The sequence below is a fragment of the Brevibacillus sp. HB1.4B genome (assembly GCF_013284285.1).
Taxonomy (GTDB): Bacteria; Bacillota; Bacilli; order Brevibacillales; family Brevibacillaceae; genus Brevibacillus; species Brevibacillus porteri.
In genome coordinates, this window is record NZ_JABSUT010000002.1 from 230,687 (window position 1) to 287,023 (window position 56,337).

Here is a 56,337-nt window from a genome sequence, read left to right on the forward strand (position 1 = left end):
TCACTGCGCTTTGCCAGCATGTCAGCAGCTAGCTCCTTACACATTTCTGGGAGCTTGTTGACACCTTTACCACTCAGGGCATCAATCGGCAATGTGCGAATGCCTTGTTTGCGAAAATAAGCAATCCACTCATCTGTTGCCCGTTCATCCGCCAAATCTGCTTTATTAAGTAATATCAAACGTGGTTTATCACTGACAATCTCGTCAATCATCGGATTACGGCTGGAAAGCGGCAGACGTGCATCGAGAAGCTCAATGACAACATCGATTAACTTCAGCTTTTCCGTTACTTGACGACGTGCTTTAGCCATATGGCCAGGAAACCATTGGATCGTCATGATGTCTCACCTACCTTGAAGCTTTGCATTATCTTGTCAAGCGAATTCCCGCAACCGGCCAAAAAGTAAATTCAGCTCTACCAACAACCGTACTGACGGCAACAGGACCGATGGCTCTGCTGTCATGACTGTTCAACCTGTTATCGCCCATCACAAAGATATGGTCTGCTGGTATTTGGACCGGGGGAAAATCGTGGGTAAAGAACGGCTCTCCCTGCTGCTTCGCTTGTTCTTTAAATTGTGCAAGATACGGTTCCTCTACCACTTTGCCATTGACCAGTAGCTGATCGCTTTTGACCTCTACTGTATCACCCTCAACAGCAATGACTCTCTTGATGTAATCTCGTTCCTTTTCAGCATGAAACACGATGATTTCACCAGGCTTCGGATCTTGCAAAAAGTAAATCGCCTTGTTTACAACTAATTTTTCACTGTTATGTAATGTACTTTCCATGGATTCGCCTTCTACAATAAACGGGGCGAACAAAAAGGTACGAATGAGAAACGCCAAGACTAAAGCGATCCCAAGTGCCTTTATCCATTCCCATAGTTCATTTTTCTTCTTATGACTGGAGGTAATTTCTTCGCTCATGACTTACGATCCTCCCATGAAAGCTCGTCCAACCTTAGCTGTAACATATGTCAAGATGAACTATTTTATTTCGAGATCGTTAAATGGAAAAAAGAGGCCTGGCAAGCAGGCCAGTCCTCTTTCTAAGCTTTACGCTTATCGACGAATTTCTTTAATACGAGCTGCTTTACCTACGCGATCGCGCAGATAGTACAGTTTCGCACGACGTACTTTACCATGACGCACGATTTCGATCTTGTCGATCTTAGGCGTGTGTACTGGGAATGTACGCTCAACACCTACGCCGTAAGAAATCTTACGAGCTGTAAATGTTTCGCTGACACCTGTACCGCGACGGCGAATGCATACGCCTTCGAACAGCTGGATACGCTCACGCTGACCCTCGATAACCTTAACGTGTACACGAACAGTGTCACCAGGTCGGAACGCAGGAATGTCCTGTTTCAATTGCGCTTTTTCCAGTTCACGGATAATTTGGTTCATTTGAATTTCCTCCTTCCGATAGACGTTCTTACTCGTCTAACCCATAGGTCCAGCCGCTAGGGCTGCGTTACGAGTAGCGGACCGCCTTAGTCAGCGGGCAAAATTGCCACAAGAAGTATATTAACACAGGGGGCACAAAACTACAAGACTCTTCTCCTATTTGCTCCCTACTTTTTTTCCTGCTCCAATTCAGCCAATAGCTTTTTCATTTCATTTGTCAGCGCAATCTTTTCCAACAAATCTGGACGCCGTGCTTTTGTTCGACGCAGCGATTCTTTTAACCGCCAGCTTTCAATATTGGCGTGGTGGCCTGACAACAATACATCTGGCACCTTCCAACCACGAAACTCAGCTGGTCTTGTGTAATGAGGGTATTCGAGCAGTCCTGTTGAAAAGGAATCCTCAACAGCTGACGTCTGGTTTCCCAACGCCCCTGGTTGCAAACGAACGACACTGTCAATGACCACCATCGCCGCAAGCTCTCCCCCAGTCAGGACGTAGTCGCCAATCGAGATCTCATCCGTGACGAGATGCTCGCGAATCCGCTCGTCGTACCCTTCATAATGACCACAAATGAAGACAAGGTGCTCTTCTTGCGCCAACTCTTCTGCAAGCTTCTGATGATAAGGTACACCCTGTGGGCACATCAGAATCACTCGGGGTTGTTTCTCTCCTGCCAAGCCTTCTACGGCTCGGAATAACGGCTCAGGCTTTAAGACCATTCCTCCGCCACCGCCATAAGGGGTGTCGTCTACCGTACCGTGCTTGCTCTCAGAGAAATCACGAAAATTGGTAACGTGAAAATCAACCAGTTCTTTTTCGCTTGCCTTTCCCAAAATGCTGCTGGATAAAACACCTGTAAACATTTCGGGAAAGAGCGTAAAAATATCGATCCGCATCTGAAGTTCCTCCTACAGCAAGCCTTCCATCAGATGGCAGACCACACGTTTGTTCGCAATGTCCACTTCCTTGATGCACTCATCGATATACGGCAGCAAGATTTCTCCGCGTTTCCCCTTCACTACCCACACATCGTTTGCTCCTGGCTGCATAACATCCACGATTTTCCCCAGTTCTTCGCCCTCGTCAGTTACTACGACGCAGCCGACGAGCTGATGAATGTAGAACTCGTCCTCTTCTAATTCCATCAGCGCTTCCTCTGGAATTTTCAACTCTCCGCCCTTGTACTTTTCGATATCGTTAATATGCTCATAGCCTTGGAAGCTCACAATCTCAAAATTTTTATGCGAGCGACGAGAAACGATTTTCAATTTTAGCGGCTCACTGAGTGTCGGATGGAACAAGTACAGCTCATTTCCTTTGCGAAAACGCTGATCTGGAAAGTCAGTCGTAGGTGTTACACGTACCTCACCACGCAGGCCATGCGTATTAACCAGTTTGCCTACTCCGTAAAAACTATTTTGGCTCAACGTGTTCATTCCTCCTTTTTTTTGTTCCCATTTTTCGTTTGTAGCCGAATCTCATGTACCAGACCATCTTTTATCATGATTTCCGTTCCAGACATCATTTCATCCCAGACATCACCCTCTTGAATCGTGACAGGGCTTTGAACCGTCTGGTAATCGATCTCGCTTCCCTCTGGGAGATTTTCTACCTGCTGGAGGGTATATGTCAGGTGATCTATCTTTTCCTTGCGTCGGCGCTCTTCCTGCGCGATTTTTTCCTGCGCCAACGCATATGTATCCGTAGACTTTTTCTTCGCCTCGGTTAATAACTTTTTCGATTGAAACTGCCACTGCTCCCACTCTTTACGCTGCAAACGAAGTCGTTGGCTATACTGATCAATGAGAGCAGCTCGTGATGCTTCCGTAATGATCAGTTTAACCTGTACTGTCCGAAATATAGTAAGCACCTTCGCCACTCCTTTCGGAAAAACCATCATGGTTTATACGCATCTTGGATACTAGAAAAAAGACTGGGAAAGCTCCCAGCCTTTTCTCATACAATTTCAACCGTGACACGCTTGTCCGTTTCCACGGATGCGGCGATCACGACCGTGCGCAGGGCTTTCGCGATTCGTCCTTGTTTACCGATAATCTTCCCCATATCATCAGGGTGTACCGACAATTCAAAGACGAGGGTTCGCTCTTTGTCCACTGCGTTAACACGAACCTCATTCGGATGATCGACGAGAGCTTTAGCGATCGTTTCGACCAGCGCTTTCATCATCAAACCTCCAGATGACCGACTTATTTGCCGTATTTGGTTTCGTGCACTTTAGCCATAACGCCTTCTTTGGAGAGAAGGTTACGAACGGTATCAGTTGGAGCTGCACCATTCAGGATCCATTGAACCGCTTTGTCGGTATCAATTTTCACCACTGCCGGTTGTGCAACCGGGTTATAGTAACCGATTTCTTCAATGAAACGGCCATCGCGAGGGGAACGGGAGTCAGCTACTACTACACGGTAGAAAGGAGCTTTCTTGGAACCCATACGCTTCAGACGGATTTTAACTGCCATGTTGTGTCACCTCCTGTATTAATCAACGCTAGAAGAGCATCTGCGTTGGTGCTACTATATCTGAACCATCGCGGCCAGCTGACAAGTCAGTGTCGCGAGAGATCATGCCTACTTACTTGAACGGTGGCTTGAAGTTAAAGGGGAAGTTCATCCCGCCCTGGTTGTTGCCTCCGCCTTTTCCCATGAAAGGTAATCCGAAGCCTTTTTTCTTCGACTTCTTGACCATCTTGTCAGCAGCGCCTGAGAATTGCTTCATCATCTTTTTCATTTCCTCGAACTGCTTGAGGAAGCGATTGACTTCTTGAATGCTTGTTCCACTTCCGCTTGCGATGCGCTTGCGACGGTTGGCATTCAATAAATCAGGATTAGCCCGCTCTTGTTTGGTCATGGATTTGGCGATCGCTTCAACGCGGGCTATTTGCTTCTCATCCACGTTCATTTTGCCCTTCATCTTGTTCATTCCTGGCAGCATGCCGAGAATGTCTTCAAAAGGACCCAGGTTGCGAAGCTGCTGCATGGAATCCAGGAACATGTCGAAGGTAAACTCACCTTGACGCATTTGGCGTTCCATATCGCGTGCTTTGTCTTCATCCACGGATGCCTGTGCTTTTTCAATCAGGCTGAGTACGTCCCCCATACCCAAAATACGGGAAGCCATACGATCCGGATGGAACGGTTCGAGCGCATCCAGCTTTTCACCCATCGCCGCGAATTTGATCGGCTTGCCAGTGACAGCTTTGACGGACAGTGCCGCACCGCCTCGGGTATCACCGTCGAGCTTCGTGAGAACCACACCAGTCAGTTCGAGCTGGCTGTTAAAGCTCTCTGCTACGTTGACGGCATCTTGACCTGTCATCGCGTCCACGACGAGCAAAATCTCATCGGGCTTGGTTACCTCGCGAATCTGCTTCAACTCGTCCATCAGCGCTTCGTCAATATGCAGGCGACCTGCGGTATCGATGAGGACTACGTCGAGATGATTCGTCTTCGCGTGTTCAATCGCTTGGCGAGCGATATCGACAGGACTGACTTGATCACCGAGAGTGAAGACGGGAACATTGAGCTGCTCCCCTAAAACCTGAAGTTGCTTAATCGCAGCAGGACGGTAAATGTCTCCCGCTACCAGAAGCGGCTTACGGTTTTGCTTTTGCAAGTACTTGGCCAGCTTACCGGTTGTGGTCGTTTTACCTGCCCCTTGCAGACCTGCCATCATGATGACGGTCGGCGGGCGGTGTGCCATCGTGAGCTGAGCAACGTTGCCACCCATCAGAGCGACCAGTTCTTCATTCACGATTTTGATCACCATTTGACCAGGCGTCAGGCTTTTCATGACTTCCTGACCGACTGCGCGCTCTTTGACACGAGCAACGAAGTCTTTTACTACTTTAAAGTTAACGTCTGCTTCCAGCAAGGCCAGACGAACTTCACGCATCGCTTCACTCACGATGGTTTCGTCTATTTTTCCTCTGCCGCGCAGTTTGTCAAACGCGTTTTGCAGCCGATTGGCTAAGCTCTCAAACGCCATGCGAGCCCTCCTAATCCATCTCTGACAGTTGGTGGAGCAAAGTGTTCAGCTCGTCTCTTGTCTCGCTCTCCGAAAGCTCATTTACAAGTTCATTCATGCGATTCAACACGTCCATGCGCTTTTCATGACGCTCAGCGAGGCGAAGCTTCTGATCGTATTCGAACAGTTGCTTCTCCGCCCGCTTAATATGATCATAAACAGCTTGGCGGCTGACCTCATGCATCTCGGCAATTTCTCCGAGCGATAAATCGTCCAGATAATACAGCTCAAGATATTCTTGCTGCTTGCCCTTGAGTAGCGGCGCGTAAAAGTCAAACAAGAGATTGACTTGATTGGTCTTTTCTAACATGAAACCAATCCTTTGCTATGAGGTACTCGTTTCAAACTGTAAAGACTTTTTCTTTACAGCACGTAGATTATAGTACCTAATTCCACACCTAGTGTCAAGGTTTTTTATTGACATCATTTTTTTATCTTCGAAACACTATGTTTTACGCGTTTTCCTGCTCTTCTGTTTCATCTTTTTGAATCAATCCAGCAAAAAGTGCATGAACAAATTGCTCGGGATCAAACTGCTGCAAGTCATCCATTCTTTCACCCAAGCCGACGTATTTCACCGGAATGTTCAGCTCGTTGCGAATCGCGATGACGATACCACCCTTTGCTGTGCCATCCAGCTTGGTCAGGACTAAACCTGTTACACCAGCAGACTGTCCAAAGGTTTTCGCCTGCGAAAGCGCATTTTGCCCAGTCGTAGCGTCCAATACTAGCAAGACCTCATGTGGAGCTCCTGGCAATTCGCGTTGTAATACGCGGTGTACCTTCGCCAACTCTTCCATGAGATTGACTTTGTTTTGCAAGCGGCCTGCGGTATCGCACAACAGCACATCGACTTGGCGGGATTTCGCTGCCTGAATCGCATCGTAGATCACAGCAGCCGGATCAGAGCCTTGCTGCTGCTTGATTACGTCAACGCCTACACGCTCTCCCCAAACCTCCAGCTGTTCAATCGCTGCTGCACGGAACGTGTCACCTGCTGCCAGCAGCACTTTTTTATTTTGCTGCTTGAACATATGAGCCATTTTACCGATCGTGGTCGTTTTCCCTACTCCGTTTACCCCTACGAACAAAATGACATTCAGACGACCGTCCTCTACGTTCAGAGACGTATCCGCAGCAGCATCATTTTTCAAAAGGGCAACCAGTTTTTCTGAGAGAATGGGCTGCAGGTCGATCGCATTCTCGATTTTTTGCTTGCGCACTTCTGTCCGCAGGTCGTCAATGAGCTCCATTACGGTATTGACGCCCACATCGGACGTAATCAAAATTTCCTCTAATTCATCGAAAAAGTCATCGTCGATCTTTTTGTAGCGACGTACCAGATCCTCTACTTTTTCTACTAGCAGATCTCTCGTTTTAGCCAAACCATCCGTAAACTTCTGGGTGACCTCTTCGGATTTTTGGACAATAGCATCACGAAGGCGCTTGAAAAAACTCATGTTCATCTTCCTTTGCGGGTAGTATCAATTGAATGGCAAATCCGTTTAAGAGGCTGATTCGATAAACTTGTCACTGTCCTCCAGCTTCACAGAGACGAGTTTGGACACGCCGCCCTCTTGCATCGTGATACCGTATAGCACGTCTGCGCTCTCCATTGTGCCTTTTCTGTGTGTGACGCAAATAAACTGCGTCTGGTTACTAAAATGGTGCATGTACTCGGCGAAACGGTTAACGTTTGCCTCATCCAGCGCGGCTTCTACCTCATCCAATACACAGAATGGCACTGGCTTCACACGCAGGATGGCAAATAGCAAGGCCATCGCAGTCAAAGCACGTTCGCCCCCGGATAAGAGTGCGAGATTTTGCAGCTTCTTGCCAGGTGGCTGCGCCACGATATCGATACCCGTCTCAAGCAGATTATCTGGGTTAGAGAGTACAAGATCTGCGCGTCCTCCGCCAAACAGTTGGACAAACACGTCGCGGAACTGCTCTGAAATCGCATCAAATGTTTCTTTGAAGCGACGCGACATCTCTGCGTTCATTTCTTGGATCACTTGATAGAGCATGTCTTTTGCTTCATTCAAATCAGCTTCCTGCGAGCTTAAGAACTGCTGACGCTCAGATAAGCGCTCATATTCCTCAATCGCGCCAAGATTCACAGTGCCAAGTGCCCCAATCTGCTTTTTGAGACGATTGACCACTTGTGTCTCTTCCTGAATCTCGCCACGTGCCGGATATTTTTGCTTTGCCAGGTCGTAGCTCATTTCGTATTCTTCGGAGAGTTTATTCAACAGATGATCGAGCTCTACCTCATTGCGGTTGACTTTTACTTCTTCCTGATGAAGCTTTTCCTCGAGCGATTTAACCTCGCGGCGGATTTCCTTCACCTGCTGTTCCACTTGCTCCTGTTTGTAAAAGAGAGTCGCCCTCTCACTTCGCCGCTCTTGAATCAAGCCAGCTACACGGTCTTTATCCTGACGCAATTCGCTAATGCGCTGATCCAGCTCAAGCCCGGACGATTCGTTCGTACGCTCCAGCTCATCAAGAGATGCCAAGTTCGCGTTTTGTTCTTCCCATTCGCGCTGCAATTGGCTTTTTTGCTCCAGCAAACGTTCTGTTTGCTCCAAGCGTGATTGATACTCTTGCTTGACCTGCGCATTCAGTACTTTGAGACTTGTTATTTTTTGATTCATTTCTTCTTTAGATTCGAGCTGCTCTTGGCGTTTCGCCTCTGCTTCTGCGATCTGCGCACCGAGCTCTTTTTCCTCTTGCTCCATGGCAGCCAAGGAGGCTTGCAGCTGCTCTTGCTTTCGTTTGGCTTCTTCCATCTCGCGGCAATAGCCTTCTATATCTTGTTCAACAAGCTTTGCTCGCTCGCCCAAGGATCTGCCTTCCGATTCTTTTTGCTGCAAGAGTCCTTTTACTTCTTGTTCTTTCAATCTCAGACTTTCGCCTTCTGTACGCAGATTTTCTTGCTCCTGCTGCATTTGCGCCAGTTCCTTCGTCAACTGCTCCATAAGGGTAGTATGCCCAGAAATTGCCTGGTCGATTTCTACTAGCTGCGCTTCCAGCTCTTCTGATTGACGGTTGCGTCCAAGCAGGTTCGTGCTGTTCTTTTTCAAGGCCCCCCCTGTCATAGAACCGCCAGCATTCACGATATCGCCTTCCAGCGTCACGACGCGATAGCGGTAGCCAAGCGTACGGGCCACACGGTTTGCTTGCTCCAGCTTTTCCGTAATAATGACGTTGCCTAATAAACTTTCGAGGATAGGTCTATACGATTCCTCAAAGGTCACGAGCTCACTCGCGATTCCGACGACTCCACTCTCCGCCTCCAGCTGGCGCTTATCGCTTGCCTGCAAGGTGCGAGGCCGGATGACATCGAGCGGTAGAAATGTCGCCCTACCTGCATTGTGCTGCTTCAAGTGAGCAATGGCTGCACGACCAGATGCTTCGTCGTCCACGACGACGTTTTGCAGTGCGCCACCCAATGCTACTTCCATCGCCGTCTCGTATTGCTGTGGCACGACAACGAGCTCAGCCACCGCTCCATGAATTCCTTTGAAGCCACGCTCGCGTGCTTTCAAAATTTCTTTTACCCCTTGCTGAAACCCTGCGAACTCCGACTGCATTTCTTTTAACAGGTCAAAGCGAGACTTCGCTGCTTCCCGCTTTTGTTCCCAGTGGCGCAGCTCTCGACGGGCTGTTTCAAGGCGGGCTTGTCCTTCGCGCATACCCTCAACCAGCTCTTTGTATCTGACACCAGTTTCTTGAATGGTAGAAACGATCTTCTCCAACTGATCTTGGAGCTGGCTCAACTGAGCTAGTCGCTGCTCTTCTTCTTCATCGAGCTGTTTTTTTCCAGACAATTGACGTTCGACTCTGGCCTCGCTTGTCTTGAGAAGCTGCTCTTGATGACGATTTTCGTTGCGCAGATTCGCCATTTCATTGAGCTTTTCGAAGTAATCGCTCTTCAAACGCTCGACATCATCTGTCAGTGATTGCACCATCGAAAAAAATTGACCTTCTGCTTCTTGTAGCGAAGCGTGGGCTTCGGTCATTCGGCGATCCGCTTCCTTGGCCCGCTCTTGTTCTTCAGCCAATTCTGCCTCAAGACCGTGCTGCTTCTCGGTAATCCGATGCATCTGCTCCATCGTCTGCTGACGATTGGCATTGAGATTGCGCATACGCTCCCGCAATACCTCACGTTGTCCTTCGACTTTCTCGGTCTCTTCACTGACTGTCAAAAGTACTTGTTGCAGCTCTTCGATGGATTGGTCGATTTGGGTGACATGAAAACGCGCTTGCTCCAAATCAGCTTCTTGCTTGGATGCTTCGGTCGTTTGTCCGATTAACAGATTCTTGAGTTCCTCTACGCGTCCTGTCGCTGCTTCCCACTTCGTATGAGCTGCTTCAATTTGCTGCACGTAAAGAGCTACTTCATGCTCAACCAACTGGCGATGAAGCTCCTTGTACGTCTTGGCTATTTCTGCCTGCTCCTGCAAAGGTCCGATCTGCTCCGTAATTTCACTGACGATATCGTGAATACGCACCAGATTTTGCTCAGTGTCATCGAGCTTTTTTTCAGCCTCGCGCTTGCGTGTTTTGTATTTGACGATTCCGGCTGCTTCTTCAAATATTCCACGGCGATCCTCGGACTTGGTACTGAGAATTTCCTCAATTTTTCCTTGACCGATAATGGAATACGCTTCTTTACCCAGCCCGGTATCCATAAACAGCTCCATGATGTCTTTTAGACGGCAGGATCTGTTGTTTATGTAGTACTCACTGTCACCAGAACGATACACTCTGCGGGTAACGGATACCTCCGAATATTCCACATCGAGCGAACGATCTGTATTGTCCAAGGTGAGTGTCACTTCTGCGAAATTCACTGGCTTGCGCTTGTCGCTACCCGCGAAAATAATGTCTTCCATTTTCGCTCCACGCAACGACTTCGCGCTCTGTTCCCCCAGCACCCAGCGGATCGAATCAGATACGTTACTTTTCCCACTTCCATTCGGTCCCACTACGGCTGTTACCCCTGGTACAAATTCCAATTCCGTGCGATCGGCAAAGGATTTGAATCCAGCCAGCTCCAGGCGTTTCAAATACATACGTACGGTCCTCCTTAAGAAACCATCCAAGACTGCCTGCCAAACTGACAGATTGAAAACATGCAAGGTTCGGATGGTACCCGAAAAGAAGCCCCTGCATCGAACAGGAGCTACCTACTACGAGCCTACATGGTCATCTGTAGGTAAGTGTATCATAGATAGCGGTCATCTCGCAGTATTTTCCCTATGTTTCCCACCCGAAAGAAAAAAGCTGCACCATCTTGTAGCAGATGATGCAGCCCTTCTCGCTGACGAGTGATTATTTATCCCCCAGCTTGACCAATGCTCGTGCAGCAGCTTGCTGTTCCGCTTCTTTTTTGGAGCGGCCAGAGCCGATGCCAAGCGAACGATTGTTCAAAAGCACCTCAGATACGAATTCTCGATTATGAGCTGGTCCTTTTTCTTCTACAATTCGGTAATGGATGTCTCCCAGATTGTCTTGTTGAACAAATTCCTGCAACTGGCTCTTGAAGTCGGTTACCTGGGCAAACTCTCCTTTGTCGATGCGCGGGTACACGTATTTTTCCATAAATGAAAAGACTGCGTCCAACCCCTGATCCAAGTAAAGCGCACCTACAAACGCCTCAAAAACGTCCGCTAGCAAGGCTGGTCGCTGACGTCCACCTGTCAGCTCTTCCCCTTTTCCCAGCAATACGAGATCGCCAAAATTCAACAGTTCAGCAAACTTGACGAGAGAAGGTTCACAGACAATAGCTGCACGCAGCTTCGTCATTTCCCCTTCGCTCATCTTCGGAAAAGTTTTATACAAAAACTGGGAGACGGTCAACTCCAACACAGCATCCCCCAAAAACTCTAGCCGCTCATTGTCTGATATTCGTTTGCCGCGTTGCTCGTTCACGTAGGAAGAATGGGTGAATGCCTGCCGCAAAACACTTTCATCGCGAAAGCGAAAGCCTATCGTTTCTTGCAGCTGTGCAAAATTCATCACCCTCACCACCATTCCAGGAGACTGCCTACTTTTTCTATCAGTAGGGCTCATTTATGCTTCGTATCGCTTCAGGATTACCGTTGCGTTGTGACCGCCGAATCCAAATGTATTGGAAACAGCCACATTGACGGTCGCCTTACGCGCATGGTTCGGAACATAGTCCAGATCACATTCTGGATCCGGGTTTTCCAAGTTGATTGTTGGAGGCAGTACTTGATCACGCAGCGCATATGCCGTCGCGATGGCCTCGACACCACCAGTAGCACCCAACAGATGGCCTGTCATCGATTTGGTCGAGCTGACAGCCAGTTTGTATGCGTGCTCGCCAAACACACTCTTGATCGCTTGTGTTTCTGCGATATCTCCTTGGTCAGTAGAAGTACCATGTGCATTAATATATTGAACTTCTGTTGGGTCAACGCCAGCGTCTTTCAGTGCGCTTGCCATGCAACGCGCTGCCCCTTCGCCACCAGGAGATGGAGAAGTAATATGATGAGCATCTGCACTCATCCCGTAGCCAATGACTTCCGCGATGATCGTTGCTCCACGTTTTTTCGCATGCTCAAGCTCTTCCAGGATCAGAACACCAGCACCTTCGCCCATTACGAAGCCATCGCGATCTTGGTCAAACGGACGGCTTGCTTTTTGCGGCTCATCGTTTCTGGTGGACATCGCTTTCGCTGAGCAAAAGCCTGCAAATGCCATTGGACGCACCGTTGCTTCTGCTCCACCTGCGATCATAACATCGGCGTGATCGAACTGGATCAGACGCAGTGCATCACCGATCGCATTGGTACCTGTCGCACAAGCGGTAATCGCGCTGGAAGTTGGTCCTTTTGCACCGTATTGAATGGATACTGCACCAGACGCCATGTTTGCAATCAGCATCGGAATGAAGAACGGACTCACGCGACGCGGTCCTTTTTCCAACAATACGGAATGCTGTTCTTCCCATGTAGTCAGACCACCGATTCCGGACCCGATGTATACACCCACTCGTTCCGCATTTTCTGGCGTAATCTCCAGTTTTGCATCTTCTACAGCCATTTTGGCAGCAGCTAATCCAAACTGAACGAATCGGTCTGTACGTCGGATATCTTTCTTGTCCATATACTGCTCAGGATCGAAGTTTTTCACTTCGCCTGCAATTTGTGTTGGATAATCAGAAGCGTCAAAGGCAGCCACACGGTCAATGCCTGATTTTCCTTCCAGCAAGCTGTTCCAGAAAGTCTGCGCGTCATTCCCAACTGGAGAAACGACACCAACGCCAGTAATCACCACTCTGCGTTTCATTGCAATCACCTCTATATGAAAGTCAGCAGTCAGCTTCTTACATTCACTGCATGCAAAACATGTATTTATTTGAATTATGTACAGGTGGCTATTGAAGGAGAAGTCCCGTATGGTACGGGACTTCCAACAGATCCAACTACTTGTGAGATTCTATGTATTTAACAACCTCACCAACAGAAGTGATCTTTTCAGCATCTTCGTCGGAAATCTCTAAATCAAACTCATCTTCGAGTTCCATTACGAGTTCAACCACATCCAGGGAGTCAGCGCCCAGGTCTTCTTTGAAAGAAGCTTCCAAAGTAATTTTGGACTCATCTACACCCAGACGATCGACGATGATTTTCTTTACACGCTCCAAAGTATCTGCCATCTTGCTTCACCCCCTCTCCCGTATTATAGTGGATGAGCTTTCAAAAAACCAGTTTTCAGAAAATGCTCGATTGAGGTTTTCTAATTACATGTACATTCCGCCGTCTACATGCAGGGTCTGCCCTGTCATGTAGTTGGCCGCATCGGATGCCAGGAACAGCACCACAGCTGCGATATCATCAGTCTGTCCCAAGCGGGCAAGCGGAATTTGGCTTGTGAGTCCTGCTTTTACATCCTCAGGCAATACAGCAGTCATTTCTGTATCGATAAATCCTGGTGCAACAGCATTCACCGTGATGTTACGGCTAGCCAGCTCGCGAGCAGCCGTCTTCGTCAAGCCAATAACCCCAGCTTTTGCCGCCACGTAGTTTGCTTGTCCTGCGTTCCCCAAAACACCTACCACAGAAGTGATGTTGATGATTTTGCCTGAACGCTGCTTCATCATTGGGCGGGTCGCTGCCTTTACGCAGTTGAATACACCCTTTAAATTCGTCGCAATGACATCGTCCCACTCGTCTTCTTTCATGCGCATGATCAGGTTGTCGCGAGTAATACCCGCATTGTTCACGAGAATATCGATCACACCAAAATGATCCAAAGCAGCTTTGAACATGTCGTTGACATCTTCTGTAGAAGAAACGTTCGCGCGAATCATGATGGCATCGCGGCCCATTTCTTTAATAAGTGCAACAGTCTCGCTCGCTGCCGCTTCACTACCTGCGTAATTGACAACCACATTAGCACCAGCTTCTGCTAGCTTCAATGCAATCGCACGCCCAATGCCACGGGAAGCCCCTGTGACCAGTGCTGTTTTTCCTGTTAGCATAGTACCCCTCCGTTCAATAGCTCAGTAAGCGAATCCATATCCTGTACAGAGATAATCGTCGTATCCGCTGGTGCGATTTTCTTGATCAATCCGGCCAAAACTTTTCCTGGACCGATCTCTACAAAGGTTGTCACGCCTGCTTCGACCATCCATTGTACAGAGTCCTCCCACAAAACTGGGGCGGAAACTTGTTGAACTAATTGATCTACAATAATAGTAGCCTCAGACACTGGTCTAGCCGTCACGTTTGCCACAACAGGCACAGTCGCTTCTTGTACCGTAACTCCAGCCAAAACTGCTTGCAGTTTATCTGCTGCGGGCTGCATCAAGCTCGAGTGGAACGGACCGCTTACATTCAATGGAAGTACACGCTTTGCGCCCACTTCCTTCGCTTTTTCACCGGCCAATTTCACACCTTCAGCAGAGCCAGAGATGACAATTTGCCCCGGGCAGTTCATGTTCGCTAATTGAACAGGATGTCCAGATGCTGTTACTTCTTCGCAAACCGCATGCAGTGCCGCGCGATCCATGTTCAAAACAGCGGCCATTGCGCCTTGTCCCGCTGGCACTGCCTCTTCCATGAACTGACCACGAGCTCGCACTGTTTTAACTGCATCTGCAAAGGACAAGGCACCAGCTACAACCAGAGCAGAATACTCACCCAAGCTGTGACCCGCTACGAACGCAGGCTTATAGTCTGGCAACTTTTCGTTCAATGCTGCCATAACAGCGATGCTTGCCGTCAAAATAGCTGGCTGTGTGTTTGCTGTCAGCTTCAATTCCTCTTCTGGTCCTGCGAAACACAGTCCAGACAAGGAAAAGCCGAGAGCTTCATCAGCTTGCTCAAATATGTGACGGGCCGCTTCCGATTGCTCGGAGAGCGCTTGCCCCATTCCTACAAATTGCGAACCTTGCCCTGGAAAAACAAAGGCTACTTTGCCCATTCCTACTTGCTCCCTTCTGCCGGAGTCGTGCACCACTTCAAGAGCGTCGCTCCCCAAGTCAAGCCGCCACCAAACCCAACCAGAATCAGGTTATCGCCTTCTTTTACGCGACCAGCTTTTACTGCTTCATCCAACGCTACTGGAATGGAGGCAGAGGACATGTTTCCATAGCGATCCAGGTTAATCGCAACTTTATCCTCAGACAGACCGAAACGCTGTACGGCAGAGTCGATGATGCGTTTGTTTGCCTGATGCGGCACCAGCAGGTCGATCTCATCCTTCGATATGCCCGCTTTGGACAAGACAGCCTCTGTTGCAGAATTCATGACGCGAACGGCGAATTTAAAAACTTCTCCGCCTGCCATATAGAGATAATGCAGTCCTTGTTCGACAGACTCAGTAGATGCAGGTGTTCTGGAACCGCCTGCTGGTATGCACAAGAGAGATCCGCCTGATCCATCTGCGCCGAGCTCGAAGGACTGGAAGCCGTAGCCCTCAGTAACTTCACCGATAACAGCTGCACCTGCGCCGTCTCCGAACAACACACATGTATTTCGATCTTTATAATTCGTAATTTTGGACAAGGTCTCAACGCCTACGACCAACACTTTTTTATACAAACCGTTTTCGATGAACTGAGTCGCTGTCGTAATTCCATACAAAAAGCCTGTGCAAGCCGCGGAAAGATCCATAGCAGCCGCACGTGTAGCACCCAGCTTTTCTTGCAGCAAGCAAGCAGTAGACGGGAACGACATGTCAGGCGTTACGGTAGCGACAATGATCATATCCAACTGTTCCGCGCTGATGTTTGCTTTTTCGAGCGCTTCTTTGGCAGCCTCGTAAGCCAAGTCGGAGGAAGCTTGCTCCGGTGAGCTAATGCGGCGTTCTCTGATGCCAGTTCGGGAAACAATCCACTCATCAGAGGTTTCCACCATTTTCTCCAGATCAAAGTTCGTCAACACCCGCTCCGGGGTATAAGACCCTGTAGACAAAATTCCTACTGAACGCTTTGCACTCATCTGCCTCACTCGCTTTCTCCCAAAGTATTTTTCTGTAATGATTGCTGGATAACCTCGTTCACGTCCTGCTGAATAAATCGCGTAGCACTAACAATCGCGTTTTTCATCGCACGTTCATTTGAGGAACCGTGGGCCTTGATCACAGGGGATTTCAATCCCAGCAAGGGAGCACCACCGTATTCCGCATAATCCATTTTCTTTTTAAAGCGAACCAATCCAGGTTTCAGAATGGCCGCTCCTAGCTTATTAATCAGGCTGGAAGTAAACTCCTGCTTCAACTGCGAAAAGATTGTGGAGGCAGCACCCTCTACGGCCTTTAACAAAACATTTCCTACAAAGCCGTCGCATACGAGCACATCACAGGCTCCTTGCATAACATCGCGCGCTTCCACATTTCCTACAAAGTTCAAGTCAGCTTCTTGAAGGAGAGGAAAAACAGCTTTCGTTAATTCGTTCCCTTTTCCTTCTTCCGTCCCGACATTCAGCAAGCCTACTGTCGGCCGCTCGAAGCCCAACACTTTTTCAGCATACAAGCTCCCCATCACCGCGTATTGTACAAGCTGATGTGGCTTGGCATCCATATTGGCTCCGACGTCTAGCGTCAGTGTTACTCGGCCTTTTGTATTCGGGATATAGGCACAAAGCGCAGGGCGCTCGATTCCATCCATGCGACCAGCGTACAGCAAGCCTGCTGTCATTAAAGCGCCCGTATTCCCAGCCGAGATCATCGCGTCGACTTTTTTCTCGCGCGCCATCTCAACAGCTACGACCAGCGAAGAATTTTTCTTACGCCGAACAGCTCGAACCGGTTCATCATCTGGCAAAATCACTTCCGCTGCAGGAACGATTTCGATGTTTGCCGGAATATCCTGCGGCAAGTGGTTCCGAATAGCCTGTTCATCTCCCACCAATACAACTGTAATGGCTGGGTTTTCCTTGATGGCAGCAAGCGCCCCTAATACGGTACTCTTCGGTGCGTGATCGCCGCCCATCGCATCCACTGCAATTCGCAACCGTGACTCCTCCTTACTCCTCATCCATGCTGTTATGGTAGCTCGACATTTCAACTACACGGAAGGTTGCGGTAAAGACCAATTCACCTTGGACCTTTGTCTCTACACGCACCTTGCATTCGTCGCCGTCTCGGCTTCTTACCACTGCTTTGGCCACCAGCTTTTCCCCTATTCGTACAGGACGCACAAAGCGGATTCTCGCCGTAGCTGTCAACGCTACGTCTGCGTTAATTACTGCTACTGCCAATGAGTTGGCCTGAGCAAATATATAATGCCCTCTGGCAATTTGTGTTTTCGAAAAAACGTGTTCTTCTTTGATTTCCAATACGGAAATAGCCTGTGAATCGAGCTGTAGATCAACAATTTCACCGATGACTTCATCGACACCCAATGATTTTACAGGATCAAGACTTTTCTCTGCGACTGTCTTGATACGTTCACGCAGCTCCGGTATTCCTAATTCCAGACGGTCTAAACGTATGGTTTGAATACTGACATGAAATAACTCAGCCAGATCTTCGTCCGTCGCAAATGGATTATCCGCCAGATACTGCACCAAACGGGACTGGCGATCTTTTTTTGGCAAGCGGGCGATGCCGAACACCCCCATAAGCAGGATTCAATTGTACTATGTATGATTGCGATCTGTTTTTAATACCTGGTACCAAAACACAGTATAAGGGAGAAGATGTGGAATTACAAGTATCCTTCGCGAAATTAGGTAGCCGTCCCTAACGATAAATGAGCCGAATGATCTCCTCAATCCCCGGTTCCTTCATCTGAATATCCAGCGGCTCACCCCAGCCCGCCACTTCGGCAAGGATTCGCGGGGAAGAAATTTTTCCTTTGTCGAAGTAAATCGAAAGTACATTCTCCGCTAGCTCCATCCGCTCGATTCCCTCTAGGTCGTAAAGCTTTTCGGGCGGTTGTCGAAATTCGATTCGAATGAGGCTTGGCAGCCCTATCTGACGTCGCAAATCGACCAAGCTCGTATCCATCATCTTTTTGCCATGATTGATCACGATGATCCGGTTGCAGAGTTGCTCAATATCGTCCATATCATGCGTCGTCAATAGAATCGTCTTCTTCTGGGTCTGATTCACTTCTTTCAAAAACGCTCTGATGCGAGTCTTCGCGACCACATCCAACCCAATCGTAGGCTCGTCTAAAAACAGGACAGGCGGATCATGCAGCAGTGCTGCCGCTAAATCAGCTCTCATCCTCTGACCCAATGACAGCTTACGCACTGGCGTATCCAGGAATTCATGCAGATCCAGCAGTTCCTGATACGCCTCCATCGATCGCCGATATGCCTTGTCGTTAATTTTGTACATCGCTTGCAAAATTTCGAAGGAATCTCTGACTGGCAAATCCCACCACAGCTGTGTTCGCTGCCCGAACACCACACCGATTTGTGAGGCTACTTGAATTCGTTCCCGCTGCGGACTATATCCGCCAATTCGTATTTCCCCCTGACTGGGATGAAGAATTCCTGCGAGCATTTTGATTGTCGTCGATTTTCCTGCGCCATTCGGCCCGATATATCCAACGAACTCGCCTCTGTCAATGGAAAAAGAGATATCATGGACAGCTTTGACCTCCCTTTGTTCACGAGAAAAGAGTGTTCGTAGAGAAGCAAAGCGCCCCTCTTTTGCTTTTGTCAGGAAAAATGATTTTTCGATGTGCTTTGCTTCAATCATGTTACCCCTCCTTAGCTCCCTGTACTATGGTAGTGTCGAATCCCGACATTCCACAGCATACGAGCGAAATAAAAAGCAATCGCTGCAGCTACCGGGGTGAGTATCGGATAAAACCATTCGCCCCCTTTGCCCAACAGCGTCAACATTGGCAAATAATTCATATATGCGATCGGAATCGCTGAGAAAAACAGCCATTTGAGCCAGTTTGGATATAGCCCGATCGGATAATTGGAAGCATTAGCTGGCGCATAAATGGTAAAGGTCAGCATGTCTTTCATCTGATGCGTCCAAAATGCGACCCCAGCCGTAGCAAGTCCAATGGAAAAATAGATGACTCCGCCAGACAAAATGGCAATCGGCGAGAATAACACCAACCCCATGATCGATTTCCCTTCCGCCGCAAGTCCCGACAATGAGACGACCAAAACAGACATCCCTTGCACCACTCCTCCCACTCTCGACAAATCAAGATTGCGTGTCAATAGCAGAAGCAAAGGTGAAACAGGTCGGATGAGCAATTGATCGAGCTCTCCTTGCACGATGTACTTCTCAAAGTCGTTGATTTCCGGTGCAAACAGTCGATACAAGGAGACAGATGACGAGGAAATCCCGTAAAGCATCCCAACCTCGTATATATTCCACCCGACCACATCGTGAAATCGGTACAAAATCGCAGAGAGAATAATAAAATCAAGCACCATAATCATTCCGGTCGTGGCAGCGCTCGTGACAAAATTTATCTTGTATTGCATTTGCGAGCGAATGCTGGCCGCAATCAGTTTGCGATAGAGGGCAAACATATCGTTATCCTCCTTGAATTTCTAGCTTTCTTCTTGCCATGTTCGTCACCAATAAAGCAACTGCCGTTAAAACGAGCGCCCAACCAGCTTGTACGAGCATGCCATAAGGAGGGGCAAGCTCTAGCAAGGTCATGACTGGATAATAAATCATCGCTGAAAAGGGCAAATAAGGTGCTACCTCTCCAATCATCCCAGGCATCAAGTCTATCGGAATCATTTGTCCACCTAACCCAAAGATCAATGACAAAAGGATTAGGTGTACCCAGCGTATTTCTGTCGTCCAGAAGGAGGAAATGCCCGCGAGATAAAAGAGCAACATACCTACATAAGTTCCTAACAGTAGCGAGAGGATAAACCAGAAGTAAGTGAACGGATCGGAGGGAAAAAAGAAGCCTACCGCTAATCCTAGCAGCAAGCCGATCGGAACACTTCGGTAGCAAGCGTTGTACAATAGTCGTCCAAACTCCTGACTTAGCATGTACCAAAGATAATGAACAGGCTTGATCATATCCAGGCTAACAGCCCCGCTTCTTACCGCTATTTGGACGTTCAGACCCGGCGACATAAAGGTTGTCATCCAGAGAACACTCTGGCAAATCGCAATATAATACCCCATCGTTTTGACATCATATGGGCCATATACTTGTTTCCCAGAAAGGACACCCGTCCAAATGGCAATAAAAACAAGCCCAAAAATCGAGCTTGCGACATTGTTGATGACATGCGATAAACGATACTGAAGATTTCGACGATAGCTCTTGCGAATAATCCTCCAATAGACCATAGAACCCTCCTCTTGGAAAAGTCAGGATTACTAGAATAGCAGGGGCCGTATACAAATGCAAGAAAAAAAGAAAGAGCCCTTCCCATTTGAAGGACTCTCTTTCGATAAATCCATTTGCTGTCACGCTGGTCACCCATTCACGCCAGCCAAATAGAACTTATCCTCTTTTTTATGGATCAATAGCTTCATGTGGAAGCTACAATCACCTCTACATCGTTAGCGTGCAAAGCTTCAACCATTTCCTTTTCAGGCAGCTTATCGGTCACGATAATATCAATCTGATCAAAACCGGCAACGCGATACAGCATGCTTTTTCCAAACTTGGTATGGTCAGTGAGGATGATCACTTGATCGGCGCGCTTGATCATTTCTTTGATCAGAAAGCCGTGATCTTCCTGCGTAGACATGAGCCCTTCCTTTGTAAGACCGCATGCACCAACCAGTACTTTGTCGACATGAAAATCAACAAGGTTTTGAATCACGCGTGTACCGAGGACACATTGATCCTCTGCATGTACGTCTCCGCCCAAAAGCTTGACAAGAACGCCTTCTTTTCGGGACATACTGGAGGCAGTCGCTAATGAATTCGTGATGATGACATGATCGCGAGTCTGCAAGGATTCCACTGTGAGCTGAACGGTTGTGGAAGCATCGAGCAGCAAATAATCTCCATCTTTGATCAGACGGGCCGCTGCTGCTGCAATACTGCGCTTTCCTGTCAAATCAAGCTGCATTCGTTCCTGATGGGAGTAGTTCTTTTTGTTGAGGCTGGGCAATACTGCTCCTCCCCTAGTTCGCAGGATTTGACCCTGCTCCTCCAGCTTGACGATGTCACGCCTCGCTGTGTCACGGGAAACCCCAAACTGCTCAACTACCTCTTGCACACTGATTCGCTGGTGCTCCTGCAAATACGCAAGAATTGCAGCGAGCCTCTCCTCTTGAAACACGAAGCCTCAACCCCATCCTTATCCTGCCTTTATTATAAGTCATTTAAGCGAATTGCGCAAGTGATAATAAGTGTTTGTAAGTAATCATAAGCAATAGAAAGAAACAAAAAAAGCAAGGCGATTTCTCACCTTGCTTTCTTAGCAGCGAATATTACTTCGCTACTTTCACGCCTTTGTAGTGACCGCAGCTTGGGCAAACACGATGCGCAAGCTTGTATTCGCTGCAATTATCGCATTTGATCATGCCTGGAATCTCTAATTTGAAGTGCGTACGACGCATTCTTTTACGGGTTTTGGAAGTTCTCCGTTGAGGTACTGCCATCTTCCTTACACCTCCTTCAACTGACAAATGCTAAGAAGCTCTATTGGGTGGACAGTATAGGCAAAATGCTTATGCCATCCTTCAAAAATGAGACGCTGCCACGAATGGTCGGCGAATCATCTTGAATACAGTAAGAAAACTTATTTGCTGTCTTTGAAAAAGTCAGCCAACCCAGCCAATCGCGGGTCAACACGCTCATTCTTGCAGCTGCATGCCACTTCATTACGGTTCACACCGCAAGTCGGGCACAGACCTTTGCAATCTTCCTCGCAAAGCGGGAAGGTCGGCATTGCCAGTAAGAAATCCTCTTGCAGCAGCGAGTCCAGCTCAATTTCATCGCCTTCCAGAGGAAGGATATCGCTGTCCTCGTCATCTTGCAAGATCGGATCATCCGCAAGCGCAAATGTCTCAGAGAAATCTACTGTTGCCTGATCGACAAAAGGATTCAAACATCTCGCGCAGACAAAATTCACATCTGCCTTCATGCTTCCTTTTACGTAATAGAGATTGCCCAGCTGTACGGCTTCACCACTCGCATTCACAGGAGTAATCCCACGAACCTCATGATGGCGCTTCTTCAGCTCATCTGCATCCAGAGTTAACTGGAATGGCAACGGCTCTCCTTTTCGGTGCTCTAACTCTGCTAACTTAATGTTCATAGCATTTCACCTCATGCACAACAAAGATGATTATAGACCCTGCCCAAAGCTTTGTCAACCATTTTTGCTTGACAGCTAGTTTGCTCAGGTAGATTTCGGTTTTTGTCCATTCAAGTACGTAATCGCTTCTTCTACCGTCTTGACTGGAACCACTTTCATTGAAGTTCCAATCCGCTTGGCAGTCGCTAACGCCTCCTCGTAATTGGAGTTCGTATCTGGCGTATCCTGCGGAGCAAAGAAGATCTCTGCGCCCGCTTTGTCCGCTGCGATTACCTTTTGATTAATGCCACCGATCCTGCCTACTTTTCCGTCTAACGAAATCGTGCCTGTTCCTGCAATTTTATAGCCTTTTGTCAAATCCGTCTCCGTATTTAACTGGTCATAAATCTCCAGTGTCATCATTAATCCCGCAGAAGGACCACCAATCCCTTGAGAGGCAATGGTTACTTCTTTCGGTATGATGATTTCCTGTTTGTTGTCAGGGCGTACACCAATTCCAACTGACTTGGATTCAGGTAGTGGTTCCAAGGTTAACATCGTTTTGGCCTCTTGTCCATCTCTTGTGTACGTAATTTCGACTTGATCCCCTGCTTTTTTTGCAGAGAGGGCTGTCAGCAAATCTTTTGCCTCAGACGTGCGAACCCCGTCAACATACGTAATGACATCACCAATTCGCAATGCTTTATAGGCAGGGAACCCTTCTAGAGTACCCATCACCCACACACCCTGCTTCTCGATTTTCACTTCAAAACCGGCAAGACGGAACGCGACTGCCTCCGCAATTTTTTGTGAATTGTCCATGATCGCTTGTTCTCTACGGATAAAATCTTCGCTGTTCTCGCCCTTGCTGACCACCAGCTCCTTGGGCATCAACTCAACATCCTGCGCCATTTTTGCATACCAATACCACGGCAAATTCGCTTCGCCCATTCTGACCGTCGTGAGCATAAAGGAGCCAGTCTCGTCTTTCTTGCCGCCTTCCACTTGAATCATCGGCCCCAACTCAATCGCTGAACCCGGACGACTCACGTAATAATTCGTCGGTACAAAAAAAGAAATACCCAACAAGACAAAAACCAAGGCAAGTATCCAGCTAAAGCCTCTGGTTCCTGTAGATCTGCGTCTATTGGCATAAAGCTGTTCCTCACTCATTCCTGTGCCTCCCAATCTGCAATTAGTTCCTGAATGCGTTCGATATGGTCAGTACCCGCACGTTCACCTAACTCGATAATTTCTTCGACACCTGTGTACGCGATACTGCTATAGTGTCCAACATCCGGCCTGATTACGATGTCTGCCGCAATGATTCGATGTCGCAGAATTTCCCTTTCCATCACATCAATCGTCTGGGCAATTACATCAAAAATACTTTTGACCTCCATCCGGGTATCGAATTGGGCGACATCTACCGCAATCACGATATCGGCACCCATTTCACGCAGCACCGTTACGGGCACACGATCAATAACTCCTCCGTCGACTAAAAGCCGTCCCCCTACCTTTTCAGGTACGAAGATGCCTGGAATCGATATGCTTGCCCTCACCGCTTGATCAATTGGACCTTCACGAAATACGACTCGTTCTCCTGATTCAATATCCGTCGCCACAATGGCAAGCGGTTTGTTCAGCTCTTCCAAGCGCTTTCCGTGCGTTAGCAGGCGAATTAATTGCTTGATCTTCTCCCCCGTAACAAAGCCCATGCTGGGTACAGTCAAATCGAGCCAATGCTTGCGTTTTAAATTAAGGGCAAGCTTTCCCATCATATGCGGTTCAATTCCGTTGGCATAGACAGCCCCAATCAGACTGCCCATACTGGAGCCAGCCAGCATGTCAATCTGGATGCCATGTGCTTCTAACGCATTCAATACACCAATATGTGCAAAACCGCGAGCGCCCCCAGAACCCAGGGCTACACCCACAATTGGTTTACGCTTTGTCTGCATGGAAAAACCCCTCCCTGTAACCAGCCTATGTGGTAAATCGCTGTACCTTTCACACTTGGGAGATATTCGTCGACCAAGCTTACGCATAGTTCTCCCGCCAGCCACGTAGACATGTACTACTACTTTTCTTCGATTCAGGAGGAATCCATGTCACGCCACTCACCCGTACTTACTTTGTTGCTCGCCCTCTCGACAGTTTTCATTGTTATTTCGTTGATTGCTTACTCGCAGATTTCTTTTGAAGCTGCCGTACGCGGTCTGAAAATATGGTGGGAGGTAGTTTTCCCCTCTACGCTTCCCTTTATTGTGCTGTCTGAGGTGTTGATGGGTCTGGGCGTCGTTCATTTCGTCGGTGTGTTACTGGAGCCATTAATGCGCCCACTGTTTAACGTTCCGGGCACTGGCGGGTTCGTACTGGCTATGGGCTTCTCATCCGGATATCCGGTAGCCGCAAAGCTGACAACTCGCCTGCGTCTGCAAGGCAATGTGACGAAGGCTGAGGGTGAACGTCTCGTATCTTTTACAACGACGGGAGATCCCTTATTCGTCATGGGAGCAGTGGCAATCGGCTTCTTCCACAGTGAGCAAATGGGTATCATTTTAGCTCTGACTCATTATTTGTCAGCTGTACTCATGGGCGTGATTTATCGTTTTCATGCGCCTTTTGCCATTACGTCAGCCCCATTAGAGAAAAATTCACTACCTCTTCCTTTACGCGCCCTACAAGCGATGCATCGGGCACGTATCCGTGATGGGCGTCCGTTCGGAAAATTAATGGGAGAAGCGGTGCAATCCGCCCTGAATACATTGCTCATGATTGGTGGCTTCGTCATTGTTTTTTCGGTCTTAATTCAACTATTCTCCACGATTCATCTGACACAGATCATCAGTACGCTTCTCTCAATCATTCTCGGTCCCTTTGGTTTTCCACCAGCCTTTTCCCAAGCAATCGTGGCTGGTTTGTTCGAAGTAACCCTCGGCGCACAGGCTGCGAGCATTGTGCCTGATGAAGTTTCCTTGGTCTGGAAAGCAGCGATTGCCAGTGCTGTATTGTCCTGGGGCGGTTTGAGTGTTCACGCGCAGGTCGCGAGTATCTTGAGTGAAACGGATATTCGCGTCGCCCCTTACTTGATTGCCAGAGCGCTGCACGCTTTGCTAGCTGCGATTTTGACCTTTGTCTTTTGGGGACCTCTTGCCACAGTCAGTTCCTGGTTCATCGAGAAAGCCGTCCCTGTATTTGTACATGCGAAATCCGAGATTCCGGCGACGAGCTGGTGGGAGACCCTGCTCCTATCAGGGGGAATCGCCATCGGCGTCGGTGCCATTCTGTTGTGTACCAGTCTGACTCTTTCGCGCATGAACCGCAGCAAGACGACGCGATAATCTACTCGGCCATTTTTCGCTTTAGTGCCTCTTCTACGACTGGCGGCACCAAATCGGCGACACTCGCCTTGTATTTCGCAACTTCTTTCACAATACTTGAGCTCAAGTACGAATATTGATTGTTCGTCATCATGAAAAACGTTTCAATATTTTCATCGAGCTTTTTATTAATCGAGGCGACTTGCATCTCATATTCAAAATCAGAAACAGCACGAAGGCCACGAATGATCACCTGTGCGCCCTTTTTGTTCATATAGTCAATTAACAAGCCGTCAAAAGAGTCCACTTCTACATTTTTCATGTCAGCCGTTGCTTGACGAAGCAAATCGACGCGCTCTTCTACGCTGAACAATGAGTTTTTCTTCGAATTGATTAAGACGGCAACAATGACCTTATCAAAAACGTTGGCACCCCGCGCAATAATGTCGAGATGCCCATAAGTAACAGGGTCGAAGCTTCCTGAACATACGGCGATTGCCATAGCGGGTAATCCTCCCTTAGTGCTCTTTTGCACCTTGATTGAAAGTTAGGCTTGTGGCTCCAAATCGTAATAATACACGGTAACGGCCGTATCCCCATACTTAGCCGCTCGGTCCTTCACACAATGACCAATCGCATCTGGAAAGGAGTCTGCGATATCATGCTCAGTCACGATCCACGCTCCATCCGCTAACATTCCCAGCTCCTGCAACATCTCAATTTCTTCGACAATTTTCTGCTGGGCGTATGGCGGGTCTAAAAAGACGAGATCAAATTTTTGATTGCGCGTACTCAGTGTGCGAATGGCGCGGTCCGCATCCATCCGATATAGTTCTGCATAATCGTCCAGCCTGCAAGTGCTGACGTTTTGTTTTACTACAGCAAATGCTTTTTGATCTCGCTCCACAAAAACAGCTCGATCCGCTCCCCTACTCAATGCCTCGATTCCGAGACCACCTGTTCCTGCGTATAGGTCCAATGCCCATCCGCCATCGAAATACGGACCAATCATATTAAAAATCGATTCTTTGACTTTATCGGTTGTCGGTCTCGTTCCTTTCCCCGGAACTGCTGCCAACCGTCTTCCTCTGTGTTCTCCAGCGATGACTCGCATACTCATTTCACCTGTCTGCTTTCCTATGTATGTTGTATGACGCGATTTTCTAAGACTGAGAATGATATCATACTATCACAACTGCATACACCCGTAAAATTAGCAACTGGAAAAATTTATGTACAAGAAAGGTATACAACCCCATTCGATTGGAAAAGATGTTGAATAGCGACGCAACGGTGTCGCTGACAACCGCGGAGAAGACTTACGTTTCCCCATAAGCTCTTCCTCCGGTTTCTCCTCTCCCATAATTGAAAGGCTGTTCACTTTGGCGCACGACGTGTCTGATAGGAGCATTTCGTGCCATCGCTCCCTTCATCGGGAGGAGTTGAACGGCTGCCCCTCGTCATTTGGCGATGGGGTATTTTTTTGTGTGCAGCGCATACTACATGTACCTGTAACACCCCCTACATGTAGATTGCCTGAAAGGAGTGAGTCGTTCATGGCAGAAAAACGACCGTCTGCACAAAAGTTGAAGGCGTCCAAAGCCCAATCCATTGCGGACCGTACTGGCAAAGATGTCGAGCTGGCGCGAGACATGCAATCGCGTGCAGATCAATCGGACATCGTCAAGCATGGGCAGTAGCTATACAAGAAGTCAGCCGTATCAAATCGGCTGGCTTTTTACTTTTCCACCTTCAATTCCCTCGGCACTTCTTCTATGCGGTTACAGATACTATTCAAAAATAGCTGTGAAGGAGGTATCCGCATGCATACGGTGTGGAAGGGCTCGATCAGCTTCGGCCTTGTCAATATACCTGTCCGCATGTTTACTGCAACCGAAGAGCGCGATATTCGCTTTCGCCAACTGCATAAAGAGTGCAATACCCCGATCAAGTACACGAAAATGTGCCCGCACTGCCAGCGCGAGGTCGATACGAGCGAAATCGTCCGTGGCTTCGAATATGAAAAAGGACATTTTGTCATGATTGACGATGAGGATCTGGAAGCCATTACGCCAGAAACACGCCGAGCCATTGAAATACTCGACTTCGTAGACTTGTCGGAGATCGATCCCGTTTATTTTCATAAAAGCTATTTCCTATCCCCACAAGACACTGGTGAAAAAGCATACGCCCTGTTGCGCTCCGCCATGGAACAGACAGGCAAGATCGGCGTTGCACAGGTGACGATGCGCAATCGGCAAAGCCTGGCCGTTATCCGACTGTATGAGCATTGCATCATGCTGGAGACGATCTTCTATCCAGATGAAGTACGTCCCGTCAGTCAAGTGCCTGCCTTGCCAGAAGCCACCGTTCCATTGGCCGAAAACGAACTAAAGATGGCAACTGAGCTCATTAGCAATATGACGATCCCTTTTGATCCGGCAAAATATACGGATGAATATCGATCTGACCTACAAAAACTGATTGAGAAAAAACTGGAGGGTCAGGAGATCGCTACTGCACCTACCGTTGCAAGAACCAATGTAATTGATCTCATGCAGGCCCTAAAAGAAAGCTTGGAGTCTACAGCTGGTCAAGCCGCAATACCCATCAAAATCGAGCCTGAACCGACTCCGTCAAAGCCTGCGCGAAAACGCACCACCGCTGCCTCCTCGTCCGAAAAAGAGCAAGCATCGAAAAAGGAGACCGCAACCAGTCAAAAAAAGAAAACGACTACTTCTACAACCAAAACACTGCGCAAAAAGAAGGCAACCCCTGTTTAATCTGCACATAAAAAACCTGCCCACTCTGGACAGGTTTTTTTGTATTCACATATAGACATCTAGCTTGGCGCCATCTTCCTGCATGGTTCAATATGGATATGAACAGCGTTAATGCGGTGAATCTTGCGCATCTGTTCTTCAATTTTCTCGGTGATGGTGTGGCTCTCCACCACATTCAGACCTGGATCTACATGGATGACAACATCAACCAGCACGCTGCTTCCGTGGTAGCGGGCTTTGATGTCACTGATATCCTTAACTCCCGAAATCGAGGAAATGGTAGCCCGCAGGTCCGCAAGCTCGCTCTCGTCAAAGCCATCTGTCAAACGGTGAGTTGCTTCCCTGAAAATGTCCCAAGCAGTTTTCAAGATGATGAGACCAACAACAAAAGCAGCTAAAGGATCGAGCCAGTGCAATTGAAATTGTGCGCCAGCTACCCCGATAAACGTCCCGATACTGACGAATGCGTCTGAACGGTTGTCAGCTGCCGCTGCATTTAGTGCTTGGCTGTTTGTTTTGATGGCGAGCTTTTTATTGTAGCGATAAACGCCAAGCATTATGACTGCAGTCGCAAGTGCTGTCCACCCTGCCAACAGGTTAGGAGCCGTATGATGTGGGTCCAACAAGGATGGTACGGCATTCGTAACGACTTGAACTCCGACAAATAGCATAATAAATGATGCGACAAGTGCTGAAATCGTCTCCGCCCGAAAATGACCATACGGGTGATCTTTATCAGGTGGTTTCCTTGCAATTCGCAGCCCGATCAAAACAGCAATCGATGCGACGACATCCGTTGAGTTGTTAAGACCGTCGGCCATTAAAGCTTCTGACGCAGTGACATACGCAACTCCTATTTTTAATACAGAGCAAAATATGTAGGCGAAAATACTCACCCACGCTCCACGTTCTCCTTGTTTTAGATCCGAATAGACATCCATACCTCATCACCTCAAAATACTTCTCCAGCCTGCTTCGACAACGCGGAAAATCAAAGCGCTGGAAGCAGTTGCTTTTTTTCGAACTTCATCGTAACAGATAGGATTCATGTGGGTCTACAGAAACAGTTTTAGTCCGATTCATGAGAATAGGGGGGAGGAAAATGTGTTGCACACCCGCAATTTTTTCGTTGGAAAATTTTCCTTGAAATTAAATGGACTTCCCGTTATCCTATTCTTGCAATCCAAAATACAAAAAAGCACGGGAGCTTGGAAATCACCAGGCTGAGAGGATGGTACTGTGCCATCGACCGTTGAACCTGAACTGGGTAATGCCAGCGGAGGAATGTCATATACGACACGAAAAGATGCGTGTATCTTTTTAGGATACCCGTTTCTTCTCTACTCTCGCGTTGGCGTCGCATATTGTTTTATGCGGCGCTTTTTCGCGGGCAGTTTCTTTCGCCTCCCTAAACGGTTCTCGCTTTCGTGCAACCAAATCAAGGAGGTTTTTCTTATGTCATTGGTGTCTTCTTTTCCAGGCAGTCGCAAAGTATACGAAACAGGTAGTCGTGCGGACATCCGCGTCCCGATGCGCGAGATTTCCCTTCATCCTACCGAAGGATTGTCTGGCTCCACACCCAATCCCCCTCTTCGCGTGTACGATACGAGTGGCGAGTACACCGCAACGGGTTACGTTCCTGACATTCAAGTAGGACTGCCCTCCATCCGCCACGAGTGGATCGATGAGCGAAATGATGCGGAAACGTATGTCGGTCGCGAACCACAACTAGTCGACGACGGCATCCGAAACGAAGCAAAGGCAGCCACCCTCCCCACTTTCCCTCGAGAGGGCTACAAACCAAAACGGGCAAAGTCAGGAAAAAATGTTACCCAGCTTCATTATGCCCGAAAAAATATCATCACACCGGAAATGGAATACGTTGCCATTCGCGAGGGAGTCTCCCCTGAATTTGTACGGGCAGAAATCGCCGCTGGACGTGCGATCCTCCCTTCTAACGTCAATCATCCTGAAAGCGAGCCGATGATCATTGGCCGTAACTTTCATGTCAAAATCAATGCCAACATCGGAACGTCAGCTGTCAGCTCTTCGATGGAAGAAGAAGTCGAAAAAATGATTTGGTCGGTCCGTTGGGGTGCGGACACCATCATGGACCTCTCGACGGGAAAACATATACACACCACGCGGGAGTGGATTATCCGCAATAGTCCTGTTCCAGTCGGTACTGTCCCGATTTATCAAGCACTTGAAAAAGTAAATGGGAAAGCCGAGGATTTGACATGGGAGGTTTACCGAGACACCTTGATAGAGCAAGCAGAACAAGGCGTCGATTACTTCACGATCCATGCTGGTGTTCTATTGCGCTACATTCCTATGACAGCTAACCGTGTTACAGGTATCGTCTCTCGCGGTGGATCGATTTTAGCCGCATGGTGCCTGGCCCATCATGAAGAAAACTTTTTGTATACGCATTTTGCTGAAATTTGCGAAATTCTGAAGGCCTATGACATTTGTGTATCGCTCGGAGATGGACTACGTCCTGGCTCCATCGCGGATGCGAATGACGAGGCCCAGTTCGCGGAGCTTGAAACATTGGGAGAACTCACAAAAATTGCGTGGGAACACGACGTACAAGTCATGATTGAAGGTCCTGGTCACGTCCCCATGCATCTCATTCGCGAAAATATGGATAAACAGTTATCCATTTGCCATGAGGCTCCTTTTTACACACTTGGGCCACTCACGACCGACATCGCTCCCGGCTATGATCACATTACTTCAGCGATTGGCGCCGCCATGATTGGATGGTTCGGAACAGCGATGCTCTGCTACGTAACGCCCAAGGAGCACCTCGGCCTACCCAATAAAGAGGATGTACGCAACGGTTTAATCGCATACAAAATCGCAGCGCATGCCGCTGATCTCGCAAAAGGACATCCGCGGGCAAAACTGCGAGACGACGCCTTATCCAAAGCTCGCTTTGATTTTCGCTGGAACGATCAATTCAATTTGTCTCTGGACCCAGAGCGCGCCCGCGAATATCACGATGAAACGTTACCAGCAGAAGCCGCCAAATCCGCCCATTTTTGTTCCATGTGCGGGCCTAAATTTTGCAGCATGAAAATATCGCACGACATTCGTCACATCGCCAATGAACAAGGGGCTGCCCAAGATCCCGCCATTCTTTCCGGGATGCAGGAAAAATCGCGTGAGTTCCGCGAACAGGGAAGCCGCTTGTACCAGTCGTAATGAAGGGGGATGCCTATGGAGGAAGCCAGTCGTTTACGCGAAAAGATCATTCGACTAGAGGCTGAGCTAGAGCAATCCAAACAGCAATTGCGGCTGATTCAACAGGACTGCAGCCACGTCTATATCGAGAGTCCACTTACGCGAACATGCTCCAAGTGCCTACAAACCGAAAGCCTCTATTATTAATAGAAAAAGGTCGAAATCCCTTTTGGAGGATCTCGACCTTTTTTCTTGCTTATTTCGTCATTCCAACTTGCAACGGAAGTCCTTCTTTATAATAGAGAGTAGGCGATAGCAGAATGAAGAAAATATGGATATGCAGAAAGCCTTGCTTCTTCAAAATGCCGTGTATGGCACTAGCAATCGCATCATGTTGCTTTTGTTCACGGGGAAACATCATGATCTCTACAGACAAAGGACTATTCGTCAATTGCTCTACCTGAAGCAGCTCCAATTTCACCTTTTCCTGAGCTACCTCAGCAATTTTAGAAAACTCTTCTATAAGAATCTGAGAAATGGGCTCTATGTCTTGCTTCGCAAAGCCTTTAAACCGAAGAAACGGCAAGTCAATTCCTTCTTTCGTAAATGAGTTCGCACAGTCATTATAAACAAGTCGCTAATTGTATATCAATGAAAAAAGGATTAAAGAAAGTGAACAACAAACATTCCCAACCCGAGTTAGACACAAAAAGGGCCATATCAGAGAACAGCTCCCTTCCCATGAGGTGTGGTGGACGTACCACGGAAGGAGGAAGCAGTTCAACCAGATACAGCCCAATCCGCTAACCCATCAGTTACTTTATATAAGTAGTATAGCTTGAATTCAATACTTAATCAATAAAAAAGTTTCGTAAAATTCTCACAAGAATGCATCCGCAATCACCACTCGTATAGATCATGCCCATCCGTGAAACTGTATTAGAAAACTGGGCAAGTCCCAACTAAACATAGAGGTGGCAGCTATGGAACTAACTCCGCTTTTTCCTTTTGAGCCTACCAGCACGGAAGCTATACCTATCGGACCACAATGGATAGGCCAAGTGAAATGGGATGGCGTTCGCATTCTTACCTACTACGATGGACACGAAGTCAAACTGTTCAACCGAAAATTAAATGAACGGACTTTCCATTATCCAGAAGTGACCGATATTCGCTCGTATTGTCGTGCCGATTCTGTGATTTTGGATGGCGAAATAATCGCTCTCGGCCCAGACGGAAAGCCTTCCTTTTACGAGGTCATGAGGAGAGACGGGCTCCGCCGTTTAGAGAAAGTCTCCCAGATACAAAAGCTTGTCCCTGTCACATACATGGTCTTCGATGTACTGTACTGGAATCATGAATGGGTAACTTCCTCCCCCCTATCAGAGCGACAACAAATACTGGGCAAAATCATCACTCCTACTCCTCATGTGCAGCTAGTTGAAAATTTTGCTGATGGAGACGCTCTTTACCGTGTCATTGAAGCGCAAGGCATGGAAGGAATCATTCTGAAGGATACGTCCAGCAGCTACTTGATCAACGGGAAAGATCAACGCTGGAGAAAGAAAAAGTACTACCGAGATCTCATTGCTGTCGTAGGCGGCGTTACGCTTCGGAATCATATTGTCAATTCGTTGCTTCTGGGCCTATTCGATCAACACGGTTCTCTTTGGTACATCGGTCATGCAGGTACTGGAAAATTGACGCAAACGGACTGGCGTGCTTTAACGGAGAGAATACAGCCTCTTGTCCAACAAAAGATGACTTTTGTTAACAAGCCACCACGCGCAGCCAATACCTTATGGATAATGCCGGAAATCACCGTCAAAATCAAATTTGCGGAGTGGAAGGAAGGGCATTCCTTGCGACAGCCAAGTATACAAGGCGTCGTGGATGTCCCGCCTCACCAGTGTGTTTTGGAGTAAGGAACCACGTGGCTTTCGATCTCATTGTCGAAACGAACCGGCCTGTTTTGCCCTCCCCAGCCTTTGCTTGCCATGATTAAGAGCCTGCATTTCCCCGTAGCTCGTCAACAGAGCTATCAGTAAGAGGGCAATGTACACAATCGCTGTCGTGACCCCTCCTACCGCTGATTTATCTTTTAAAAAGTCCCCAATCAAAATCACGATCACGCAACCACTTAAACAGACTGTCGTGATCCACACCATCGACCGGTAAAATCGATAAAGCTTCGTTCCTTCGGGAATGAGGCTTTGCACTCTTCCTTTGTTCTTTCCCTTTACGTGAATGAGCAAAAAGATCGCCAACGGCAATTGAAAGACGAGAACGATAAACGGCAAGCTATAACTAATAAATTGATCGATATGCGCTACATTTGGAAACCCGAATATGGACGATACAACGATAAACCATCCACACGGAGCGTTGAATGTATTGTAATGCCGTTGTCCCCCAAATGATCCAACCCCCACTAAAAATGCCAAGTAAGCGACAATGACTTTGATTGTGAAAGCGGGGAACCACACGCTAAAGAGGATCATTTCGACCCTGTCTAGGAAATCTGTCACGTGGATTTGCTGGACGAGAATATAGATAGGGAAATTCAGTCGACTGGCGATAATGAAGCCCATCACCCCAAGCAAGACGAGCAACATAATCGTCGTCCCAAAGCCAACAATGATGACCCCGTGCTTCATCGCAGCATAAAATAGTCGCGGCTCTACAATGGCATGTAAGAATGCCCCAATGAGAAAAATATCACCATATACACCCACTGGTAAAAAGTTGCTGACCACGATCCGATCCAAATTACTGGTCAAGATTGGTTCCAAACGCTCTACGTTGTATTCATTAACCAGCAGGAAATATAGCGAAATGCACATGATGAAATAAATGGGAAAATAAAACTCATTTACCCGTGCCGCCACCTCAAGACTCGTTTTGCCATAGTACATCATTAACAGGACGAAGACGAGTAAGATGATCTCCAATGGCGTGGTTGGCAATAACGAGATATGTAAAAAATCAGCTGCCCCTTTAATATCGATCGCCAGGATGATCCAAATATAAAACAAAATGAGGAGATTGATAGCTCCACCAATCCACTTCCCGCCAATGATAAACAAGATTTCAAAGATATTTTTCCCGGGGTATGCTTCAACCAGCCCACTCAAAACGTAGGCGATAAAAAGCGCATAAAAGATGGGTAAAATTTGAGAGAACCAAGCATCCATCCTTGCTACCTGAACGACAGACCGTAAGAAACTGATCATCATTCCTGTCATCAAGACACTGCCGACCAGCCAGGAAATTTGTCGATGATTGACAACTTGCTTGTGAATCATACTTGGGCCTCCTTATACGAACTGATCCACCCACCACTTCACATGAGGAGATAGAAAGTTCATCAAATTACTCGTGGGTAACACTTGATAATACTGGAATTGTAAAGCAATCAGACAAAGAATGGTTAAAACGTAGAAAATAGCGATGACTCGCTGCTGTCTCCCGTCCATTCCTTTTCGCTTCAAGATGAATTCTCCAAAGGAAAGTAACAGCATGAAGACAAAAAAGACCAGAAATATTCTATTCATGATCATCTTCACCTTGGGTTATATTTTTCGTTGTCTGTCCGAAATTGGCCATGTGCACTTTCGATCGGATTTCATATGTGATTTTCGGAAGCTCCTTATTCCACCTGTTCCGATATCGGTTTCGCCACTCTTGCGGATAGTTCCTTGACAATGCGATTCCCAACCCAATAAAGTCTGATTGTTTCTGTTGGATTGTTTTCATCATATGATTCACACCGTTATTGATTTGCTCGACGAGCTTCGCTTGCAGCATATTAATATTTTTCTCTTCCTCGAGATCGAGGTTTGACAGATTCTCCACAACAACAGCAGAAGCGTAGAGGTCAATTTTGAAATGGATGTGGCCTTTCTTGATCACAGGCTGGATATTCGCCCTTCCTTTCGAAAGAGTTATCGTAAGCCGTTCGTGCTTGTTAAGGGACACTACAACAGAAAACGGTGTAAAATCGCGTTGGAACAATCGCAAGCCGAGCAGTTCTTTGGGCTTCGCGATCGCTACGAGCTTGTCCTGTCGAAATATGCCTACCCCCGTCGCCTCTATTTCTTTTGACTTTCCTTTCGGATGAGAATCCACTGCTGCCAGAACGGGTAAAATGGCATCAACCCCTGGTGTACCGAGCATTTGGGCCACATCCTTCAATGTTACTGTAATGCCGCCCATCTTGACCAACTCACGCATCGCTTCTCCCGAAAAACGTTCAAATTGCGGCTGTGCGGTTAATAATTCGATTCCTTTGCCTTTTGTCATGACAATGTAAGCTGTTAGTCTGTTTTCTGGAAAGCGCGACACAATATCCAGCACTTCCGACATTCCGTCCTTTGCCAGTTCTTCGCCTATGACGATCATCCGGTGATGGGAGTAGTAAATTTCTCTAGACATTCTGGCTTGGATCAAACCATTCGCTTCCCGAATTGTCCTGCCTACGGCGGAATCAACGTAATAGCTCTTATCACCACTCGTCCCACCACCGCCTCCGGACTGGGCACCTAGGCTACTGACCAGGGGGACCTGAATGGATAACCGATACCTGCCGTCTGGTTCCTTATCCATCGCCATTGCAATGACGATGGCCATATCATTTACTTCACGGCGATCCCAACATCCAGATACTAGGAACATGCAGAGCGACACCACCAATATGCGGGTCACAGCCTTCACGATTGTCCCTCCTCGTTTGGATGACGGTTGCCTGTCACCCCTGATTGCCCTCCTCTTTGCTGAATAGAATTAGCATAACCATCGTTCATACGCCTTGCATTTTGAACGCCCAAAAAGCTTGGGCGTTTTTCCATCATCGACCATGGAGCCCTCATCAGTACGTCTTTGAGATCACCGATCGACATCGGGCCTAGCGGCGATAAATAAGGGACACCAAAAGAACGCAGGTTGGCCATATGACCAAGGATGAGCAATAACGCTACTAGCATTCCATAGATGCCGAGGATCGAAGCCGCAATCATGATCGGAAAACGCAGCATTCGCAATGAAATCGATGCATTAAAATGCGGGATCGTAAACGAGGCAATCCCCGTTAGCGATACGACGATAACCATGGGAGCAGAAACAATCCCTGCCTGCACCGCTGCCTGACCAACGACCAGCGCACCTAAAATACTGACGGCTTGCCCGACCGTTTTCGGAAGACGAATCCCCGCTTCTCGCAAGGCTTCAAAAGAAATTTCCATGATAAAAGCCTCCACAATAGCAGGAAAAGGAATGGACTCGCGCGCAGCCGCAATACTTAAAAGGAGGGTGGTCGGTAGCATCTGTTGATGATAAGTCGTAATGGCCACATATAAAGCAGGGGTAATGAGCGAAATGATGAGAAATACATATCGCAGCAGTCGAACAAGGGTAGCCATTTGAAATCGCTCGTAATAATCCTCGCTGGCCTGCATCATCATCCAAAACGTAACAGGCACTATCAAAACCATCGGTGTCCCATCCACAAATATCGCGACACGCCCCTCTAGCAATGCCGCAGCAACCGTGTCTGGGCGCTCTGAATACATAACCTGAGGGAAAGGCGAGTACATGTTATCCTGGATCATCTCTTCGATATATCCGCTTTCCAGCACAGCATCCATATTGATCTTGCTGATTCGACCAGTGACCTCCTGTACGATCTCTGGATCAGCAATCCCATCAAGAAAGGCAACCACCAGATTGGTGTTCGTCTCACGTCCAACTACCAAGGACTTCATTTTCAATCGAGGTGTTCGCAATTTGCGCCGCAGCATTGATGTGTTCGTGCGAATATTTTCGATAAAGCCTTCACGTGGCCCCCGTACGACAGCTTCTCCTTCTGGTTCGTTAACGGAGCGTTTTTCTGCTCCACGAATGCCCAGCGTGAGTGCTTCTGTGTTGCCCTCAACAAGAATGCCTGTATCACCTGAAAGCACAGCTTGTAGCAGCTTTTTATAATCGTCTACTCTTCCCATCTGGGAAACGGGCAAAAGTGACTCTTCTATCACTTTTATATCTTGATCGCCGTCTTCAAGCACCATTAACGATTTCAGCGCAGAATTGACCTCTTTGGTATCAATCAGCCCATCTACGAAGACAGCAATCGCACGGACACTGTTTTTTTGACGGAATTCTCGTATGACAAAATCGGAGCAATCAGAGAACATTTTTTTCATCAGATCTATGTTCTCTCCCAATTGAGGCGAAATCGGTATACCCTCCAACTCAATCAAGCTGCAGGCATTCATTGTCTCAATCAGTTCTTTCATTTTATCTTTCTTCTTGAATTTCATTTCATCACCAACCCAACCACTGGAAAGCTACCCGTATTATGGTTGATTGGCAGGAAATATATGCAAAGAGGTATTCCTTTTACATAGAGAAACTCGGATGGGAGATAGTAGGAACACCTATCCCTTTTAAAAAGAAGGTGAAGACATCATTGCGTCCTGCAACAAAAGAGTACGAGCTGACGATCGACAATCACACATTGTCCATTACAAATCCTGACAAGCCTCTATGGCCACAAGCCAAGGTAACCAAGTTAGATTACTTGCGCTATTTGCTGATTGTCTCAGCCCCACTCCTACGGTATAGCAAGGATCGGCTCTTAACCGTCATTCGCTACCCTCACGGAGTTGGCGACAAGCACTTCTATCAAAAAAACGCCCCTGACTATGCGCCTGACTGGATCCAAACGCACACGTGGGAAAATGTTCATTACGTACTGTGCAATGACCGGGCGACACTCGTGTGGATGGCAAATCAAGCAGCATTGGAGTGGCACGTCTCCTTTCACCTCGCCACGGATGAGACTCCGACAGAGCTCGTATTTGACCTCGATCCTTCAACAGATGATTTTGCCGTTGTGATAGAGTCTGCCCTCTTGTTGAAACAGCTGCTCGATGAATTACAGCTGCCTTCCTGGGTCAAAACATCTGGTTCCAGCGGCTTGCAAGTATACGTTCCGATTGAACTTCGCTATACGTTTGAACAGACGCGCCAGGTCGGACATTTCATCGCATCCTATCTAGTCAGCAAGCATCCATCACTAGTAACCATCGAGCGCTTGGTGAAGAATCGGGGAGATAAGCTGTACATTGACTATTTGCAACATTGGCGAGGAAAAACGTTGCCAGCCCCTTATTCAACTCGTGCAAAAGAACAGGCAACCGTATCAACACCACTCCTGTGGGAGGAGGTTCCCCATTCTCATCCCACAGACTTCACCGTTTATACGGTACCCAAACGGCTGGAAACATTCGGAGATTTATTCTCATCCGTATCTACTCCGACGAAACGAGCCTCCCTTGATGCCATCCTCGGCTTTTTGCAGTCCCAGTAAGCCATTAGTTGGAATCCAGCAGCCCATTTGTGCTATACTTGGCACAGATGTTTTGAGGCAAGGAGGCACATTCATGATCGATCCGATCGCAATTGCAATCGGCCCCTTAAAGATTCACTGGTATGGCATTATTATGGGGCTGGCGTTTTTCTTGGGTACTTATCTCGCTCGCTACAATTCCAAACGTTCTGGCATTGATCCTGATCACGTCTTGAACATGGTGGTTCTGATCATTCCAGCAGCCATCGTTTGTGCAAGATTGTATTATGTTACGTTTGAATGGGAGCAGTACAAAGACAATCCACTGGACATCTTCGCAGTTTGGCAAGGCGGCTTGGCTATTCACGGTGGATTAATCGGTGGTGTTCTGGCAGGAAGCTGGTATATTCGAAAACATAATCTGCCGTTCCTACGTTTGGCTGACATTTTTATGCCAAGTGTTATCTTGGGTCAAGCCATCGGACGTTGGGGTAACTTTATCAACCAGGAAGCCCATGGTGGTCCCGTCTCTGCTGAGTTTATGGAAAAGTTCCCTGCATTCATCCGTGAACAAATGTTTATCGGCGGACAATATTACCATCCTACGTTTTTGTATGAATCGATCTGGAACCTTTTCGTTTTCGCCGTTCTCATGTTCATGCTGTACCGATTCAAAAAATTCGATGGGCAGGTCTTGTTCAGCTACATGATCCTGTATTCACTCGGTCGCTTTTACATTGAGGGAATGCGTACAGACAGTCTGTTAATAGCAGATACTCTGCGTGTCGCTCAATTAGTCAGTCTGTGCTTAATTGCTGCCGGTGTCATCTTGATGCTCGTGTTTGCACGCAAAAGCAAGCAGACAGGACATTCCCAAAACTCGATTGAATAGTGTCAACATGCCATATCCATTACCACTCAGGTCAGTCCGACTGGGTGGTTTTTTCTTTACCTTGTCTGAATTGTCGCAATGCAGGCAATAACTAGGAGAAAGAATGAAAAAAGGAGGGGAATCAGATGGATGATGGCATTTTGGAAGAGTATCTCGATCGCTACGTACGTATTCATTTTGCTCCTGATATGATCGGTCAAGGATTATCTGCATTCGCAGAAGGCAAATTGTATGATTACAGCCAAAATGGGATATTAATTGAAGAACGGGATGGCTCGCTTGACTATATCCCATTCTCTGCGGTACGCCTCGTGCAAATTAAACCCAAGCCCGGTTTATGGGAGCGTTTAACTGGATCAAGTTAATGAAAAAGACACCTTCCCGCGTACTCTACTACACGGAAAGGTGTCTGTTGTCTGTTGTATAAGGATGTAGCTCTACAGGAATACGTCAAATACGACGTAGCATGCAGCAGCCAAAAGTCCTGTAATCGGAAGGGTAATGACCCAAGTGACCAAGATTCGGCCAGCCAAGCCCCATTTTACTGCGTTCAGCTTTTGCGATGCCCCAACCCCCAAGATGGCGGATGTGATCACGTGCGTTGTGCTCACCGGCAGTTTCAAAGCTGTAAAGATCGTGATAATCAAGGCAGAAGACAAGTCTGCTGAGAAACCAGAAACTGGCTTGATTTTCATAATCTTACCACCCAAGGTCTTGATGATACGCCATCCACCAAAGGCTGTACCTAAAGCCATTGCAACAGCAGCTGATAGTTTTACCCACAGTGGAATGACGAATTCGCCCGGTGCTTGAATCAAGAATCCACCTGAAATCAGAGCAAGGGTGATTACGCCCATTGTTTTTTGCGCATCGTTGGCTCCATGGCTGAAGGCCTGCCAAGCTGCTGACACTACTTGCATCGAACGGAAACCTCGATTGGTTTTGTGGTACGCTGAGTTACGAACAAACCAAGAAACAAGCTTGATCACGACAAAACCAACAGCAAACGCAACAAGCGGGGATACGATCAACGCTTGGATAATGCTAATGAAGCCTGACCAGTTAATGGCACCACTTCCTGCGGCACCAAAAGCAGCACCTGCAACGCCTCCGATAATCGCGTGCGAGGACGAGCTAGGAATTCCGAACCACCAGGTGATTAGGTTCCACAAAATCGCAGATGTCAACGCGGCCAAAACGACGACCAATCCATTTTCCAGCTTGAATGGATCGGTAATGCCTCCCCCGATTGTCTTCGCTACACCCGTATACGAGAGTGCCCCAAGCAAGTTACACACGGATGCAATAATAATCGCGGTTTTCGGACTTAATGCACGCGTCGAAACAGAAGTCGCAATCGCGTTCGCCGTATCATGAAAACCATTGATAAAGTCAAAAGCTAGCGCCATGATGACGACGAGTACGAGAATAATCACCTCTGGCGAAAGATCAGGCATTCTTTAACACGATCCCTTCTACCAGGTTGGAGACGTCCTCAGCGAAGTCAGCACAGTCTTCGAGTTTATCATAAATCTCTTTGAGTTTGATCGCTTCCATTGGGTTGGTATCAGGAGAATTCAACAAATCAGATACCATTTTACGGTAGTTGGAGTCAGATTCATGCTCCAAGTCTTTGATTTCCCCAGCGATTTGTGTAACAACTTTATGATCCAGCTTGCGCAGTGTGCGAATCAGCTCGATCAGCTTAGCCGAGCATTTCACCAAAATATTGGCTTGTGCCAATACACGTGGATCTGGTTGAGTCACTTGGTACAGATACATACGATCAGCGACACCGTCAATGTAGTCGATCATCGAGTCCATCGTATGAGCGAGCTGGTGAATGTCTTCACGCTCAAGCGGAGTGATAAAAGTAGAGTTCAACTCGTTCATGATACGACGAACGATTTCGTCTCCTTCTTTCTCGACAGCCTTGATTGCCTTAACCTTTGTTTCTAGATCTTGATAGTTTCCTATCATTTCATAGAAAAGATGAGTTCCTTTGTGCACAGTGGCAATCTGCTGCTCGAACAGATCAAAGAAGATATACTTGTTTGATTTCAACATACGGGACTTCTTCACTCCTTTGAATAAATGACACCTAACAGATTATATCGAAAGTTATTGTTTCCGTAAATTTAAAATCAAGGTCAAATGTGTATATTTTTCTTTAAGGAATTATTAAGTTTTTGTAAATGCTCTTTACAATCAAAAAAACACCCGTGTCAAGTGAGCTGACGAGTGTTAGTTTTGCCAATATTTATCTTTTCATTCGAAGCGACCATCATGCAGTCTTTCCTTTTTTTCGCTTCATACATAAGCATATCTGCTTTTTTCGCTAACTCTTCCGCTGTTGAAGCATGGTGAGGATACGAGGCTACTCCGATACTGACCGTGACACCTGAAAGAGCGTGTCGGACTTGATTTTGAATTCGTTCTCCGATTGCGAGTCCTCTCATTGTGTCGGTATGCGTTAACAAAACGACGAATTCTTCTCCACCCCATCTTCCAACCGTATCTTGTTTTCGTACACTTGCCTGCAAAAGCCCTGCAAATTGGCAAAGGAGTCGGTCACCTTCCAAATGACCATATGAATCATTGAATATTTTGAAATTATCCAAATCGATAAACAATAGAGTAACAGATTGATGATTACTTTTTGCCAACTCCACTTCTTCGACCAGCTTGTCCAGAAATCTACGATTGACGAGAACGCCTGTAAGTGAATCGTGATAAGCCATCTGCCGCAACTGATCTACATACTTCCCTATTTGATAGGCAGCAAGCGTCTGAATGACAGCCACAAGTAAAAGAAAGACAATCATACTCTCATCCGTCGGCAATCCGTATCCGATCAGCCAAACCGAGATGATCACACAGGACATTCCCAAACTAATCCAGCGCGAACCCAAAGTACACTACCCCCGATCTATCCGATGTACCTCTTTCAATTCGTACATTAGACCTATTTAATGAAATTTATAGTAGGTCTTTTTTCATATAATAAGGAATATTTTACCTATCTTTTTTTGTAAGTTCAAGCAAAACCACGAAACTGCCGATGAATTGGAACCAATTGGAAGGGATAAGCTAATGGCTAATAAAAACAGACGGGAGTGAATGAATGTATGCCCCGTATTGAAGCAGTGGCTACAGCAGTACCTTCCCACGAGATTACACAAGAGGATTCCATGAAGCTAGCACGCCTATTTTTTCAAGATGCTTTTCCCGATATAGACCGTTTGTTACACGTCTTTGCACACAGTCACATTCAGAAGCGGCATTTTAGTATGCCAATGGATTGGTTTTTGGAGGACCGGCCCTTTGCAGAGAAAAATCAGCTGTATATCGAACATGCCGAAGCCTTGGCAGAGGAAGCAGCCCGAAAGTGTTTGACAAAAGCTGGTGTCGAGCCTTCTTCCATCGATTGTCTGATGTTTGTATCAAGCACTGGTATTGCTACTCCAAGCCTTGATTCCCGCTTGCTCCACCGCTTAGGACTCCGTCCACAAGTAACCCGTGTCCCGTTGTGGGGCCTGGGCTGTGCTGGTGGTGCGATGGGATTGTCGCGGGCATGTGAATACACCCAAGCTTTTCCCTCGCGGCGAGTATTGCTTGTGAGCGTAGAACTGTGCGGCTTGACCTTCATCCGACAAGATTTGTCCAAAAGCAATTTGGTCGCAACGTGCCTATTTGGAGATGGAGCTGCAGCCGTATTGATAGAAGGCGACCAAGTCTTGTCTTCTTCTGACGCACCCAAGGTTCAATTTTGTGATGCACGAACAACAACATGGCCGGACACCGTAGATGTCATGGGATGGGAATTGACCGATCCGGGGTTAAAAGTCATTTTCTCTCGCGACATCCCTACTCTCATTCGTTCTTCGATGCGAGAAAACGTCGAGAGCTTTTTGTCACCGCATGGGATGTCTATCGATCATCTGCGTCATTTCATTTTCCATCCAGGTGGAGCCAAGGTATTAACGGCTTACCAGCGGTCTCTGGGCATTGGTACAGAAGCCACTCGTTTTTCTGAAGATGTCTTAACCAATTTTGGAAACATGTCTTCTCCTACGGTTCTGTTCGTCTTGGAAAAGAGCATGGAGAGGGCGTGGGAGCCGGGAGATCGCGGTTTGGTCGCTGCACTTGGACCTGGATTTAGCTCCGAGCTGTTACTTCTGGAGGCGAGATAGTCATGTTGCTCTTCTTTGGATTCGTTATGTGTGCAGTCGTGTTGCAGCGACTGGTCGAGCTTCTCGTTGCCGTGAGGAATGCCCGCTTTATCCGGTCAAAAGGTGGCTACGAGGTTGGGGCGAGTCATTACAAATACATCGTCCTTCTTCATCTTCTCTTTTTTCTCTCGCTTATTTTCGAAGTGGTGAGCAAAAGCAGTGCCATGGTTCTCCCCTCGTGGTGGGCGGCTCCGTTCAGCCTGTTTTTAATCGCGCAAGGACTTCGTTACTGGTGTATTCGCAGCCTGGGCAAGCGATGGAATACCCGCATCTTCATACTCCCGGGCGAGGCTCCGATCAAGCGAGGTCCGTATCGGTTCATTCGTCACCCCAACTACTTGGTCGTATCACTTGAGTTGCTCCTACTCCCCCTGACATTTTCCGCTGTGACAACTGCCCTGACGTTTTCTCTCTTGAATGCCTGGCTGCTCCTGCGTATACGGATTCCCCTGGAAGAAGCAAGCATCTACGCTGGTCATCGTGAGTCATAAAAACGAAAAGTCTTTGGCACATGCACATGCCAAAGACTTTTTATCGAGCAAAAGGTTTATCACTTGTCATTCAGCGGGAAAAGAAAAGAAGCTGTTACTCTTTCCCGCGAGGTGGATCAAGTGAATCGTACAACCATAGTGGAGCCTCAGGAGACGAAGCGTATCATCGTCCGAGACTTTTTCGCTTTGATTGAAACGGTACCGAACAAGGATGACCAGGCTAGTATTCAAACTTTTCTTCGCTATTTGCAAAGTCTGCTAAGAATCAAGCAAGTCGTTCCTCCGGTTGTGGAAATCATGACGGTCATCAAACAAAACAAGCCACTTCTCTACCACGCAGCACGCAGAATTACTCTTCCTTCAAGCAATCTGCACATGCTATTTCAGCTAGAAATGGATATTATGCTTGCTCACGAAAGGCTCCGTCAGTACGACAAATGATTTGGGTAGGCTTTGCCTTACCCTTTCAAGTTTTCTGGATTCAGACATTCAAGATCTGCAATGACAAAACGACCATCTTTGCGAATCAGGACGTCATCAAACCAGATTTCCCCTCCGCCCCAATCCGGACGTTGGATGGAAACCATGTCCCAGTGCACAGACGATTTGTTGCCATTGTATGCTTCGTCATAGCACTGACCAGGCGTGAAGTGGAAGCTTCCGTCTATTTTTTCGTCAAACAAGATATCTTTCATCGGGTTGCGAATGTAAGGATTCACACCGATAGCGAATTCCCCAACGAAGCGCGCTCCCTCGTCCGTATCCAAAATTTGATTCAAGCGTTCGGTATCGTTCGCTGTTGCCTCCACAATTTTGCCGTCCTTGAAGGTCAGACGAACATTTTCGAAAGTGAAGCCGTGGTATGGTGTTGGCGCATTATGAGTGATCACGCCATTTACGGAGTCCTTCACAGGTGCTGTATACACTTCACCATCTGGAATATTGCGAAGGCCAGCGCATTTTACAGCAGGAATGTCCTTGATGGAGAAGGTGAGATCCGTTTCAGGTCCTACCAAGCGTACCTTGTCTGTGCGATTCATCAAGTCAACCAGACTGTCCATTGCTTTGTCCATTTTCGCGTAATCCAGGTTACATACTTGGAAGTAAAAATCTTCAAAAGCTGCTGTAGACATGTTCGCAAGCTGTGCCATGGAAGGATTCGGATAACGAAGAACAACCCACTTCGTTTTAGGCACGCGTACGTTCATCACTGGCAGCTCATACAGGCGAGAATAGATGCTCAGCTTGTCACTTGGAACATCAGCCATCTCATTGATGTTATTCGCTGCACGAATCCCGATGTACCCTTGCATTTTCTCCATGAGTTCAACTTCATGTTGAGCCATGGTCTTCAACTGCTCTTCATTGCAATTCATTGCGATTTCTCGGCTTACGGCGGGATCAATCAATTGAACATAAGGACTGCCGCCTGCTTTGTAAATCTCACGCACGAGGGCTTGCACCAAATCCGGGGTGTCCCCTTTCGCGTTGATCAAAATGTTTTCCCCTGGCTGTACTCGTACAGAATAGTTAACCAGATTGTACGCTAATTGATCTAATCGTGCGTCTCTCATTCGTGGCACATCCTTTTTAAATTTTCTGATTCCTCTTGTATTTTTACCGATACAATCTACTAAGTCAATAAAAAATTTTTTATCAACGAAATAGAAAGCGGCCAGCCTTCTTGCATCCAGGCTGACCTTGCTCTTTTCCTGTGTTTTTACACCGTTTGTTCCTTGTCCTCAATGGTTCCCATCTTGTACATGTCACTGACCAACTCCTGCGTCGTAGCCAGACCAGCCGTATATTCGTCTGCCTCTTGATAATAGACGGCTCCGCCTGCATCCTCAGTGCTCAACTCTCTCGCCCTGAATCGAACCTGATCCTTATCATGACCTGCCATTTTCGTCCCTCCTTCCTTTTGGTTTCGATCGGCTATAGTTTGTACGGGAATCTCCAGATTTAGCCGAAAAAAAGACGCCTTGCCCAATCGAGGGACAATGCGTCTTTTGTAAAGGAAATTATTTATTGTTATCGGATTCAGGTGCACTCATTGTCCAACCAGCAGCTGGAGCACTTACAGGAGTGATGCGATTAGTTGTAACAAATTGATCTGTTCCTGGCATCATTGTCCAGCCAGCTACAGTAGAGATTACTGGAACGTATTGGCCGCTCACCAGTACGAACTCATCTTTACCTGGCATCGTGATCCAGCCACCTTGTTGAGTCAGCCCTTGAACAGGGTTAACGGTTTCTGGAGCTACTGGTTTTACTTCTGTTGTAGGTGCAGGTGTTGTTTCAGTTGCAGGTGTTGTTTCAGTTGCAGGCTTTTCTTCAGTTGCAGGTTTTTCTTCTGTAGTCGTTGTTGTTGCTTCTGTTGCAGTAGTCGTTTCAGTAGCTTTTACTGCCTCTTCTGCAAATGCAGCTTGTGTGAACAGAGCCGCTCCTAAGATACAAGAACTCATGATCAGTGTGCTTTTCTTTTTCATATGTGTACACTCCCATTCCCGCGGTACACACTTTTGTCTTGCAAGAATGTCCCCAGACCCGAACTTGATGGCCATGTCTATATGGACTGCTGCATTTTCCTGAGGAAATACGTAAACTGGTCTAACTCGTTATCATTCAGATTCTCCAGCAGCTTTCCTACGAGTGCTCTCCTGTCGCACAAAAGTCCTTCCAGAGTCGGAATCGCTTGTTGTGATAATGTGACCCACACTACACGTCGATCCTGTTCGTCTCGGACACGGTCGATAAAACCAGCCTTCACTAACCGATTGAGTGCAATGGTGGTGGCACTATTGGACAGTTTCAAAATGGTCGCCAGCTCAGAAACTGTGCTTCGTCCTTTTTGATGTAGCACACGCAGCAGGATAAACTGCTTCGGACTGATTGACTCTTCTTCTAGCCAATTGTTAATAAAGAAACGAGCAATTTCGACAAATACTCGATCCAGTTCCTCAAGTTTACTGGCACGGGACATATTGCTCACAACATCACCTATTTTCGGAAAATTAATAATATAAGTACTTTTACTATAAAACTATATAGCTTAAGTACTGGAAGATCAAGAGAACTCCCGAAATTATTTCTTTTCACGAAAGATATGTATGAGCCAGACAAAGTGTTTACCACTTAATATTTTTATTGTAAAACTTATTTCAAGAACATCTTAACTCAAACAGGAAAAACTGACAATAGGTAAGCTTGCAAAATAATGTTAAGACTTTTTCCTTCTTCACCCACGCAGCCAATTATTTCCTTGAATCATCTTTCGTATCCATTCGTAAAGCATGTATAATGGGAAGACAGCCTTATACACACGAGGCATTTGACCCAGGCATATTTGCCACAGAATCTACATACATAGGAGAATTTCAATGGAACAAACCAACCCTACCTCAAAATGGAAAGTGGAATTGCTCGATTGGTTAAAATCGTTTGTTTTGATTGGCGGATTGACTGCTTTTATCTACGTCTTTGTCATGGCTCCCTACGTTGTCCAAGGGCGTTCCATGGAAAGTACGCTGCATGACCGCGAGCGCGTCATCGTAAACAAAGCGATTTACTACCTCAAAGAACCGCAGCCTGGCGATATCGTCATCGTTCATCCAGACGCAACTGGCGACAACTGGATCAAGCGCGTAGTCGCAGTGGCTGGAGACACCGTTGAAGCCAAAAATGATCAAGTGTATGTCAATGGCCAACCTCTCAGCGAAGAGTATCTGGTCGAAAACAAGCTCAAAACCTCTACAGCAGGTGTGACGTTAACCGAAGATTTTGATCCTGTGAAGATTCCTGAGGGCAGCGTGTTTGTCATGGGGGATAATCGCAACAACAGTATGGACAGCCGCGTCATTGGCCCTGTTCAACTGGATCATGTAGTAGGACGCGCAGAAGTCGTATACTGGCCGCTGTCCCAGGTCCGTCTCCCACGTTAGCATTTATCCAGACTTCAAAAAGCCGCTCCTTATCGGGGCGGCTCTTTTGTTTTCGATGGCGCTATTTGTGAGCAATTGCCGCTTCAGAAAAATAATCCTCCAAAGTAAGGCCACCTGCCATAATTTCTTTCGCCATTTCCTTCCCTACATAACGCAAATGCCAAGGCTCATACGCATATCCAGTCGTATCTTCCTTGCCCTTCAAATAACGAATAACGAACCCAAAGTCTGCACAGTTGGCTGCCAGCCATATTCCTTCAGGTGTCTCAGCAAATGATTCTTCCAAGCGTGTACTTGCATCATATCCAGACACATCCATAGCTAAACCAGTCTGATGCTCGCTCTTTCCAGGTACGGCACTGTAGGCAGCAGCATGTTCAGCACCTTGCGTCCTTACATACGTTTCGTACAGCGATTTTTGGGTCTTATACGAGCGGTAGCCAGAAACAGCATACAGTTCGATACCTTCTGTCTTTGCTTTGGCAAACAGCTCTTCTAATGCTTGAGCAGCTTCTGCTCTCAGCAATCGCTTCTCCACTTTTTCATCAAAAGGAAACGGCACATTCGGCTCCACCAAATCCGGTGGAATATAATCGGCAGGCAGTGCCCGCTGTTTATTTACGACAACCGAGAGCTCTGTTTCATTCGTAACGGTTGGCACTCCATCCACATCTTTTATCGTCTCTGCAAGAGATGCCCGTTGGGGACGTGCTGTCTCCTCGTTATTTGGCTCAACTGTCGTTGACTGCGTTCCCTCACCCGCGGACTGTCCATTCGACTCGCTGGATAACAATCCACTTAATGAGGGAGGTTCACATCCGCTGAGTAGTGCTACTGATAGTGCTGCGACGATCGCAAGGCTGCTGGTGCGATTTTTGTTCATGATCGATCCTCCTGGTTCCTTACAGACACATATGTTCTGCTCTACCTTACCATGGAGTACTACGAAAGAAAAGGTAGATAGGTCACGCTTTTTCGAAAGGTCTATTCCTCGTTTAGTTTTTTGACAAGCGCTGGTAACCATTCATCCAACGACCAAAACGGGAAGCCCGCGGCCTTAGCCTTCCCGTTATCCATGTAAAAGGATGCTACAAATCCAAAGGGAGACGCATCAGAAGCATCTGTCGTTGGCTCGATTCGGGCAGGTTTTCCGACTGTTTGCCCAATCATCTCCATCAGCTCAGCAAGCGAAACAGTCCCATCCGAGCACGCATTCACTGGCCCTGTGATGGACGTTGTCGCCACCCATGCCAAAAATTGAGCTGCTTCCTGTGCATGTATGAAACACATCCGGGCAGTGGGATTCGTGATTCCAATCGGTTGCTCTTCTTGCACATGCTCAATATGAAACCATAGCCGACGTGTGTAATCGTCTTCCGCTAGCACAATTGGAAAACGAACAGCTACGACAGGGAAGGCCTTTTCCTGAAAAAAGACGGCTTCTGCTTGACGTTTCCCCTCTTGATAGGTTGTCTCGTCTCTCGTTTTCTGGTTGATTTCATACGTGTATGGATCAAATGCTTCTTCCTGTAATGGTTCCTCTGCATAATCATAGACGGACAAGGTAGAGGTCAAAACGTACGTACCCACTTTGCCCCGAAAAACTTTACACGCATCCATTGCATTTTGGGAGGAATAACAAATGTTATCGTATACCACGTCCCATTGCTCTTCCCCTGCGACTGCTAGTGAATGGACGTCATCGCGATCAAGCGTCATTCTTTTGACAGAGGTAGGCAACTCCACTTGGGAAAGCCCCCTCGTTGCCACAGTAACGTCTGCCCCAGCTGCGACGAGAAGCTGGACTAATCGCTTTCCAAAAAATCGCGTTCCTCCGAGTACAAGTACTTTCTTCATTTTTGCTACATCCTTTCCTTGATCAGCCTACTTTTTGCTATTCAACTCGATGGACCGCTCTCCTTCCTTCCACATGACCGTATAGCCCAGCTTCTCGCCAACTTTTTTGACAGGCAAGTAAGGAATTCCCTGCACCATGACCACATCGGACTGGAAGGACGTCACTTTTTGTCCCAACCCTAACAGCAACTTTTTGGCGTGAACATACGCTACTCCATTTATCATCACTTTTTGCTCTGCTGTATATGGGTAGACATTGCCGTTTACTCGTAAATCAAAGGGGCCTTCTTTTTCTATTGGTGACTGGATTGGCTGAGCAGCCGTATACGCAATGGCATCGACCCCGAGTACAGTACCCTCGCGTGTGTTATCGGCTCCGCCGTACATTTTTCCTGTTTCAAAATCGTACACAATCGCTTGGACGTTGCCAATGTTCGACGGTTCCTCAGCAAAGACGTGACCTTTTGCCATCAATTGCAGGATGACATCTTGGTCAATGCCCGCTTCCCACGTCACATTCGGATAGCTGCTAGAAAAAATGCGTGGTGCACGGATCGCATCCTCAATTTCCATTCCATGATCGATCACATTGAGAATCGTCTGCGATACGGAGGCGATAATCGTGGAGCCACCAGGCGAGCCAATTGCTAAAAAAGGCTTCCCGTCTTTTAGCACCATAGTTGGTGTCATGCTCGAACGTGGGCGCTTGCCAGGCTCGACCTGATTGACACCGCCAGGAATCGCGTCAAAATCCGTAAGCTCATTATTGAGCATGAATCCATAACCAGGAACCATCACACCGCTGCCAAAAATATCTTCAATGGTGGTCGTATACGCAACGATATTCCCCCATTTGTCCATCACAGAGAAGTGCGTGGTCTGCTTGACCGGAGATTGATCTCTCAGTTTCATTGACACCTCTGGCTTTTTGCCAGGATCGTACTTCCAAGGATCTCCTGCCACAATATTGGCATTCCCGGTTTCTTCACGAATGAGCTGACGTCGTTCCTTGATGTATTCGTCTGCAATCAGCCCCTTTTTCGGTACCGGATAAACGTCCTCGTCCGCCATATAAGCCGCCCGATCTGCGTAGGCGAGGTGGTTGGCTTCGATCAGATGATGCAAATAGGCCACCGACCCGATTCCGTCCTTTTTGTTATCGTAGCCTTCCATCAGCTTCAAAATCTGAATGAGTGTCAAGCCGCCAGAGCTGGGTGGTGCCATCGAAATCACTTCATATCCGCGATACATGCCCCGGACTGGTTCACGCTCTTTCACTTGATACGCCTGCAAATCATCGAGTGTCATGGTGCCACCTGTTCTTTGTACCTCCTCGACGAGGGCCTTGCCAATTTCCCCTTCATACAAGGCATCCGAGCCTTTGTCGCGGATGATCTTCAACGTTTTCGCCAATTGGGGCTGAACCAGCATCTCGCCTTCTTTGAGTGGAACTCCGTTTGGCGCAAACACCTGTGCAGCAGTACCGTGCTTTTTCAGCTTTTCCATGGAATTGGCAATAAATTGAGCGGACACCCAGTTGATGCGAACTCCTTTTTCCGCCAATTCAATCGACGGTTCTATCACTTTTCCCAAGCCCCATGTCCCATACGATTCCAGCGCCTGCTCTACACCCAGCAATGTCCCTGGGACACCTACGGCTTGACCGCTCGTATGTCTCTCCTCAAAGGGGATCGGCTTACCATCTGCCTGCAAAAACATAGTGGGAGTCACCTTGGCAGGCGCCACTTCCCGACTATCTATCACCGTCACTTTGTTCTGATCCTTCACATAAATCATCATGAAACCACCACCGCCGATACCGGACATATACGGTTCTGCCACATTCAGAGCAAATTGGATCCCAGCCGCAGCGTCAATCGCATTGCCGCCCTTTGCCAAGATATCTCTACCGACCTGCGCCGCTGCTGGATGAGAGACCGCGACAATTCCTTTTGTAGCTCCTTGCACACCTGCTGGCACACCTGGGACTTTTCCTACAGCAAAATGAGGAAACGAAAGCACGGAAACAATCGAGAGAGCAACCAACATCCCTTTTTTCATGCGATCCCTCCTATTCCATTTCATTACTTCTACCTATTATTATAATTTTCAGCATTTTTTAAGGTCAACCCACATTCACAGTTGCCTAGGCAAACTTTTCTCTACAGAAAAAAACACTCTTCTGCAGCAAGACTTGTCGTCTTCACAGAAGAGTGTAGCGATTTTTGCTTATGGCATGATGACCAAATTGCTCACCACGCGTCGTTCTTTGCCGCCAGAAGGCTTGTTCAGCAGCTTGCCATTGTAATAAAACGCACTGGAGCCACCGCCGTCGAGGTTATATGCATCCACGACATGCCACTCTTGCAGTTTTTTTTGCGCTTCCTCCAGCGTAACACCATTACTCCAGCCATCTCGTCTTCCATCAATGACAATCAGCAGCAAATCGCCGTTGTCGAAATGGCCGATCAGTGTTCGCGGTTGACGCGCATTCGCCCATTCACGAGGGATAGGCATTCGCTTTCCGTCCTGCAAGAGACGCGGCAAAAAACTCGCTCCCTGCAATATCCCTTGTTGCGTAATTTGCGCCTGCGTCTTGATGCTTGTTCCGACCAGATGACCTTTGTTGTTAAAGCCGACAAAGCTCAGCTTCGCATTATTGGAAAAGGTTCGAATCTTGCCGTCAACAACAGTAATACCTAACGGAGTCAGATTGCCCTGCTTGTCCGCCATAAAGCCGCCTGCATTGATCGCAAGAATGGCTCCTGTACGTTTACCAGCTTGACTCGTCGTTTCTCCCTTACTTTTCACGGAGTTGTTGGCCAGCACCATTTTCAACGCTTTCGGATCATTGAGGCGAACTTTGGCCATATAACCGCGGTATCCGCCTTCTTGCAGGGAATAGACTTTTACTGTCGAGTTTTTCCCGAAGTGTTGACCGATCGGCTTGCCAAGCATGTTGGACAAAATCGTGTCCAATACATCCGCAGATTTTTGCGTCTGGGATTTGCTCGCTTCAAGTGCGCTGCTGATGTTCTTGTTTTGTTGCTCGTATTCTTTCTGTTCCTTTTTCGAGCGATCCTGGATGTCTTCGATGACGACTTCTACATTTCGAAGCTGCACCTTGGTGTCGTTGAGCCGTTCCCCCAGCTCATCTGCTTGGCTCTTCGCTACGGCAGAAGGAAGCTTTAGGCCTTCCGTCTGGAGCTTGTCCACTGGATTGTCCAGCCCAAAAGCGACCAAAAAACCGAGAGCAGGCGCCAACAGAAAGAGAAAGAAACGGTTGATCTTACCAAGCACGGGCAGCATCCTCCAATTTTTTCAGAGATGCTTTCAAATCAACCAGCTGTTTGTTGAGCTGGTCAACCCGATCCTGCAGAGCTTCTTTGGTCTTGTTCGTGCCACCAATGGTTTCACCCGTCAATGCCAAATCTTCTTCCAGATTTCCCAGACCCTTCTGGACATTTTGCATTTCTTCCTGCACCAGAGTCAATTGATCTCCCAATGCCTTCATCTGCTTTTGGTTATCTTCTTGAATTTGATCAATTCGTTGGTTCACAAATTGCTGCTGCTTGTCCAACGTATAAACAGCAAAGGCATATCCAGCGTAGGCGAGTCCTACCCAGACCAGAACGGCCAAAACGATCGGTAGTAAAGGACGCTTACCTTCTGTCTGGGAGGGAATCAATGCCTGAAAAAGGCTGCCTCTTCTGCGTCTTCCTTTTTGCTTCCCGTTTGCCGGGAGTGGCAGTGTCGGTGACGAAGTCGATGACGTTCCCATGTATTTGTCGTCCATCGGCTCCCTCCTCCTTTCTGAGACATAGAGTGAGGTTTCATTATAACATAGAAAGTTTTTGAATCAGCATTTTGCTGAATAATGGATAAATAAGTCGAGAAAAGAAAATACCGCCATTTATTTGGCGGTATCTCTCTTTATTTTCGGAGTTGAAATTCGCTTTGCAGCTGATTGTGCAGTCTTTGCAAAAACAGGATCGGGTCTTCCTTGGTGGTCTGTTCGTCAACAAGCTCTAATTTTTTGCGCATGATGCTGGCAATTTGATTCCCGAGCTCATATTTTTTCGCTTGAGATAAAGAGGATGATCTGCTGATAAAGGAGGAAAGCAACTGCCAGTCCTCTCGGGTGATCGCCTGTTTTTGCCGCTCTTCAAGCACGAGTAGCGCATGATTCAAATCAAAGCCGTTTGGCTGTTTGTCTTTCTTTTTCTGAAAAAGAGTCGATCGCTGTCCTGACTCTACCACGACAATTGTGCCCGCTACCATATCGCCAATTCGCTTATCACGGGGGTGGAAAAAGCATACGAGCGCCCCGAGAAAATAACCAGTTGGCATTGCGTCAATGATGCGAAACAGATTCCGGATCGTCGAGGAAACAAACGTCGCAGGCTGCCCGTTTTCACGGATGACCCGGATTCCGACCAGCCTTTTGCCAACGGTCTGTCCGCCCCAGAGTGCTTCCTGTAACCAAAAGTAACCAAAATTCACGACGAAGATAACCAGGAGGACGATGGCCAACGCGTAGTTGCCAGAATCCAGGAAAAAATCATCTTCATTTCCAAATAAAACTATACCAAACAAAATAAATACAGTAAGATTAACCAGGAGCAAGATTCCTGTATCTATCAGCATCGCAGTGGCGCGGCTGCCTAGACCTGCCGTCTGAAATCGCAGCATAACATGCTCGGGTGTCACGACAGAAGCTTCTCGATTTGACCCACTGACGTATGTCGGTTCATTCATGATGGTTTTCTTCCCCCCCTCGAAACTTTGAGGTTTTTTCTAGTTTTGAAACACGCGTTAATGTAAGGAGGCATTATACATGGATATTACCTCGTTTTGGCACAAGCATAAAGCCTCTTGGGCCGAACTGGAACAATTAGTGGAGCGTTTTACCCGACAACCTCGGCACATCAGTGCTACCGATATTGATCGCCTGACACAACTATATAAGAAAACATCTGCTCATTTGGCCTATGTGCGCTCCTACCATCCTGCAGACGAGATCACGCTCTACTTAAATCAACTCGTTTTACGTGCACATAATTTGGCTTACAAGCAGCGAATAGGCAGCTGGCAGCAGCTCAAGCATTTCTTTGGCAGCTACCTGATGGGTCTCGTACATAAGCGAATGAGCTTCATTGGTGTGGCAGCGCTTCTATTCATCATTGGTGGTATTTCTGGCTTTGCTGCCGTTATGGTCGATCCACTCAACCTGTATTATGTATTGCCACAAGGGATGGCGGAGCAGATCGATCCATCCAGGCTGGGAGAAGGGCACGACTCTCTTGACAGTCCGGTCATCTCCACGATGATTATGACCAACAACATCAAAGTTGCGATGCTGGCCTTTGTCAGTGGAATTACATTCGGAATCGTCCCCATCTACCTTCTCTTATTCAATGGCCTTCTGGTTGGCGCTTTGGCAGCCGTCTACTATCATGCAGATAGCAGCTATGCGTTTTGGGCCTACATTTTGCCACACGGCGTGATCGAGCTGACTGCCATCTTCATTGCTGGCGGAGCAGGTCTTCACATGGGGTACCGCCTGCTTGTGCCCGGCCGCTACGCTCGAAAACATCAATTTTTGGAGGCGGCAAAAGAATCTGCGCATCTGCTATTGGCTACTATCCCACTCTTGTTCATCGCGGGAATCATCGAGGGCTACATCACTCCATCGAGCCTCTCACTCGAAGCCAAGTACATCGTAGCTGTCGGCACATTGCTTTTGCTAATTGCCTGGTACCTCCTCGGATACAGACCCGATTCTCACAAAGCTTCTCTTGATTTGATGTCCAAATAAGTATTGATAACCGTCAGCGTCAATTGATCGGCCGGAACGTCCAGTACCTGGATACCCGCGCCGATCATTTTTTGTTGAAACGCCCTGCGATCGAGCTGGAACCGCTGAGCTACCGCCTTCGTAAACGCCAAGCTGCTGTTGCTCGTGGCTATATGACTCCATTCATGCAGAAGCGGATCTGCCAAAGACAGCAGCAAGATCAAATGCGAACGGCGCATCCGCCACAAATAATTGCTCAACTGATCTTCGACAAGGTAATTTTCCATATCTGAAAAAAGTACCACCAAGCTCCTTCTCTTCTGCTGGCGATTCAAAAATTCA

General features: G+C 47.5%; 64 protein-coding genes and 1 riboswitch (2 of these 65 only partly in view). Of the genes, 14 read left to right on the plus strand and 50 right to left on the minus strand.

The features are described 5' to 3' along the window. The 28 genes from ylqF to HP398_RS05640 form a co-directional block, all read right to left on the minus strand. A protein-coding gene (gene ylqF / locus HP398_RS05505; RefSeq protein WP_017249363.1) for a ribosome biogenesis GTPase YlqF crosses the window boundary here: on the minus strand, positions 1–338 show its 5' end (the start). 556 nt of this gene lie to the left of the window's left edge; only the first 338 of its 894 coding nucleotides appear in the window; it begins with the start codon at positions 336–338; its stop codon lies beyond the left edge, outside the window. A gap of 28 nt (positions 339–366) precedes the next feature. Beyond that, positions 367–930 (minus strand): signal peptidase I, encoded by a 564-nt coding sequence (lepB, locus tag HP398_RS05510; RefSeq protein WP_017249364.1) that lies wholly within the window; start codon positions 928–930, stop codon positions 367–369. Positions 931–1,065: 135 nt separating this feature from the next. Next, a complete protein-coding gene (gene rplS, locus HP398_RS05515) occupies positions 1,066–1,413 on the minus strand; it encodes a 50S ribosomal protein L19 (RefSeq protein ID WP_007719703.1) in 348 nt (115 codons plus the stop codon). A gap of 167 nt (positions 1,414–1,580) precedes the next feature. Then, a complete protein-coding gene (gene trmD, locus HP398_RS05520) occupies positions 1,581–2,312 on the minus strand; it encodes a tRNA (guanosine(37)-N1)-methyltransferase TrmD (RefSeq protein WP_173622097.1) in 732 nt (243 codons plus the stop codon). A 12-nt stretch (positions 2,313–2,324) separates the two neighbouring features. Beyond that, positions 2,325–2,852 (minus strand): ribosome maturation factor RimM, encoded by a 528-nt coding sequence (gene rimM, locus HP398_RS05525; RefSeq protein ID WP_017249366.1) that lies wholly within the window; start codon positions 2,850–2,852, stop codon positions 2,325–2,327. Next, the gene (locus HP398_RS05530) at positions 2,849–3,286 is read right to left on the minus strand and encodes a YlqD family protein (RefSeq protein ID WP_026043145.1); all 438 of its coding nucleotides are present in this window, start codon (positions 3,284–3,286) and stop codon (positions 2,849–2,851) included. The genes rimM and HP398_RS05530 overlap by 4 nt, the downstream gene beginning before the upstream one ends. Before the next feature lie 86 nt (positions 3,287–3,372). Then, positions 3,373–3,600: a KH domain-containing protein gene (locus tag HP398_RS05535; protein WP_007719711.1), complete on the minus strand. Its 228-nt coding sequence runs from the start codon at positions 3,598–3,600 to the stop codon at positions 3,373–3,375. Positions 3,601–3,623: 23 nt separating this feature from the next. Continuing rightward, complete coding sequence (gene rpsP / locus HP398_RS05540; protein WP_007719713.1) at positions 3,624–3,896, minus strand: 30S ribosomal protein S16; 273 nt, start codon at positions 3,894–3,896, stop codon at positions 3,624–3,626. A gap of 112 nt (positions 3,897–4,008) precedes the next feature. Next, positions 4,009–5,421, minus strand: a complete 1,413-nt coding sequence (ffh, locus tag HP398_RS05545) for a signal recognition particle protein (protein WP_017249367.1) — start codon at positions 5,419–5,421, stop codon at positions 4,009–4,011. A gap of 10 nt (positions 5,422–5,431) precedes the next feature. Continuing rightward, entirely contained in the window at positions 5,432–5,770 is a 339-nt protein-coding gene (locus HP398_RS05550) for a putative DNA-binding protein (protein WP_017249368.1), read from the minus strand. 142 nt (positions 5,771–5,912) lie between these two features. Beyond that, the gene (ftsY, locus tag HP398_RS05555; RefSeq protein ID WP_017249369.1) at positions 5,913–6,920 is read right to left on the minus strand and encodes a signal recognition particle-docking protein FtsY; all 1,008 of its coding nucleotides are present in this window, start codon (positions 6,918–6,920) and stop codon (positions 5,913–5,915) included. 45 nt (positions 6,921–6,965) lie between these two features. Beyond that, complete coding sequence (smc, locus tag HP398_RS05560) at positions 6,966–10,538, minus strand: chromosome segregation protein SMC (RefSeq protein ID WP_173622098.1); 3,573 nt, start codon at positions 10,536–10,538, stop codon at positions 6,966–6,968. 259 nt (positions 10,539–10,797) lie between these two features. Next, complete coding sequence (gene rnc, locus HP398_RS05565; protein WP_026043146.1) at positions 10,798–11,484, minus strand: ribonuclease III; 687 nt, start codon at positions 11,482–11,484, stop codon at positions 10,798–10,800. A gap of 54 nt (positions 11,485–11,538) precedes the next feature. After that, the gene (fabF, locus tag HP398_RS05570; RefSeq protein WP_017249371.1) at positions 11,539–12,780 is read right to left on the minus strand and encodes a beta-ketoacyl-ACP synthase II; all 1,242 of its coding nucleotides are present in this window, start codon (positions 12,778–12,780) and stop codon (positions 11,539–11,541) included. A 136-nt stretch (positions 12,781–12,916) separates the two neighbouring features. Beyond that, entirely contained in the window at positions 12,917–13,150 is a 234-nt protein-coding gene (gene acpP, locus HP398_RS05575; protein WP_005834336.1) for an acyl carrier protein, read from the minus strand. Positions 13,151–13,234: 84 nt separating this feature from the next. Next, a complete protein-coding gene (fabG, locus tag HP398_RS05580; protein WP_017249372.1) occupies positions 13,235–13,975 on the minus strand; it encodes a 3-oxoacyl-[acyl-carrier-protein] reductase in 741 nt (246 codons plus the stop codon). After that, complete coding sequence (fabD, locus tag HP398_RS05585) at positions 13,969–14,919, minus strand: ACP S-malonyltransferase (RefSeq protein ID WP_173622099.1); 951 nt, start codon at positions 14,917–14,919, stop codon at positions 13,969–13,971. The genes fabG and fabD overlap by 7 nt, the downstream gene beginning before the upstream one ends. A 2-nt stretch (positions 14,920–14,921) precedes the next feature. Beyond that, the gene (locus tag HP398_RS05590; protein WP_173622100.1) at positions 14,922–15,938 is read right to left on the minus strand and encodes a beta-ketoacyl-ACP synthase III; all 1,017 of its coding nucleotides are present in this window, start codon (positions 15,936–15,938) and stop codon (positions 14,922–14,924) included. A gap of 5 nt (positions 15,939–15,943) precedes the next feature. Further along, positions 15,944–16,951 (minus strand): phosphate acyltransferase PlsX, encoded by a 1,008-nt coding sequence (plsX, locus tag HP398_RS05595; RefSeq protein ID WP_017249375.1) that lies wholly within the window; start codon positions 16,949–16,951, stop codon positions 15,944–15,946. Positions 16,952–16,964: 13 nt separating this feature from the next. Next, complete coding sequence (gene fapR / locus HP398_RS05600) at positions 16,965–17,561, minus strand: transcription factor FapR (RefSeq protein ID WP_017249376.1); 597 nt, start codon at positions 17,559–17,561, stop codon at positions 16,965–16,967. Between the two features lie 121 nt (positions 17,562–17,682). After that, on the minus strand, positions 17,683–18,651 hold the full coding sequence (locus tag HP398_RS05605) for an ABC transporter ATP-binding protein (RefSeq protein WP_017249377.1): 969 nt from the start codon (positions 18,649–18,651) through the stop codon (positions 17,683–17,685). An 11-nt stretch (positions 18,652–18,662) separates the two neighbouring features. Then, on the minus strand, positions 18,663–19,451 hold the full coding sequence (locus HP398_RS05610) for an ABC transporter permease (protein WP_173622101.1): 789 nt from the start codon (positions 19,449–19,451) through the stop codon (positions 18,663–18,665). A 4-nt stretch (positions 19,452–19,455) separates the two neighbouring features. After that, complete coding sequence (locus HP398_RS05615) at positions 19,456–20,235, minus strand: ABC transporter permease (protein ID WP_017249379.1); 780 nt, start codon at positions 20,233–20,235, stop codon at positions 19,456–19,458. A 185-nt stretch (positions 20,236–20,420) separates the two neighbouring features. Beyond that, a complete protein-coding gene (locus HP398_RS05620) occupies positions 20,421–21,182 on the minus strand; it encodes a DeoR/GlpR family DNA-binding transcription regulator (protein ID WP_173622102.1) in 762 nt (253 codons plus the stop codon). A gap of 151 nt (positions 21,183–21,333) precedes the next feature. After that, complete coding sequence (gene rpmF / locus HP398_RS05625) at positions 21,334–21,504, minus strand: 50S ribosomal protein L32 (RefSeq protein ID WP_005834357.1); 171 nt, start codon at positions 21,502–21,504, stop codon at positions 21,334–21,336. Between the two features lie 140 nt (positions 21,505–21,644). Further along, entirely contained in the window at positions 21,645–22,163 is a 519-nt protein-coding gene (locus HP398_RS05630) for a YceD family protein (protein WP_017249381.1), read from the minus strand. Between the two features lie 84 nt (positions 22,164–22,247). Then, the gene (locus HP398_RS05635) at positions 22,248–23,315 is read right to left on the minus strand and encodes a SepM family pheromone-processing serine protease (RefSeq protein ID WP_017249382.1); all 1,068 of its coding nucleotides are present in this window, start codon (positions 23,313–23,315) and stop codon (positions 22,248–22,250) included. After that, complete coding sequence (locus HP398_RS05640) at positions 23,312–24,106, minus strand: patatin-like phospholipase family protein (protein ID WP_069849348.1); 795 nt, start codon at positions 24,104–24,106, stop codon at positions 23,312–23,314. Before HP398_RS05640 ends, HP398_RS05635 begins: the two co-directional genes overlap by 4 nt. Positions 24,107–24,253: 147 nt before the next feature. Between HP398_RS05640 and ylbJ the strand changes: the two genes are divergently transcribed. Continuing rightward, complete coding sequence (gene ylbJ, locus HP398_RS05645; protein ID WP_173622103.1) at positions 24,254–25,489, plus strand: sporulation integral membrane protein YlbJ; 1,236 nt, start codon at positions 24,254–24,256, stop codon at positions 25,487–25,489. 1 nt (position 25,490) lies between these two features. Here ylbJ and coaD read toward each other — a convergent pair whose 3' ends face one another. Further along, on the minus strand, positions 25,491–25,970 hold the full coding sequence (gene coaD, locus HP398_RS05650; protein ID WP_007728199.1) for a pantetheine-phosphate adenylyltransferase: 480 nt from the start codon (positions 25,968–25,970) through the stop codon (positions 25,491–25,493). A gap of 45 nt (positions 25,971–26,015) precedes the next feature. Next, positions 26,016–26,582 carry a 16S rRNA (guanine(966)-N(2))-methyltransferase RsmD gene (gene rsmD, locus HP398_RS05655; protein WP_069849354.1) on the minus strand — a complete coding sequence of 189 codons (567 nt, stop codon included), beginning with the start codon at positions 26,580–26,582 and terminating at the stop codon, positions 26,016–26,018. 442 nt (positions 26,583–27,024) lie between these two features. On the opposite strand from rsmD, the gene HP398_RS05660 reads away from it, so the two are divergent. Then, the gene (locus HP398_RS05660; RefSeq protein ID WP_016743266.1) at positions 27,025–27,168 is read left to right on the plus strand and encodes a hypothetical protein; all 144 of its coding nucleotides are present in this window, start codon (positions 27,025–27,027) and stop codon (positions 27,166–27,168) included. A 123-nt stretch (positions 27,169–27,291) separates the two neighbouring features. Further along, positions 27,292–28,251: a non-homologous end joining protein Ku gene (gene ku, locus HP398_RS05665; RefSeq protein ID WP_173622104.1), complete on the plus strand. Its 960-nt coding sequence runs from the start codon at positions 27,292–27,294 to the stop codon at positions 28,249–28,251. Between the two features lie 59 nt (positions 28,252–28,310). Here ku and HP398_RS05670 read toward each other — a convergent pair whose 3' ends face one another. Then, positions 28,311–29,192, minus strand: a complete 882-nt coding sequence (locus HP398_RS05670) for a cation diffusion facilitator family transporter (RefSeq protein ID WP_017249387.1) — start codon at positions 29,190–29,192, stop codon at positions 28,311–28,313. 249 nt (positions 29,193–29,441) lie between these two features. After that, positions 29,442–29,554: riboswitch (TPP riboswitch) on the plus strand. A 152-nt stretch (positions 29,555–29,706) separates the two neighbouring features. On the opposite strand from HP398_RS05670, the gene thiC reads away from it, so the two are divergent. Together thiC and HP398_RS05680 are read left to right on the plus strand one after the other, a co-directional pair. Further along, positions 29,707–31,461, plus strand: a complete 1,755-nt coding sequence (gene thiC / locus HP398_RS05675; protein WP_173622105.1) for a phosphomethylpyrimidine synthase ThiC — start codon at positions 29,707–29,709, stop codon at positions 31,459–31,461. A 15-nt stretch (positions 31,462–31,476) separates the two neighbouring features. Next, positions 31,477–31,647, plus strand: a complete 171-nt coding sequence (locus tag HP398_RS05680; protein ID WP_017249389.1) for a hypothetical protein — start codon at positions 31,477–31,479, stop codon at positions 31,645–31,647. Between the two features lie 49 nt (positions 31,648–31,696). Here the strand turns inward: HP398_RS05680 and HP398_RS05685 are convergent, their stop codons facing one another. Then, positions 31,697–32,026 (minus strand): DUF1904 family protein, encoded by a 330-nt coding sequence (locus HP398_RS05685; protein ID WP_017249390.1) that lies wholly within the window; start codon positions 32,024–32,026, stop codon positions 31,697–31,699. Positions 32,027–32,423: 397 nt separating this feature from the next. Between HP398_RS05685 and HP398_RS05690 the strand changes: the two genes are divergently transcribed. Then, on the plus strand, positions 32,424–33,365 hold the full coding sequence (locus HP398_RS05690) for an ATP-dependent DNA ligase (RefSeq protein WP_173622106.1): 942 nt from the start codon (positions 32,424–32,426) through the stop codon (positions 33,363–33,365). Between the two features lie 21 nt (positions 33,366–33,386). Here the strand turns inward: HP398_RS05690 and HP398_RS05695 are convergent, their stop codons facing one another. Genes HP398_RS05695 through HP398_RS05710 form a run of 4 tightly spaced genes read right to left on the minus strand, consistent with a single transcriptional unit; the run spans position 33,387 to position 37,754 of the window. Then, on the minus strand, positions 33,387–34,745 hold the full coding sequence (locus tag HP398_RS05695; protein WP_173622107.1) for a GerAB/ArcD/ProY family transporter: 1,359 nt from the start codon (positions 34,743–34,745) through the stop codon (positions 33,387–33,389). A 12-nt stretch (positions 34,746–34,757) separates the two neighbouring features. Beyond that, the gene (locus tag HP398_RS05700) at positions 34,758–34,994 is read right to left on the minus strand and encodes a hypothetical protein (RefSeq protein ID WP_017249393.1); all 237 of its coding nucleotides are present in this window, start codon (positions 34,992–34,994) and stop codon (positions 34,758–34,760) included. Next, positions 34,987–36,153: a Ger(x)C family spore germination protein gene (locus HP398_RS05705; RefSeq protein ID WP_173622108.1), complete on the minus strand. Its 1,167-nt coding sequence runs from the start codon at positions 36,151–36,153 to the stop codon at positions 34,987–34,989. The genes HP398_RS05700 and HP398_RS05705 overlap by 8 nt, the downstream gene beginning before the upstream one ends. Next, the gene (locus HP398_RS05710) at positions 36,150–37,754 is read right to left on the minus strand and encodes a spore germination protein (protein ID WP_173622109.1); all 1,605 of its coding nucleotides are present in this window, start codon (positions 37,752–37,754) and stop codon (positions 36,150–36,152) included. The genes HP398_RS05705 and HP398_RS05710 overlap by 4 nt, the downstream gene beginning before the upstream one ends. Before the next feature lie 149 nt (positions 37,755–37,903). Here HP398_RS05710 and ligD point away from each other — a divergent pair, with 149 nt between their 5' ends. From ligD to HP398_RS05725, 3 genes are all read left to right on the plus strand, one after another. Beyond that, on the plus strand, positions 37,904–38,806 hold the full coding sequence (ligD, locus tag HP398_RS05715) for a non-homologous end-joining DNA ligase (protein WP_017249396.1): 903 nt from the start codon (positions 37,904–37,906) through the stop codon (positions 38,804–38,806). Positions 38,807–38,879: 73 nt separating this feature from the next. Beyond that, positions 38,880–39,677, plus strand: coding sequence for a prolipoprotein diacylglyceryl transferase (gene lgt, locus HP398_RS05720; RefSeq protein WP_017249397.1), 798 nt, complete (start codon positions 38,880–38,882; stop codon positions 39,675–39,677). 125 nt (positions 39,678–39,802) lie between these two features. Next, entirely contained in the window at positions 39,803–40,042 is a 240-nt protein-coding gene (locus tag HP398_RS05725) for a hypothetical protein (RefSeq protein WP_017249398.1), read from the plus strand. 72 nt (positions 40,043–40,114) lie between these two features. Here HP398_RS05725 and HP398_RS05730 read toward each other — a convergent pair whose 3' ends face one another. The 3 genes from HP398_RS05730 to HP398_RS05740 all read right to left on the minus strand — a co-directional run bounded on the left by HP398_RS05730 (position 40,115) and on the right by HP398_RS05740 (position 42,589). Next, positions 40,115–41,134, minus strand: a complete 1,020-nt coding sequence (locus tag HP398_RS05730; RefSeq protein WP_017249399.1) for an inorganic phosphate transporter — start codon at positions 41,132–41,134, stop codon at positions 40,115–40,117. Further along, positions 41,127–41,744: a DUF47 domain-containing protein gene (locus HP398_RS05735; protein WP_007728239.1), complete on the minus strand. Its 618-nt coding sequence runs from the start codon at positions 41,742–41,744 to the stop codon at positions 41,127–41,129. The genes HP398_RS05730 and HP398_RS05735 overlap by 8 nt, the downstream gene beginning before the upstream one ends. A gap of 158 nt (positions 41,745–41,902) precedes the next feature. Further along, complete coding sequence (locus tag HP398_RS05740) at positions 41,903–42,589, minus strand: GGDEF domain-containing protein (protein WP_017249400.1); 687 nt, start codon at positions 42,587–42,589, stop codon at positions 41,903–41,905. 216 nt (positions 42,590–42,805) lie between these two features. Here HP398_RS05740 and HP398_RS05745 point away from each other — a divergent pair, with 216 nt between their 5' ends. The 3 genes from HP398_RS05745 (at position 42,806) to HP398_RS05755 (ending at position 44,841) form a co-directional block, all read left to right on the plus strand. After that, complete coding sequence (locus HP398_RS05745) at positions 42,806–43,870, plus strand: type III polyketide synthase (RefSeq protein ID WP_173622110.1); 1,065 nt, start codon at positions 42,806–42,808, stop codon at positions 43,868–43,870. A gap of 2 nt (positions 43,871–43,872) precedes the next feature. Then, the gene (locus HP398_RS05750; RefSeq protein WP_017249402.1) at positions 43,873–44,400 is read left to right on the plus strand and encodes an isoprenylcysteine carboxyl methyltransferase family protein; all 528 of its coding nucleotides are present in this window, start codon (positions 43,873–43,875) and stop codon (positions 44,398–44,400) included. Positions 44,401–44,511: 111 nt separating this feature from the next. Continuing rightward, a complete protein-coding gene (locus tag HP398_RS05755; RefSeq protein ID WP_254475897.1) occupies positions 44,512–44,841 on the plus strand; it encodes a hypothetical protein in 330 nt (109 codons plus the stop codon). Between the two features lie 17 nt (positions 44,842–44,858). Here HP398_RS05755 and HP398_RS05760 read toward each other — a convergent pair whose 3' ends face one another. The 4 genes from HP398_RS05760 to HP398_RS05775 all read right to left on the minus strand — a co-directional run bounded on the left by HP398_RS05760 (position 44,859) and on the right by HP398_RS05775 (position 47,392). Continuing rightward, complete coding sequence (locus HP398_RS05760; protein ID WP_173622111.1) at positions 44,859–45,974, minus strand: aminopeptidase; 1,116 nt, start codon at positions 45,972–45,974, stop codon at positions 44,859–44,861. 146 nt (positions 45,975–46,120) lie between these two features. Further along, entirely contained in the window at positions 46,121–46,303 is a 183-nt protein-coding gene (locus HP398_RS05765) for a YozQ family protein (RefSeq protein ID WP_173622112.1), read from the minus strand. A 118-nt stretch (positions 46,304–46,421) separates the two neighbouring features. After that, complete coding sequence (locus HP398_RS05770) at positions 46,422–46,865, minus strand: hypothetical protein (protein ID WP_254475899.1); 444 nt, start codon at positions 46,863–46,865, stop codon at positions 46,422–46,424. Positions 46,866–46,966: 101 nt separating this feature from the next. After that, positions 46,967–47,392: a MarR family winged helix-turn-helix transcriptional regulator gene (locus HP398_RS05775; protein ID WP_017249407.1), complete on the minus strand. Its 426-nt coding sequence runs from the start codon at positions 47,390–47,392 to the stop codon at positions 46,967–46,969. A 388-nt stretch (positions 47,393–47,780) separates the two neighbouring features. Here HP398_RS05775 and lepB (HP398_RS05780) point away from each other — a divergent pair, with 388 nt between their 5' ends. After that, a complete protein-coding gene (gene lepB / locus HP398_RS05780; protein WP_106833574.1) occupies positions 47,781–48,341 on the plus strand; it encodes a signal peptidase I in 561 nt (186 codons plus the stop codon). A gap of 61 nt (positions 48,342–48,402) precedes the next feature. Here the strand turns inward: lepB (HP398_RS05780) and HP398_RS05785 are convergent, their stop codons facing one another. The 6 genes from HP398_RS05785 to HP398_RS05810 form a co-directional block, all read right to left on the minus strand. Continuing rightward, positions 48,403–49,224 carry a M15 family metallopeptidase gene (locus tag HP398_RS05785; RefSeq protein WP_017249409.1) on the minus strand — a complete coding sequence of 274 codons (822 nt, stop codon included), beginning with the start codon at positions 49,222–49,224 and terminating at the stop codon, positions 48,403–48,405. 101 nt (positions 49,225–49,325) lie between these two features. Then, positions 49,326–50,198 (minus strand): NAD-dependent epimerase/dehydratase family protein, encoded by an 873-nt coding sequence (locus HP398_RS05790; RefSeq protein ID WP_017249410.1) that lies wholly within the window; start codon positions 50,196–50,198, stop codon positions 49,326–49,328. A 27-nt stretch (positions 50,199–50,225) separates the two neighbouring features. Next, positions 50,226–52,259 carry a gamma-glutamyltransferase gene (gene ggt, locus HP398_RS05795; RefSeq protein ID WP_173622113.1) on the minus strand — a complete coding sequence of 678 codons (2,034 nt, stop codon included), beginning with the start codon at positions 52,257–52,259 and terminating at the stop codon, positions 50,226–50,228. A gap of 168 nt (positions 52,260–52,427) precedes the next feature. Continuing rightward, positions 52,428–53,507 (minus strand): phosphodiester glycosidase family protein, encoded by a 1,080-nt coding sequence (locus HP398_RS05800; protein ID WP_173622114.1) that lies wholly within the window; start codon positions 53,505–53,507, stop codon positions 52,428–52,430. Further along, on the minus strand, positions 53,488–53,994 hold the full coding sequence (locus HP398_RS05805; protein WP_017249413.1) for a coiled-coil domain-containing protein: 507 nt from the start codon (positions 53,992–53,994) through the stop codon (positions 53,488–53,490). The genes HP398_RS05800 and HP398_RS05805 overlap by 20 nt, the downstream gene beginning before the upstream one ends. 137 nt (positions 53,995–54,131) lie before the next feature. After that, positions 54,132–54,956: an RDD family protein gene (locus HP398_RS05810; protein ID WP_017249414.1), complete on the minus strand. Its 825-nt coding sequence runs from the start codon at positions 54,954–54,956 to the stop codon at positions 54,132–54,134. Between the two features lie 79 nt (positions 54,957–55,035). Here HP398_RS05810 and HP398_RS05815 point away from each other — a divergent pair, with 79 nt between their 5' ends. Further along, positions 55,036–56,016, plus strand: a complete 981-nt coding sequence (locus HP398_RS05815; protein ID WP_173622115.1) for a stage II sporulation protein M — start codon at positions 55,036–55,038, stop codon at positions 56,014–56,016. Here HP398_RS05815 and HP398_RS05820 read toward each other — a convergent pair. Further along, positions 55,983–56,337, minus strand: the final stretch of a protein-coding gene (locus HP398_RS05820; RefSeq protein WP_173622116.1) for a DUF58 domain-containing protein. The gene runs 1,016 nt beyond the window's last position; only the last 355 of its 1,371 coding nucleotides appear in the window; the start codon falls outside the window, past its right edge; its stop codon occupies positions 55,983–55,985. The two genes, HP398_RS05815 and HP398_RS05820, sit on opposite strands and share 34 nt — an antisense overlap.

Coding starts and splice junctions, on each gene's coding strand:
- HP398_RS05670 (WP_017249387.1), bottom strand. CDS start 29,192: ATGGATGTCTATTCGGATCTAAAACAAGGAGAACGTGGAGCGTGGGTG.
- HP398_RS05745 (WP_173622110.1), top strand. CDS start 42,806: ATGCCCCGTATTGAAGCAGTGGCTACAGCAGTACCTTCCCACGAGATT.
- fapR (WP_017249376.1), bottom strand. CDS start 17,561: ATGGGGGTGTTCGGCATCGCCCGCTTGCCAAAAAAAGATCGCCAGTCC.
- coaD (WP_007728199.1), bottom strand. CDS start 25,970: ATGGCAATCGCCGTATGTTCAGGAAGCTTCGACCCTGTTACTTATGGG.
- rpsP (WP_007719713.1), bottom strand. CDS start 3,896: ATGGCAGTTAAAATCCGTCTGAAGCGTATGGGTTCCAAGAAAGCTCCT.
- HP398_RS05760 (WP_173622111.1), bottom strand. CDS start 45,974: ATGAGAGACGCACGATTAGATCAATTAGCGTACAATCTGGTTAACTAT.
- rsmD (WP_069849354.1), bottom strand. CDS start 26,582: ATGCGAGTCATCGCTGGAGAACACAGAGGAAGACGGTTGGCAGCAGTT.
- HP398_RS05605 (WP_017249377.1), bottom strand. CDS start 18,651: ATGATTGAAGCAAAGCACATCGAAAAATCATTTTTCCTGACAAAAGCA.
- rnc (WP_026043146.1), bottom strand. CDS start 11,484: ATGAATTTTGCACAGCTGCAAGAAACGATAGGCTTTCGCTTTCGCGAT.
- HP398_RS05680 (WP_017249389.1), top strand. CDS start 31,477: ATGGAGGAAGCCAGTCGTTTACGCGAAAAGATCATTCGACTAGAGGCT.
- HP398_RS05610 (WP_173622101.1), bottom strand. CDS start 19,451: ATGTTTGCCCTCTATCGCAAACTGATTGCGGCCAGCATTCGCTCGCAA.
- ku (WP_173622104.1), top strand. CDS start 27,292: ATGCATACGGTGTGGAAGGGCTCGATCAGCTTCGGCCTTGTCAATATA.
- fabF (WP_017249371.1), bottom strand. CDS start 12,780: ATGAAACGCAGAGTGGTGATTACTGGCGTTGGTGTCGTTTCTCCAGTT.
- HP398_RS05800 (WP_173622114.1), bottom strand. CDS start 53,507: ATGCTGCCCGTGCTTGGTAAGATCAACCGTTTCTTTCTCTTTCTGTTG.
- lgt (WP_017249397.1), top strand. CDS start 38,880: ATGATCGATCCGATCGCAATTGCAATCGGCCCCTTAAAGATTCACTGG.
- HP398_RS05690 (WP_173622106.1), top strand. CDS start 32,424: ATGGAACTAACTCCGCTTTTTCCTTTTGAGCCTACCAGCACGGAAGCT.
- ylbJ (WP_173622103.1), top strand. CDS start 24,254: ATGTCACGCCACTCACCCGTACTTACTTTGTTGCTCGCCCTCTCGACA.
- HP398_RS05695 (WP_173622107.1), bottom strand. CDS start 34,745: ATGATTCACAAGCAAGTTGTCAATCATCGACAAATTTCCTGGCTGGTC.
- HP398_RS05590 (WP_173622100.1), bottom strand. CDS start 15,938: ATGAGTGCAAAGCGTTCAGTAGGAATTTTGTCTACAGGGTCTTATACC.
- HP398_RS05770 (WP_254475899.1), bottom strand. CDS start 46,865: ATGAGTTCTTGTATCTTAGGAGCGGCTCTGTTCACACAAGCTGCATTT.
- HP398_RS05765 (WP_173622112.1), bottom strand. CDS start 46,303: ATGGCAGGTCATGATAAGGATCAGGTTCGATTCAGGGCGAGAGAGTTG.
- fabG (WP_017249372.1), bottom strand. CDS start 13,975: ATGCTAACAGGAAAAACAGCACTGGTCACAGGGGCTTCCCGTGGCATT.
- HP398_RS05710 (WP_173622109.1), bottom strand. CDS start 37,754: ATGAAATTCAAGAAGAAAGATAAAATGAAAGAACTGATTGAGACAATG.
- HP398_RS05735 (WP_007728239.1), bottom strand. CDS start 41,744: ATGTTGAAATCAAACAAGTATATCTTCTTTGATCTGTTCGAGCAGCAG.
- HP398_RS05810 (WP_017249414.1), bottom strand. CDS start 54,956: ATGAATGAACCGACATACGTCAGTGGGTCAAATCGAGAAGCTTCTGTC.
- rimM (WP_017249366.1), bottom strand. CDS start 2,852: ATGAACACGTTGAGCCAAAATAGTTTTTACGGAGTAGGCAAACTGGTT.
- HP398_RS05730 (WP_017249399.1), bottom strand. CDS start 41,134: ATGCCTGATCTTTCGCCAGAGGTGATTATTCTCGTACTCGTCGTCATC.
- acpP (WP_005834336.1), bottom strand. CDS start 13,150: ATGGCAGATACTTTGGAGCGTGTAAAGAAAATCATCGTCGATCGTCTG.
- ffh (WP_017249367.1), bottom strand. CDS start 5,421: ATGGCGTTTGAGAGCTTAGCCAATCGGCTGCAAAACGCGTTTGACAAA.
- lepB (WP_106833574.1), top strand. CDS start 47,781: ATGGAACAAACCAACCCTACCTCAAAATGGAAAGTGGAATTGCTCGAT.
- HP398_RS05550 (WP_017249368.1), bottom strand. CDS start 5,770: ATGTTAGAAAAGACCAATCAAGTCAATCTCTTGTTTGACTTTTACGCG.
- HP398_RS05640 (WP_069849348.1), bottom strand. CDS start 24,106: ATGCAGACAAAGCGTAAACCAATTGTGGGTGTAGCCCTGGGTTCTGGG.
- HP398_RS05635 (WP_017249382.1), bottom strand. CDS start 23,315: ATGAGTGAGGAACAGCTTTATGCCAATAGACGCAGATCTACAGGAACC.
- HP398_RS05815 (WP_173622115.1), top strand. CDS start 55,036: ATGGATATTACCTCGTTTTGGCACAAGCATAAAGCCTCTTGGGCCGAA.
- HP398_RS05805 (WP_017249413.1), bottom strand. CDS start 53,994: ATGGACGACAAATACATGGGAACGTCATCGACTTCGTCACCGACACTG.
- thiC (WP_173622105.1), top strand. CDS start 29,707: ATGTCATTGGTGTCTTCTTTTCCAGGCAGTCGCAAAGTATACGAAACA.
- HP398_RS05785 (WP_017249409.1), bottom strand. CDS start 49,224: ATGAACAAAAATCGCACCAGCAGCCTTGCGATCGTCGCAGCACTATCA.
- trmD (WP_173622097.1), bottom strand. CDS start 2,312: ATGCGGATCGATATTTTTACGCTCTTTCCCGAAATGTTTACAGGTGTT.
- ggt (WP_173622113.1), bottom strand. CDS start 52,259: ATGAAAAAAGGGATGTTGGTTGCTCTCTCGATTGTTTCCGTGCTTTCG.
- HP398_RS05750 (WP_017249402.1), top strand. CDS start 43,873: ATGTTGCTCTTCTTTGGATTCGTTATGTGTGCAGTCGTGTTGCAGCGA.
- HP398_RS05700 (WP_017249393.1), bottom strand. CDS start 34,994: ATGAATAGAATATTTCTGGTCTTTTTTGTCTTCATGCTGTTACTTTCC.
- HP398_RS05790 (WP_017249410.1), bottom strand. CDS start 50,198: ATGAAGAAAGTACTTGTACTCGGAGGAACGCGATTTTTTGGAAAGCGA.
- HP398_RS05630 (WP_017249381.1), bottom strand. CDS start 22,163: ATGAACATTAAGTTAGCAGAGTTAGAGCACCGAAAAGGAGAGCCGTTG.
- rpmF (WP_005834357.1), bottom strand. CDS start 21,504: ATGGCAGTACCTCAACGGAGAACTTCCAAAACCCGTAAAAGAATGCGT.
- smc (WP_173622098.1), bottom strand. CDS start 10,538: ATGTATTTGAAACGCCTGGAGCTGGCTGGATTCAAATCCTTTGCCGAT.
- ftsY (WP_017249369.1), bottom strand. CDS start 6,920: ATGAGTTTTTTCAAGCGCCTTCGTGATGCTATTGTCCAAAAATCCGAA.
- rplS (WP_007719703.1), bottom strand. CDS start 1,413: ATGAACCAAATTATCCGTGAACTGGAAAAAGCGCAATTGAAACAGGAC.
- lepB (WP_017249364.1), bottom strand. CDS start 930: ATGAGCGAAGAAATTACCTCCAGTCATAAGAAGAAAAATGAACTATGG.
- HP398_RS05725 (WP_017249398.1), top strand. CDS start 39,803: ATGGATGATGGCATTTTGGAAGAGTATCTCGATCGCTACGTACGTATT.
- HP398_RS05615 (WP_017249379.1), bottom strand. CDS start 20,235: ATGGTCTATTGGAGGATTATTCGCAAGAGCTATCGTCGAAATCTTCAG.
- HP398_RS05535 (WP_007719711.1), bottom strand. CDS start 3,600: ATGAAAGCGCTGGTCGAAACGATCGCTAAAGCTCTCGTCGATCATCCG.
- fabD (WP_173622099.1), bottom strand. CDS start 14,919: ATGGGCAAAGTAGCCTTTGTTTTTCCAGGGCAAGGTTCGCAATTTGTA.
- HP398_RS05660 (WP_016743266.1), top strand. CDS start 27,025: ATGGCAGAAAAACGACCGTCTGCACAAAAGTTGAAGGCGTCCAAAGCC.